General features: G+C 70.9%; 51 protein-coding genes, 1 tRNA gene and 1 pseudogene. 24 read left to right on the forward strand and 29 right to left on the reverse strand.

What is annotated here, in order from left to right; all coding sequences use genetic code 11:
* Window positions 1–209, forward strand: a pseudogene (locus MXD95_RS26000) (hypothetical protein); the annotation flags it as partial.
* Window positions 210–293: 84 nt separating this feature from the next.
* Here MXD95_RS26000 and MXD95_RS26005 read toward each other — a convergent pair.
* From MXD95_RS26005 to MXD95_RS26015, 3 genes are all read right to left on the reverse strand, one after another.
* Window positions 294–1,943, reverse strand: coding sequence for a thiolase C-terminal domain-containing protein (locus MXD95_RS26005; RefSeq protein WP_250643434.1), 1,650 nt, complete (start codon window positions 1,941–1,943; stop codon window positions 294–296).
* A gap of 82 nt (window positions 1,944–2,025) precedes the next feature.
* The gene (locus MXD95_RS26010; protein WP_250643371.1) at window positions 2,026–3,225 is read right to left on the reverse strand and encodes a thiolase family protein; all 1,200 of its coding nucleotides are present in this window, start codon (window positions 3,223–3,225) and stop codon (window positions 2,026–2,028) included.
* Between the two features lie 117 nt (window positions 3,226–3,342).
* On the reverse strand, window positions 3,343–3,738 hold the full coding sequence (locus tag MXD95_RS26015; RefSeq protein WP_250643372.1) for a Zn-ribbon domain-containing OB-fold protein: 396 nt from the start codon (window positions 3,736–3,738) through the stop codon (window positions 3,343–3,345).
* 443 nt (window positions 3,739–4,181) lie between these two features.
* Between MXD95_RS26015 and MXD95_RS26020 the strand changes: the two genes are divergently transcribed.
* Window positions 4,182–5,381, forward strand: a complete 1,200-nt coding sequence (locus MXD95_RS26020; protein ID WP_250643373.1) for a cytochrome P450 — start codon at window positions 4,182–4,184, stop codon at window positions 5,379–5,381.
* Window positions 5,382–5,693: 312 nt separating this feature from the next.
* Window positions 5,694–6,380 carry a TetR/AcrR family transcriptional regulator gene (locus MXD95_RS26025; RefSeq protein WP_250643374.1) on the forward strand — a complete coding sequence of 229 codons (687 nt, stop codon included), beginning with the start codon at window positions 5,694–5,696 and terminating at the stop codon, window positions 6,378–6,380.
* 174 nt (window positions 6,381–6,554) lie between these two features.
* Here MXD95_RS26025 and MXD95_RS26030 read toward each other — a convergent pair whose 3' ends face one another.
* From MXD95_RS26030 to MXD95_RS26050, 5 genes are all read right to left on the reverse strand, one after another.
* Window positions 6,555–7,208, reverse strand: coding sequence for a TetR/AcrR family transcriptional regulator (locus tag MXD95_RS26030; RefSeq protein ID WP_250643375.1), 654 nt, complete (start codon window positions 7,206–7,208; stop codon window positions 6,555–6,557).
* A gap of 122 nt (window positions 7,209–7,330) precedes the next feature.
* Window positions 7,331–7,732 carry a nuclear transport factor 2 family protein gene (locus MXD95_RS26035; RefSeq protein ID WP_250643376.1) on the reverse strand — a complete coding sequence of 134 codons (402 nt, stop codon included), beginning with the start codon at window positions 7,730–7,732 and terminating at the stop codon, window positions 7,331–7,333.
* 86 nt (window positions 7,733–7,818) lie between these two features.
* Window positions 7,819–8,214, reverse strand: a complete 396-nt coding sequence (locus tag MXD95_RS26040; RefSeq protein WP_250643377.1) for a nuclear transport factor 2 family protein — start codon at window positions 8,212–8,214, stop codon at window positions 7,819–7,821.
* A 42-nt stretch (window positions 8,215–8,256) separates the two neighbouring features.
* Entirely contained in the window at window positions 8,257–9,552 is a 1,296-nt protein-coding gene (locus tag MXD95_RS26045; RefSeq protein WP_250643378.1) for an acyl-CoA dehydrogenase family protein, read from the reverse strand.
* On the reverse strand, window positions 9,549–10,700 hold the full coding sequence (locus MXD95_RS26050) for an acyl-CoA dehydrogenase family protein (protein ID WP_250643379.1): 1,152 nt from the start codon (window positions 10,698–10,700) through the stop codon (window positions 9,549–9,551). The genes MXD95_RS26045 and MXD95_RS26050 overlap by 4 nt, the downstream gene beginning before the upstream one ends.
* Window positions 10,701–11,282: 582 nt before the next feature.
* Between MXD95_RS26050 and MXD95_RS26055 the strand changes: the two genes are divergently transcribed.
* On the forward strand, window positions 11,283–12,497 hold the full coding sequence (locus MXD95_RS26055) for a CaiB/BaiF CoA transferase family protein (RefSeq protein WP_250643380.1): 1,215 nt from the start codon (window positions 11,283–11,285) through the stop codon (window positions 12,495–12,497).
* Window positions 12,498–12,732: 235 nt separating this feature from the next.
* Entirely contained in the window at window positions 12,733–14,211 is a 1,479-nt protein-coding gene (locus MXD95_RS26060) for an aldehyde dehydrogenase family protein (RefSeq protein WP_250643381.1), read from the forward strand.
* A 136-nt stretch (window positions 14,212–14,347) separates the two neighbouring features.
* Here the strand turns inward: MXD95_RS26060 and MXD95_RS26065 are convergent, their stop codons facing one another.
* On the reverse strand, window positions 14,348–15,559 hold the full coding sequence (locus MXD95_RS26065) for an amidohydrolase family protein (protein ID WP_250643382.1): 1,212 nt from the start codon (window positions 15,557–15,559) through the stop codon (window positions 14,348–14,350).
* A gap of 262 nt (window positions 15,560–15,821) precedes the next feature.
* Here MXD95_RS26065 and MXD95_RS26070 point away from each other — a divergent pair, with 262 nt between their 5' ends.
* Both MXD95_RS26070 and MXD95_RS26075 read left to right on the forward strand, forming a co-directional pair.
* Window positions 15,822–16,778, forward strand: a complete 957-nt coding sequence (locus tag MXD95_RS26070; protein ID WP_250643383.1) for an acyl-CoA dehydrogenase family protein — start codon at window positions 15,822–15,824, stop codon at window positions 16,776–16,778.
* Window positions 16,768–18,051 (forward strand): acyl-CoA dehydrogenase family protein, encoded by a 1,284-nt coding sequence (locus MXD95_RS26075; protein WP_250643384.1) that lies wholly within the window; start codon window positions 16,768–16,770, stop codon window positions 18,049–18,051. The genes MXD95_RS26070 and MXD95_RS26075 overlap by 11 nt, the downstream gene beginning before the upstream one ends.
* 639 nt (window positions 18,052–18,690) lie before the next feature.
* On the opposite strand, the gene MXD95_RS26080 is transcribed toward MXD95_RS26075, so the two are convergent.
* On the reverse strand, window positions 18,691–20,094 hold the full coding sequence (locus MXD95_RS26080; protein WP_250643385.1) for a phosphotransferase: 1,404 nt from the start codon (window positions 20,092–20,094) through the stop codon (window positions 18,691–18,693).
* Window positions 20,091–20,246, reverse strand: coding sequence for a hypothetical protein (locus tag MXD95_RS26085; protein WP_250643386.1), 156 nt, complete (start codon window positions 20,244–20,246; stop codon window positions 20,091–20,093). The genes MXD95_RS26080 and MXD95_RS26085 overlap by 4 nt, the downstream gene beginning before the upstream one ends.
* Window positions 20,247–20,488: 242 nt before the next feature.
* On the opposite strand from MXD95_RS26085, the gene MXD95_RS26090 reads away from it, so the two are divergent.
* From MXD95_RS26090 to MXD95_RS26100, 3 genes are read left to right on the forward strand one after another with little or no spacing between them, the layout of a single operon-like run.
* Complete coding sequence (locus MXD95_RS26090; RefSeq protein WP_250643387.1) at window positions 20,489–21,397, forward strand: amidohydrolase family protein; 909 nt, start codon at window positions 20,489–20,491, stop codon at window positions 21,395–21,397.
* Between the two features lie 28 nt (window positions 21,398–21,425).
* Window positions 21,426–22,562 carry an acyl-CoA dehydrogenase family protein gene (locus MXD95_RS26095; RefSeq protein ID WP_250643388.1) on the forward strand — a complete coding sequence of 379 codons (1,137 nt, stop codon included), beginning with the start codon at window positions 21,426–21,428 and terminating at the stop codon, window positions 22,560–22,562.
* 60 nt (window positions 22,563–22,622) lie between these two features.
* Entirely contained in the window at window positions 22,623–23,870 is a 1,248-nt protein-coding gene (locus tag MXD95_RS26100; protein WP_250643389.1) for an acyl-CoA dehydrogenase family protein, read from the forward strand.
* 57 nt (window positions 23,871–23,927) lie between these two features.
* Here the strand turns inward: MXD95_RS26100 and MXD95_RS26105 are convergent, their stop codons facing one another.
* From MXD95_RS26105 to MXD95_RS26115, 3 genes are all read right to left on the reverse strand, one after another.
* Window positions 23,928–24,782: an SMP-30/gluconolactonase/LRE family protein gene (locus tag MXD95_RS26105; RefSeq protein ID WP_250643390.1), complete on the reverse strand. Its 855-nt coding sequence runs from the start codon at window positions 24,780–24,782 to the stop codon at window positions 23,928–23,930.
* Between the two features lie 97 nt (window positions 24,783–24,879).
* The gene (locus MXD95_RS26110; RefSeq protein WP_250643391.1) at window positions 24,880–26,616 is read right to left on the reverse strand and encodes an AMP-binding protein; all 1,737 of its coding nucleotides are present in this window, start codon (window positions 26,614–26,616) and stop codon (window positions 24,880–24,882) included.
* A 146-nt stretch (window positions 26,617–26,762) separates the two neighbouring features.
* On the reverse strand, window positions 26,763–27,776 hold the full coding sequence (locus tag MXD95_RS26115; RefSeq protein WP_250643392.1) for an LLM class F420-dependent oxidoreductase: 1,014 nt from the start codon (window positions 27,774–27,776) through the stop codon (window positions 26,763–26,765).
* Between the two features lie 317 nt (window positions 27,777–28,093).
* Here MXD95_RS26115 and MXD95_RS26120 point away from each other — a divergent pair, with 317 nt between their 5' ends.
* Together MXD95_RS26120 and MXD95_RS26125 are read left to right on the forward strand one after the other, a co-directional pair.
* Window positions 28,094–28,861, forward strand: coding sequence for an SDR family NAD(P)-dependent oxidoreductase (locus tag MXD95_RS26120; protein ID WP_250643393.1), 768 nt, complete (start codon window positions 28,094–28,096; stop codon window positions 28,859–28,861).
* Window positions 28,862–29,291: 430 nt separating this feature from the next.
* Window positions 29,292–30,461 carry a thiolase family protein gene (locus MXD95_RS26125; RefSeq protein WP_250643394.1) on the forward strand — a complete coding sequence of 390 codons (1,170 nt, stop codon included), beginning with the start codon at window positions 29,292–29,294 and terminating at the stop codon, window positions 30,459–30,461.
* Window positions 30,462–30,863: 402 nt separating this feature from the next.
* Here MXD95_RS26125 and MXD95_RS26130 read toward each other — a convergent pair whose 3' ends face one another.
* The 7 genes from MXD95_RS26130 to MXD95_RS26160 all read right to left on the reverse strand — a co-directional run bounded on the left by MXD95_RS26130 (window position 30,864) and on the right by MXD95_RS26160 (window position 38,478).
* Window positions 30,864–32,009, reverse strand: coding sequence for a thiolase family protein (locus MXD95_RS26130; RefSeq protein ID WP_250643395.1), 1,146 nt, complete (start codon window positions 32,007–32,009; stop codon window positions 30,864–30,866).
* Window positions 32,010–32,054: 45 nt separating this feature from the next.
* Entirely contained in the window at window positions 32,055–32,510 is a 456-nt protein-coding gene (locus MXD95_RS26135) for a Zn-ribbon domain-containing OB-fold protein (RefSeq protein ID WP_250643396.1), read from the reverse strand.
* 74 nt (window positions 32,511–32,584) lie between these two features.
* Window positions 32,585–33,373, reverse strand: a complete 789-nt coding sequence (locus MXD95_RS26140) for an enoyl-CoA hydratase (RefSeq protein WP_250643435.1) — start codon at window positions 33,371–33,373, stop codon at window positions 32,585–32,587.
* A 111-nt stretch (window positions 33,374–33,484) separates the two neighbouring features.
* Window positions 33,485–34,987, reverse strand: coding sequence for a class I adenylate-forming enzyme family protein (locus MXD95_RS26145; RefSeq protein WP_250643397.1), 1,503 nt, complete (start codon window positions 34,985–34,987; stop codon window positions 33,485–33,487).
* Window positions 34,988–35,101: 114 nt separating this feature from the next.
* The gene (locus MXD95_RS26150) at window positions 35,102–36,280 is read right to left on the reverse strand and encodes an amidohydrolase family protein (protein ID WP_250643398.1); all 1,179 of its coding nucleotides are present in this window, start codon (window positions 36,278–36,280) and stop codon (window positions 35,102–35,104) included.
* Between the two features lie 66 nt (window positions 36,281–36,346).
* Window positions 36,347–37,312 (reverse strand): acyl-CoA dehydrogenase family protein, encoded by a 966-nt coding sequence (locus tag MXD95_RS26155; RefSeq protein ID WP_250643399.1) that lies wholly within the window; start codon window positions 37,310–37,312, stop codon window positions 36,347–36,349.
* 8 nt (window positions 37,313–37,320) lie between these two features.
* The gene (locus MXD95_RS26160) at window positions 37,321–38,478 is read right to left on the reverse strand and encodes an acyl-CoA dehydrogenase family protein (RefSeq protein ID WP_250643400.1); all 1,158 of its coding nucleotides are present in this window, start codon (window positions 38,476–38,478) and stop codon (window positions 37,321–37,323) included.
* A 69-nt stretch (window positions 38,479–38,547) separates the two neighbouring features.
* Between MXD95_RS26160 and MXD95_RS26165 the strand changes: the two genes are divergently transcribed.
* Window positions 38,548–39,336, forward strand: coding sequence for an enoyl-CoA hydratase/isomerase family protein (locus MXD95_RS26165; protein ID WP_250643401.1), 789 nt, complete (start codon window positions 38,548–38,550; stop codon window positions 39,334–39,336).
* Window positions 39,337–39,338: 2 nt separating this feature from the next.
* On the forward strand, window positions 39,339–41,012 hold the full coding sequence (locus MXD95_RS26170; RefSeq protein WP_250643402.1) for a class I adenylate-forming enzyme family protein: 1,674 nt from the start codon (window positions 39,339–39,341) through the stop codon (window positions 41,010–41,012).
* A 104-nt stretch (window positions 41,013–41,116) separates the two neighbouring features.
* On the opposite strand, the gene MXD95_RS26175 is transcribed toward MXD95_RS26170, so the two are convergent.
* Window positions 41,117–42,436: a DUF427 domain-containing protein gene (locus MXD95_RS26175; RefSeq protein ID WP_250643403.1), complete on the reverse strand. Its 1,320-nt coding sequence runs from the start codon at window positions 42,434–42,436 to the stop codon at window positions 41,117–41,119.
* Window positions 42,437–42,532: 96 nt separating this feature from the next.
* Window positions 42,533–43,396, reverse strand: coding sequence for a PaaI family thioesterase (locus MXD95_RS26180; RefSeq protein WP_250643404.1), 864 nt, complete (start codon window positions 43,394–43,396; stop codon window positions 42,533–42,535).
* A gap of 580 nt (window positions 43,397–43,976) precedes the next feature.
* Between MXD95_RS26180 and MXD95_RS26185 the strand changes: the two genes are divergently transcribed.
* Together MXD95_RS26185 and MXD95_RS26190 are read left to right on the forward strand one after the other, a co-directional pair.
* Window positions 43,977–44,834, forward strand: coding sequence for a mycofactocin-coupled SDR family oxidoreductase (locus MXD95_RS26185; RefSeq protein ID WP_250643405.1), 858 nt, complete (start codon window positions 43,977–43,979; stop codon window positions 44,832–44,834).
* A 10-nt stretch (window positions 44,835–44,844) separates the two neighbouring features.
* Window positions 44,845–45,648: an SDR family NAD(P)-dependent oxidoreductase gene (locus MXD95_RS26190; protein ID WP_250643406.1), complete on the forward strand. Its 804-nt coding sequence runs from the start codon at window positions 44,845–44,847 to the stop codon at window positions 45,646–45,648.
* Here MXD95_RS26190 and MXD95_RS26195 read toward each other — a convergent pair.
* Both MXD95_RS26195 and MXD95_RS26200 read right to left on the reverse strand, forming a co-directional pair.
* Window positions 45,632–46,861, reverse strand: a complete 1,230-nt coding sequence (locus tag MXD95_RS26195; protein ID WP_250643407.1) for an amidohydrolase family protein — start codon at window positions 46,859–46,861, stop codon at window positions 45,632–45,634. The genes MXD95_RS26190 and MXD95_RS26195 overlap by 17 nt on opposite strands.
* Before the next feature lie 29 nt (window positions 46,862–46,890).
* On the reverse strand, window positions 46,891–48,615 hold the full coding sequence (locus MXD95_RS26200; RefSeq protein WP_250643408.1) for an N-acyl-D-amino-acid deacylase family protein: 1,725 nt from the start codon (window positions 48,613–48,615) through the stop codon (window positions 46,891–46,893).
* A 625-nt stretch (window positions 48,616–49,240) separates the two neighbouring features.
* Between MXD95_RS26200 and MXD95_RS26205 the strand changes: the two genes are divergently transcribed.
* The 3 genes from MXD95_RS26205 to MXD95_RS26215 all read left to right on the forward strand — a co-directional run bounded on the left by MXD95_RS26205 (window position 49,241) and on the right by MXD95_RS26215 (window position 51,420).
* Window positions 49,241–49,861, forward strand: coding sequence for a TetR/AcrR family transcriptional regulator (locus MXD95_RS26205; RefSeq protein ID WP_250643409.1), 621 nt, complete (start codon window positions 49,241–49,243; stop codon window positions 49,859–49,861).
* 192 nt (window positions 49,862–50,053) lie between these two features.
* Complete coding sequence (locus MXD95_RS26210; protein WP_250643410.1) at window positions 50,054–50,539, forward strand: pyridoxamine 5'-phosphate oxidase family protein; 486 nt, start codon at window positions 50,054–50,056, stop codon at window positions 50,537–50,539.
* A complete protein-coding gene (locus tag MXD95_RS26215) occupies window positions 50,536–51,420 on the forward strand; it encodes an enoyl-CoA hydratase-related protein (protein WP_250643411.1) in 885 nt (294 codons plus the stop codon). Before MXD95_RS26210 ends, MXD95_RS26215 begins: the two co-directional genes overlap by 4 nt.
* A 139-nt stretch (window positions 51,421–51,559) precedes the next feature.
* On the opposite strand, the gene MXD95_RS26220 is transcribed toward MXD95_RS26215, so the two are convergent.
* A complete protein-coding gene (locus MXD95_RS26220) occupies window positions 51,560–52,951 on the reverse strand; it encodes a lamin tail domain-containing protein (RefSeq protein ID WP_250643412.1) in 1,392 nt (463 codons plus the stop codon).
* A 153-nt stretch (window positions 52,952–53,104) separates the two neighbouring features.
* Window positions 53,105–53,431: an FKBP-type peptidyl-prolyl cis-trans isomerase gene (locus tag MXD95_RS26225; protein ID WP_250643413.1), complete on the reverse strand. Its 327-nt coding sequence runs from the start codon at window positions 53,429–53,431 to the stop codon at window positions 53,105–53,107.
* Between the two features lie 86 nt (window positions 53,432–53,517).
* Between MXD95_RS26225 and MXD95_RS26230 the strand changes: the two genes are divergently transcribed.
* The 5 genes from MXD95_RS26230 to MXD95_RS26250 all read left to right on the forward strand — a co-directional run bounded on the left by MXD95_RS26230 (window position 53,518) and on the right by MXD95_RS26250 (window position 56,354).
* Window positions 53,518–53,739 carry a hypothetical protein gene (locus MXD95_RS26230; protein ID WP_250643414.1) on the forward strand — a complete coding sequence of 74 codons (222 nt, stop codon included), beginning with the start codon at window positions 53,518–53,520 and terminating at the stop codon, window positions 53,737–53,739.
* Between the two features lie 176 nt (window positions 53,740–53,915).
* Complete coding sequence (locus MXD95_RS26235; RefSeq protein WP_250643415.1) at window positions 53,916–55,049, forward strand: DUF1152 domain-containing protein; 1,134 nt, start codon at window positions 53,916–53,918, stop codon at window positions 55,047–55,049.
* Between the two features lie 49 nt (window positions 55,050–55,098).
* Window positions 55,099–55,284 carry a hypothetical protein gene (locus MXD95_RS26240; RefSeq protein WP_250643416.1) on the forward strand — a complete coding sequence of 62 codons (186 nt, stop codon included), beginning with the start codon at window positions 55,099–55,101 and terminating at the stop codon, window positions 55,282–55,284.
* 492 nt (window positions 55,285–55,776) lie between these two features.
* On the forward strand, window positions 55,777–55,974 hold the full coding sequence (locus MXD95_RS26245; RefSeq protein WP_250643417.1) for a ribbon-helix-helix protein, CopG family: 198 nt from the start codon (window positions 55,777–55,779) through the stop codon (window positions 55,972–55,974).
* Window positions 55,971–56,354 (forward strand): type II toxin-antitoxin system death-on-curing family toxin, encoded by a 384-nt coding sequence (locus tag MXD95_RS26250; protein WP_250643418.1) that lies wholly within the window; start codon window positions 55,971–55,973, stop codon window positions 56,352–56,354. The genes MXD95_RS26245 and MXD95_RS26250 overlap by 4 nt, the downstream gene beginning before the upstream one ends.
* A 122-nt stretch (window positions 56,355–56,476) precedes the next feature.
* On the opposite strand, the gene MXD95_RS26255 is transcribed toward MXD95_RS26250, so the two are convergent.
* Together MXD95_RS26255 and MXD95_RS26260 are read right to left on the reverse strand one after the other, a co-directional pair.
* Window positions 56,477–56,548 (reverse strand) — tRNA-Val (locus MXD95_RS26255).
* Between the two features lie 292 nt (window positions 56,549–56,840).
* A complete protein-coding gene (locus MXD95_RS26260) occupies window positions 56,841–57,299 on the reverse strand; it encodes a peroxiredoxin (RefSeq protein WP_250643419.1) in 459 nt (152 codons plus the stop codon).
* Between the last annotated feature and the right edge of the window lie 372 nt (window positions 57,300–57,671).

Genomic DNA, 57,671 nt, shown 5'->3' on the forward strand with positions numbered 1-57,671 from the left:
TGGGGGTTTGGGGGGGGGGGGGGGGGGGTGGTGTGTTTTTTTTGTGGGGGGGGGGGGGGGGGGGGGGCGGGGGGGGGGGGGGGGCGCCCCCCCCCCCCACGGCCGGCACCTCGCTCGCCCGCCCCACCCTGCGGGTGGTGATCGGCGGCTGCGCGGCGATGGCCGTGACCGCCCTCGTCGGCGTGCTGGTAAACACGGCCGGCCTCTGAGGCGGCTGCCGCACTGAGCCGCCACGGCGCCCGCAGCCGAGACGGACACCTCGGCTGCGGGCCGCTGCCGGCCCGCCGGATCCGTCAGGTGTCGCGGGTGAGCAGGAAGCAGCCGCCGGGAGCACCGCCGCCGGTGGCGACGACCGCCACCCGCGCGTCCGCCACCTGCCGATCACCGGCCGCCCCGCGCAGCTGCGTGATCGCCTCGTGTAGGAAGCCGAAGCCGTGCAGCCGTCCGGCGGAGAGCTGGCCGCCGTGCGGGTTGAGCGGCAGCGCGCCGTCGAGACCGATCCTCGAACCGTCACCGATGAAGTCGGCGGCCTCCCCGAAGCCGCAGAAACCAAGCGCCTCGAGCCAGGACAGGCAGTTGAACGTGAAACCGTCGTAGAGCAGCGCCACGTCCACGTCGGACGGAGTGAGCTCGGTGCGGGTCCACAGGTGCGCGGCGGGGCCGAGCACCATCGGCTCGTGCGTCAGGGTGCCCTGGTCCCAGGACGGACGCTCGTTGATCTGCGTGCCGACGGCGGCAACCCGTACCACCCCATGGGGGGCGTCCCCGGCTGTCTCGGCGGCGGACACGACCACGGCCACCGAGCCGTCGCACGGCACGTCGCAGTCATACAGGCCGAACGGCGTGGTGATCATACGGGCGCCGAGGTAGTCGTCCATCGTCATCGGCTCGCGGTAGACCGCGTGCGGGTTGCGCGCGGCGCCGGCGCGGGCGTTGACAGCGATGCGTCCGAGCACCTCACGGTCGACCTTGTACCGGTGCATGTACTGGGAGGCGGCCAGGCCGATCCAGGTCGACGCGGACGCGGCGCCGTACGGCAACCGGAACTGCATGTCGCCCTCGAGCCGGCCGCCCCCACCGCCGGTCAGGCCCCGGCGCTGGTAGTCGGTGTAGGTGGCCTCCCACACGGTGCGCACACACAGCACATGGCGGCACAGTCCGGACGCGACGGCGAGCATCGCGGCCACGACCGCCCCGGTCTGGCCCGGCTGCTCTATCCCGCCGTTGAACCAGGTCGGACGCAGCCCGAGCGCGTTCTCCAGCGCAGTGATGCCACCCTCGGAGATTCCGCTGGCACCCCCGACCGCACCCGGGTAGGTGGACAGTCCGTCGATGTCGTCGGGGGTGAGCCCGGCGTCGGCGATCGCGGCGAGGCTCGCCTCCACGGCGAGGCTCACCGGGGAGCGCCCGAGTCGCCGCCCGACCGCGGAGATCCCCAGGCCGCGCAGGACGCTGCGCCGCTCGAACCGCTCGTCGCTCGCCGGTCGCCTCGGCACCGGAGGGACCACGCTGACCAGGCCCGGCCGGTCCGGTTCGCCCGACGGACGGAACACCGGCACCCAGACGTCGACCTGGTGGTCGAAGGCGACCGTGACGGCGAGCCCCACCCGGGCGACGTCGGAGATCTCGACGCCCTCGTCGACGACCAGGTTCGAGGTGAGCCGCACGCCCGGAGCGTCGTCGAGCTCCACGACGATCACGGCATACGGCGGGGCCATCCCCGGCAGCCACATCTGGTAGTTCACGCTCACGCCGACGACGACGCCCGTCGGGCCGACGGGGGCGTACGCGAGTTCCGAGCCGGGGCAGTCGGGGCACACCGGCTGGCCGGGATGCAGGAATGTCGCGCACGTGCCACAGCGGGGCAGGCGCAGCTCACCCTCGGCGCCGCCGGTCCAGAACGGCGCGACGGTGGGAAGCAGCGCGGGCAGGGGCCGCTTCATCCCGGTGGTGATGACGGTGCCGGCCGGGCCAGCGCCGGTGGAGTCAGCGCCGGCCGGATCAGGGCCACCCACACCCGACACGTCAGACCGCCTTTTCGAGGATGTGCACGCCACAGGCGCTGCCGAGGCCGATGACATGGGCGAGCCCGACCCGGGCGCCCTCGATCTGCCGGTCGCCGGCCTCGCCCCGCAGGTGGGTCGCGATCTCCCAGACGTTCGCGATGCCGGTCGCCGAGACCGGATGCCCCTTGGACTCAAGCCCTCCGGAGACGTTGACCGGCGTCGTGCCGTCGCGCCAGGTGGCTCCCGAGTTGAAGAAGTCGACCGCGCCACCGGTCGGGCAGAGCTTGAGATTGTCGTAGTGGACGAGCTCGGCGGTGGCGAAGCAGTCGTGCAGTTCGACCAGGTCGAGGTCCTCCGGGCCGACCCCGGCCTGCTCGTAGGCCTGCTCGGCGGCGGCGCGGGTGAGCGTGTTGACGTCGGGCAGCACCTGGCAGGCTTCCTGCCAGGGGTCGCTGGTCAGCACCGAGGCGCTGATCTTGACGGCGCGGCGCTGCTGCTCGAGCGAGAGGGTGCGCAGCTTGGACTCGCTGACGACCACCGCCGCGGCGGCACCGTCGCAGTTGGCGGAGCACATCGGCCGCGTGTTGGGATACGCGATCATGACATCGTTCATGATCTGCTCGACGGAGAACCGCTTCTGGTAGGACGCCAGCGGGTTCAGGGTGGAGTGCGCGTGGTTCTTCTCGGAGATCCGCGCGAACAGCTCGAACGTCGCGCCGCCGTACTTGTGGTCGTACTCCAGGCCGATCTGCGCGAACACCCCGGGCATCGTCTCGGTGCCGATCCGGCCGTCCAGCGCGGCGACCGCTCCGAAGCGGCCCCGCGGCGACCAGGTGTCGCTCTGCGCGACGCGGCTCCCACCGGCGAGCAGCCCCGCCCCGGACAGCTTCTCGACGCCGACCGCGAGGCCCACCTCGGTCTCGCCCGCCCGGATCGCCATGATCGCGACACGCAGCGCCGTCGCGCCGGTGGCGCACGCGTTCGCCACGTTGAACACCGGGATGCCGGTCTGGCCGATCTGCTTCTGCAACTGCTGGCCAAAACTCGCCGCCGCCTGCATCAGGTTGCCCGCGGCCAGCACGCCCACGTCGCGCATCCGCAGCCCGGCGTCGGACAGCGCGCCGATGGCCGCCTGCGCGCCCAGGTCCACCGTGTCGAGCTCAGGGTGCTTGCCGAACTTCGTCATGTGGATGCCGAGGATCCACACGTTCTCCGCCATCGCTACTCCCGTCCCCACGTCATCCGAACAACAGCCGCGTCCGAGGGCCAGCCGCCCGCCGCCGCAGTGGCTGTCGGTCCGCCGGCCCGGCGCCGCCTGCCGGCCGGGTCACCGCCGTCAGGAGGCCGGCTCGAAGCCGAACCCGACCGCCTCCACACCGGCGGCGTCCACGCCGACCGTGACCGTCGCCAGCCGCACCTTCATCCCGACCCGCACGTGCCGCGGGTCGGCCGGCACGTTCACCACGTTGGCCCGCACGGACGTCCCCGCGCAGTCGACCACCCCGGCCACGAACGGGACCGGGATTCCCGGCGCCGCGAACGAGACGATCGTGAAGGCCCGCAGCTCGCCCTCGGTGGCCACGTCGACGGTGTGGAACGTGTCCGCCTCACAGGCCGCGCAGGCGTTGCGGCGGTCGAAGTACCGCGCACCGCAACGGGTGCACTCGCGCGCTGTCAGGTGCGGCTCGCCGTCCAGCACCAGATAGTCGACGAGAGGAACACGATTGCTCACAGGTCCTCCCTGCAGATGCGCCAACATCGGAACACGGCCGGCGGCCGCCGTCGGCCGACGCGGGGAGACGACCCGGCCGCCCGGAGGACCTGGCCGCCCGGAGAGCCTGACCATCGCGTATCCCAGGCAGGTGAACACTAGCGCACCGTCATGGGCGGCGCCGCTGTTGATATTGGTCGCCGGACCGGCGGGCCCCCGCTACCTTAACGGGGTATAGTTTCCCCGTGATCATCACCACAGGTCGCCCGACCCAGATCCGCGGTGTGGTCGCGCCGTTTCCCTCAGTGGCATGAACGCAAGCCGACGGCAATAAAACCCTCTGCGTACAGATGGGCACGCCGGGCGCATGCGCGGGCGGCCAGCCGCATTGAAGGAATCAGGCTGGCTCGATCCGGTCCACGCCGCGAACAGGCACCACACCGGACCCCAGAAGGAGTTCGCGCATGCCGGTGAACAGCCGCAGCGACGTCTACTACGACCCATACGACGCGGAGATCGACACCGATCCCTATCCGGTGTGGAAGCGGTTGCGCGACGAGGCGCCGCTCTACTACAACGAGAAGCACGACTTCTTCGCACTCAGCCGCTATGCGGACGTGGAGCCGGCACTCGGCGACTGGGACACCTATCGGTCCGGCGAGGGTTCGGTGCTGGAGTTCATCCAGCAGGGAATCGCGTTCCCGCCGGGAGCGATCCTTTTCGAGGACCCGCCGGCGCACGACATCCACCGTAAGCTCCTCATCCGGGTGTTCTCCCCCCGGGCGATGAACGCGCTCGAGGGCAAGATCCGCGAGTTCTGCGCCCGTTCACTCGACCCGCTCGTCGGCAGTGGTGGTTTCGACTTCATCGCGGATCTCGGCGCGCAGATGCCGATGCGGACCATCGGCTATCTGCTCGGCATCCCCGAGGAGGACCAGGAGGCGCTGCGCGACCAGATCGACAACAGCCTGCGCCTGGAGAACGCCGAGACGTCGGGCTACGTCGGCGCGGGCAACTTCGGCCCCGAGTCGTTCGGCGACTACATCGACTGGCGGGCCGAGCACCCCTCGGACGACCTGATGACGCAGCTACTCAACACCGAGTTCGAGGACGAGACCGGCACGGTGCGCAGGCTGACCCGTGAAGAGGTCGTCACCGTCAGTTTCCTGCTGGCCGGCGCCGGCAACGAGACGACCACCCGGCTGATCGGCTGGACCGGCAAGGTGCTCGGCGAGCACCCCGACCAGCTGCGCGAGCTGGCCGCGGACCGTTCGCTGATCCCGAACGCCATCGAGGAGCTGCTGCGCTACGAGGCGCCCTCCCCTGTACAGGCCCGCAAGCTCTCGCGCGACGTGACCCATCACGGCCAGACCATCGAGGCCGGTCGGATCGTCCTGCTGATCAACGCTTCGGCGAACCGCGACGAGCGCCGCTTCCCCGATGCCGACCGGTTCGACATCCACCGCACCGCGCGCCACCTCAGCTTCGGCTACGGCATCCACCACTGCCTCGGCGCTGCGCTGGCCCGTCTGGAAGGCCGGGTCGCCCTCGAGGAGGTCCTCAAGCGCTTCCCGTTCTGGGAGGTCGACTGGGACAACGCCCACCAGGCCCGCACCTCGACCGTGCGCGGATGGGAGAAACTACCCGTCCGCACCACCCGATAACGCCGACTGATCACCGGTTTCGCCGCACACGGCCCGCTCCCTCCGGAGGGAGCGGGCCGTGTGCGGTTTCGGCGGCACCATACGGACGACACTCGCCAGCCACCTGGCAAAAGCCGACGGTGATGGTCAACAATGGGGGTGACGGGCGACGACGCGGTCGGCCGGGCTGCCATCAGCACCGCGTGGTGGCCGCCACAGTCCCGTCGCCGCCGACGGACCGGATACTGGTACGGCACCTCCGGTCCCCGCAGCCCGTTCCGGCGGCCGCCCGGCACCAGTGCGCCGGCCTCACCGCGCCCGAGAGGATCATCCGTGCCAGAACGAACTGACCGCGGGCCCGCGCTGCCCAACGCGTCCCGCGCGCGGCGGGAGGTCAGCGAGCTGAGTAAGCGCCGCGGCACTGGGCGCACACGGCGGGGGCGCCAGACCCGCGGGCAGCTGCTGGACGCGGCCCGGACCGTGTTCGAACGCGACGGATTCCTGCACGCCAGGGTGGCCGACATCTGCGATCTGGCCAGCCTGTCCCACGGCTCTTTTTACACCTACTTCCACTCAAAGGAAGAGATCTTCCGGGAGGTGGTGGACTCGGTGGAACTGGATCTCCTCACCCCGGAGCCGGCGCCGGCGGGAACCGACGCCATCGCGCGCATCCGCGCGGCGAACCGTCACTACCTGCAGACGTACGCCGCGAACGCGAAGATCATGAGAGTCATCCAGCAGGTGGCCACCTTCGACCCGGACGTTCGCCGAATCCGGTTGCAGCGGCATGAGGAGTTCGCCCATGCGATCGAGCGCCGCACCCGGTCGCTCCAGCGGCACGACAACGCCGATCGCCAGGTCGATCCCGCCTATGCCGCCCAGGCACTCGGCGGGATGGTCGCCTATTTCGCCGAACTGCTGTTCGGCACCGACAACGGCAGCGAGTTTGACCTGGACATCGCGGTCGAGCAGCTGACCCTGCTCTGGCGCAACGCGCTGGGAATCACCCGGCTCGACTGATCGCGCGGCGGAGCCGTTCCGGGGCGTCCACGTCAGCCCGCGGCCGCAGGGAACAGATATTCCCGGCCGAATCAGACATGTCCCTGAGCGGGTCCAGGCTCCTGGTCCTGCCGTTGAACCGGAGGATGGAGGCGCAGTCACGGGTCGGGTCGAACGGCGAGAATCAGCCCTCGTTCAGGGCTCTGCTTGGTCCGCCGGGAGGTGTCGGGCGCCCGCGAGCACGACCGCGGCTCGTTGCCGCAGCACGTCCGGCAGCCGGTCGGCGCCGTATATCGCCCAGTTCCAGAGGGCGTCCATCGTGACGGCTTTCAGCATCGACGCCAACATCGGGACGCCGATGCCGGCGGGCAGCTCGCCGGTGTCCTGGGCAGGCTTCAGGACCACGAGAAACGCCTTCTCCAGACCGAAGGACCCATCTTCGTACACATGTTCGCGCGGCACTCTGCGCTGGGCGTGCAACACGCGGCGCAGCGCCGCCCGCGGCACCTTCTGGACCCGACGGCCCAGCCGCAACAGCATCCGGTCGACCGCCTCGTCGAGGCCGTGACCGGCAGCCACCTCGGCCAGCGCATCCTCGTACATCGCCTCGGGAGCTATCCAGCCGGCGTGCCGGAGGATGTCCTCCTTGCGCCCGAAGTGCAGATAGAACGTTGCCTTGGAAACGCCGGCCCGCGTTGCGATCTCCTCCGCGGTCGTCTGCTCCACCCCGTGGTCGAAACCGCGTTGCGTCCACAGCTCCAGGGCGGCCTTCACTATCGCGCGCCGGGTGTCACGAGACCTTTCCTGGGCGAGCTGGGACCGTTTCGGCTCAAGCCGTCCCGCGGTCAACTCCGATTCCCCGGCACGCCGACCGACCGTGCGCCCGCACGACAGGCATCGCGAGCTGTTCGAGCTGTTCGAGCTGCCGGGCGGGCGGCGCCGAACTCAGCACGGACAGATCTCATTCGCGATTAACGTGCGGGCCGATCGGCCAGCCCGTCCTTCGTGATGAACTGACACCGGCACGTCCTGATCCGCCAGCCGTCCGCGGTGCGCACCAGATCGTCGTGGTAGACGGCGTTGCGTGGAATGCCGTCGGCGCGGTCGACGAACAGCAGATTACGGGTGGTGCGCGCACTGTCGGCACCCAGCATCTCAATCACCGGCGGGCCGCCGAGATGCAGACCGCCGGGTGCCGCGCTCGCCATTGCGCGTAGCCCATGGTGACCCTCAAAGGTTCGTCCGTACACGAGGTAGTTGCCGTCCTCGGTGAACAGGCCGACCCAGCCTTCCACGTCGTCGAGGTCGAGGGTCAGACAGTAGCGTGCGAGCAGCTGACCGATCGCTACCTGATCCTCGGGCGTCGGAAGCATGGCGAACTCCTAGCTCTCTGCCCTCGGCACTCTCTGTTCCCGGCGCACCGAGCGCGGTGGGTGAACGGAGGGAGAAGGCCGGCCGCTCAGGGCCGCTGCGCGACCTCCACGTCGCGCCGGGCAAACTGCCAGCGGCCACCGTCCCGCCGGAGCGTGTCGTTGTACCGCCCGAGGATTGTTATCACCGGACCTGACTCACGCACCTTCATGAACAGGAAGTCCGAGACCGCCCGCGCGGTGTCGCCGTCGACGTCCACGTCGGTGTTGACGGTCAGGTGGCGCCCCCGCTTACGCGGGTCGCCCTGTGTGTCGTCGAAGAACGCAGCCATCGCGACGGAGCCACGATGTTCCGTGCCGAAGGTGAACACGCCGTCCGGCGTGAACAGTTCGACAAGCTCGGTCAGCCGACCGTCATCGCACAGATGGCAGTACTGGGCCACGATCTTGCGAATGGCAAGCTCGTCAGCCACAGAATCTGACATGTCATCTCCTCTGGCCGGCGGCGCAGGAGAGCCGCCGGGCGACTAGCTCCGGCGGGACGCCGACGATCCGCCGGAGGGCGCCGAACGCACCTCCCGGTAGGGGACGTTGCGGTCCAGCGCGAGTTCGCGAGGCATGCCGAGCACCCGCTCGCTGATGAGGTTGCGGGCGATCTCCGTCGTGCCGCCGCCGATCGATGCCACCTGGCGGAGCAGGAACCGGGTGCCGAGATTGCTGAACAGCTCGTCATCGGCATCGCTGGCCACCGCGTCCTGGCCGCCCAGCTCGAACAGGATCGTCATCAGCCGGCCCGCGCCCACCCCGTGCATCAGGCGCCCGACCGAGGCGAGCTGGTCGGACCCCTTCCCGGAGCCGGCCAGCGCGTGCAGCCGGGTGTTGAGCTCGCGCATCGCGATCTGCAGCGTGTACGCCTCGCCGATCTGCTCACGCGCTGCCGGATCGTCCGCCCGCCCAGACCGATCGAGCAGCGTCAGCAGATGATCGGCGGCCTCCCCCGCGGCGGGGCCGAGCTCGCCGTCACCGCCCAGCGCGTGCACGGCGTAGGGCGATGAGGTGAACGAACGCTCGTGCATCAGCCAGCGGGTGGTGACCGTCCAGCCGTCGTCGATCCCGCCGATGCGGTCGGTGTCGGGCACCCGGACGTCGGTCAGGAACTCCTGGCAGAACTCCTTGCTGCCGTCGAGCATCTCGATCCGGGAGATCTCGATGTTGTCCTGGTGGATGGGCACCATGAACACCGTCAGGCCACGGTGCTTGGGCACGTCCCAGTTGGTGCGGGCCAGGCACAGGCCCCAGTCGGACCACCAGGCGCCGGTCGTCCAGATCTTCGAGCCGTTGAGGATCCAGTCGTCGCCGTCCCGCACCGCGCTCACCTTCGCGCCGGCGACGTCCGATCCCGAGCCCGGCTCGGACAGGAACTGCATCCACAGCTCCTCCCCGCGCATGATCCGCGGGAGGTGCAGGAGCTTCTGCTCCTCGGTACCGAACTCGAGGATGACCGTCGCACAGGGGGTCATGTTCGGCACCTGTACCCGCTCCGGGAAGCGGTAGCCGTCGATCTCCTCGTCGAAGGCCTCCGCATGCGCGCGGGTGAGTCCCTGCCCGCCGTACTCCTTCGGGAAGCAGATCCCGGCGAGTCCGTTGTCGTACAGCAGTCGCTGCAGACGGCGGTCCTCGGCGACCTCGGCGAGCTCCTCGTCGTCCGGGCGAAGGGCCATCCGACCGCGGTGGTCCGAGCCGATCGGCTGGAGGTTCGCTCGGATCCACGCGCGGGCGCGGGCCCGGAACTGCTCGACCGACTCGATCTCCTCGACGCTCACGCCTGCACCTTTCGCGCGCTGTTCCGGGATTCCAACAGGGAGGTGATCCGCAGCCGATGCTCCCGGGCCGTGCCGAACAGAGCACTGGAGAGAACCACACGTCGCAGATAAAGGTGCAGATCGTGCTCGTAGGTGACACCGATGCCACCGTGCAGCTGGACGCTGTCCTGGCACAGTTCCGGGCCGTACTGGGCCAGGTACGACTTCGCCACGCTCACCAGCTCACCGGCGCGCTCGTCGTCCTCCTGCACCGCGAGCGCGGCCGCGTCGGCGAGGGCGTGGGAGGTCTCCAGCCACATCTTCTGGTCGGCGACCCGGTGCTTGAGCGCCTGGTAGGACGCCAGCGGCCGGCCGAAGGAGTACCGGTCGGACAGCCAGCTCATGGTCAGCTCGAACACCCGGTCCAGCGCGCCGACCATCTCGGCGGTCTGGATGACCAGCGCCGTGCGCAGCTGGCGTTCCACCTCGGGCGCCGCCGCGCCGGCCGCGCCGAGCAGCGCCGACGCGGGCACCCGGGCCTCGCGCAGCGACACTCGGGCGAAGCGCCGGGACACGTCGATCGTCTTCTGCGGTGTGACGGTGACGCCAGGGGTGCCAGCGGGGACGAGCAGCTGGGTCAGGCCGTCGCCGGTGCGGGCGGTGACGAGCAGGTAAGCGGCCTGCGCGCCGTGCTCCACCGCGACCTTCTCGCCGGTGAGGACCCAGTCGCCGCCGTCGGCGACGGCCGTCGTCGCCACCTCGCCGAGACCGCCGTGCGGGGTCGGCTCGGCATATGCCCACGTCCCGACCGCCGTGCCGGAAACGAGCTCCTCCAGCGGCTGCGCGTACGTGTCACCGCCGACCCGCGACAGCGCCTCGGCGACAACGTTCGTCGTCAGCAGCGGCCCGGGGGACGCGTGGCGGCCGAACTCGTACGCCACCAGCGCCAGGTCCCGCAGGCCCTGGCCGCTGACGCTCCCTCCGCCGTGCTCCTCGGCGACGAGCAACGCCGCCCAGCCGAGCTCAGCACCGGCCGCCCAGTAGTCCGGGTCGTAGCCGTCGGGACGGTCCCGCAGCTGCCGCAGGACATCGCTGGGCACGGTGTCCTGCAGGTACTTGCGGGTCGTACCGACCAGGAGTTCCTGGTCGGCGGTCAGTCCCACCTTCATCCATTGCCTCCGCCTCGCCGGGCGCCGGCGCCGCCGGCCCGGGTCCGCCCGCTGCCCGTCCGATCGGTACGGCGATCGCGGACCCTGCGTCGCCGGACCACCGCGGTTCAGACCCACTGCGGTCCGGACCAGGGGTCCGACGAGGCCCCAGCAGGGGCGACGGCGCGCCTGTTCGATCAGACTAGTCCGATTCTCTGGACTCAGTCCAGATTTGCGGCGATCATGCCGTTGCCGAGCACGACACCGCGTTGCCCACGCATCCGGCCGCCGCTAAGGTGCTGAATGTCGAGGTCGACGTCAATATAGACAGCTCTGCCGGCCACTCGCCACCCAGTCGGGAGCCCACCACGGGTGTGTGTTCCTGCGGCAGCAGCCCACGTCCACCGACCACGTCCACCGACCACGCTCGCTGCCCATGTCCCGCGGCCCGCACACCGCAGACCCGTGCACCCCGCAAGACCCACCTGCCGCGGCACAGATCCACAGAGCACCACAGATCCACAGCACCACAGATTCACAGCATCACAGATCCGCGGCAGCGCAGATCCACAGCGCCGCACATCGACCTGGCCGGAGGACGGCATGACGGCAGTGATGAAAGGCGTCCGCATCCTTGAGGTTGCGGAGCACACCTTCGTACCCGCGGCCTCGGCCCTGCTGGCCGACTGGGGCGCGGAGGTCATCAAGATCGAGCACGTCGAGCGCGGCGACGCGATGCGCGGCCTCGCCTCGACCGGCACAGCGCTGGTCGGCGGCCCGGTGCACGTGCTGCTCGAGCACTCCAACCGGCACAAGAAGAGCCTCGCCCTCGACCTGAAGTCCGAGGAGGGCGTGGATATCGTCTACCGCCTGGCGGCGACCAGCGACGTCTTCCTCACGAACAAGCTGCCCAGCGTGCGGGCCAAGCTGAAGATCGACGTCGAGCACATCCGGGCCCACAACCCCAACATCATCTATGCCCGTGGGACGGGGCAGGGCGAGCGCGGCGCCGACGCCGACCGCGGGTCCTACGACTTCCTCTCCTTCTGGGCGCGGGCCGGCATCGGCCATGCGCTGACGCACGACGACACCGAGTCGATGACCCTCCCGCCGGGCCCGGGCTTCGGCGACTCGATCGGCGGGCTGACCATCGCCGGCGGCATCATGGGTGCGCTGTTCCACCGCGAGCGCACCGGCGAGGCGACCGTCCTGGACGTCTCGCTGCTCGGCGTCGGCATGTGGGCTCAGGGCCAGGCCATCGCGCTGTCCCAGCAGCACGGCTTCGCGATGCGCCAGCCGCCCGCCGGGCGCACCTCCAACCCGCTCGTCGGCGTCTACACGACCAGCGACAGCCGGTCGCTGGTCTTCTCCTGCCTGCAGGCCATGCGCTACTGGCCGGAGTTCTGCCAGATCATTGACCGGCCCGACCTCGTCAGCGACCCGCGTTTCGCCGACCACGCCTCGATCAGCGCGAACGCCGGGGCGGCCTACGAGGAGCTCAGCGCCACCCTCGGCGCCCGCCCGCTGGCCGAGTGGCGGGAGCGCCTCGCGGCGTTCAGCGGCCAGTGGGCCGTCGGGCAGTCCACCCTCGAGGTCGCCCAGGACCCGCAGGCTCTCGACAACGGCTACATCCAGGACGTGGTGTCCGCGAACGGCACCGAGTTCACCCTCGTCGGCGCGCCCGTGCAGTACGACGAGACGCCCGCGGCGGCCGGGCGGGCCCCGGAGCTCAACGAGCACGGCGACGAGGTGCTGCAGAGCCTGGGCCTGGACTGGGACGCCATCCTGGACCTGAAGATCAAGGGTGTCGTGGCCTGATCGGACGGCGGGCCCGGTGCCGCACTCGCGTATCCGCCCAGCCCAGCCCGTCCAGGTCCAGCCCGTCCACGCGCGCGGCCGTTCCGGATGCGACCGACCGGCCACGAAATGACCCGCTCTGCCCTGCGGGCGACCGCTTGTGTTGCGCCGGACCGCACCGAGGGCGCAGGCTCGATCATCGGCGACACCTGTGCGCGGGACCACACCCACGCCCAACCACATCGAAGGAGACGCGATGCCGCTGACGACCGGCTCGTGGCATGAGGAACGACTGCTGATCGACGGCGAGCTCGTCGAGGCTGAGAACGGCGCCACCTACACCAACATCAACCCCGCCAACGAGGAGGTCATCGGCGTCGCGGCCGACGCGTCCCGGGCCGACACCGAGCGGGCGATCGCCGCGGCGCGCCGGGCGTTCGACGAGACCGACTGGTCCCGGGACGTGGAGCTGCGGGTCCGCGGGCTGCGCCAGCTGCACCAGGCGCTGCTCGACCACAAGAACGAGCTCGCCGACATCACCGTCGCCGAGGTGGGCGCGCCCAGGATGCTGCTGGACGGCCCCCAGCTCGGCGCGCCGATCGAGTTCGTCTCCTACTACGCCGACCTCGCCGAGAAGTACTCGTGGAGCGAGCCGCTCGGGGTCGCCGACACCCTGGCGGGCCCGGCCAACCGGTGGGTCGAGCGCGAGCCGAAGGGCGTGGTCGCCGCGATCACGCCGTGGAACTACCCCAACCAGATCAACATCGCCAAGGTGGCCCCGGCGCTGGCCGCCGGCTGCACCGTCGTGCTCAAGCCCGCCCCCGACACCCCGTGGACGGGCCTGGCACTGGGCCGCCTCATCGCCGAGCACACCGACATCCCCGCCGGCGTGTTCAACGTCATCACCGCCGCGGACAAGACCATCGGCGAGGTCCTGACCACCAGCCCCGACGTCGACATGGTCAGCTTCACCGGCTCGACCGTGGTCGGCCGGCGGATCATGGAGGCTGGCGCGGCCACGATCAAGCGGGTCTTCCTGGAGCTCGGCGGCAAGTCCGCGCAGATCGTCCTCGACGACGTCGAGGACATGGCCATGGCCACGATCGCGGCGGCGTTCGGCATCTGCACCCACGGCGGCCAGGGCTGCGCCACCAGCACCCGGCTGCTGCTGCCCCGCTCCCGCTATGAGGAGGGCGTCGAGGCCGCCGCGGCGCTGATCGCCGGGATCAACTACGGCGACCCCGAGGACACCTCGAACATGACCGGCCCGATCGTCAACCGGCCGCAGCTGCAGCGGATGGACGGTCTGGTCCGCCGGGCCGTCGAGGCCGGGGCCCGGGTCGTCACCGGCGGCGGCATCGCCACCCAGTTCGAGCGGGGCTTCTACTTCCAGCCCACGCTGCTCGCCGACGTCGACAACTCGATGGAGATCGCTCGCGAGGAGGTCTTCGGACCGGTCCTCGTCGTGATCCCCTTCGACGATGACGACGACGCCATCCGGATCGCCAACGACTCGATCTACGGGCTGTCCGGCGGCGTCTCCTCCGCCGACCGGGAGCGGGCACTGCGGGTCGCCCGGCGCATCCGGACCGGCACGATCTCGGTCAACGGTGGTCTGTGGTACGGCGCCGATGTCCCGTTCGGTGGTTACAAGCAGTCCGGCCTCGGCCGTGAGATGGGCATCGCGGGCTTCGAGGAGTATCTCGAGCAGAAGGCGCTCGCCGAGCCCGCCTGAGCCTGGTCGGGGGTCCCTGCCGACGCGCCCGCCGACGACGGGGACGCCGACGACGGGGACGTGAACGTGACGCGCAGGCGTGAACGGGGAACGGGGCCGGTGATGGACACCGGCCCCGTTTCCCATGCCGCCGAGCTCAGTCGATGGAGATTTTCAGGACGTCAAGCGCGTTCTGCCGGCCGACGCGACGGGTGTCGTCCTCGGAGAGCCCGGACAACGACTCGGGGATGAAGTCCGCGGGCTCGCGGGTGCCCTCGGCATGCGGCCAGTCGGAGCCCAGCAGCAGCCGGTCGACCCGCACTCCGCCGGCGAGCAGTTCGTCGATGTGGTCCTCCCAGAAGGGAGTGATCCACACGTGCTCGCCGAAGGTGTCCACCGGGTTCTCCTTGAAGTAACCCGGGTTGCGGTTGGCCGCGTCGCCGAGCCGGTGCAGCAGCTCGGGCGCCCAGGAGGCGCCGTTCTCGACGCTGGCGAAGCGCAGCGCGGGGAAGCGTTCGAAGACCCGGTGGCAGACGGCGGCGGCGTAGAAGTCGCTGACCGCCCGACCCTTCGTCACGATCCCCCGCAGCGGCGAGCGGAACAGCGAGGTCTCCTCGCCGCCCGGCTCCCACATCTGCACGAGGATGTCGTAGCCGTCGAGACCGGCGTGGGTCGCCACCGGAATGCCCGCCTCGGCGGCGAGCCCCCAGAAGGCGTCGTAGTCGGGGTCGAACGGCGAGCGATAGCCGCCCGGCACCGGCACCGGCGCGTTGCGGACGTTGACGGTCACCGCCCCCGCGTCGAGGACCCGCCGCAGCTCCTCGGCGGCGAACGCCGGGTCGAGCAGCGGAATGTAGGGCACCGCGAACAGCCGGTTCTCGTAGCGGAAGCCCCAGTCCTCGTCCAGCCACCGGTTGAACGCCCGGAACACCAGGCCGGCGGCCTCGGGGTCGGTGCGGATCGCGTTCTCGACGCCCACGCCCAGGGTCGGGAACAGCAGAGTCGCGGCCAGACCCTGCTCGTCCATCACCGCCAGGCGCGCCTTGCGGTCGCGGTACTCGGGCCGCAGCGGCTCGAGCTCCCCGAAGGCATCCTTGATCGTCCGCTGGTCCGGGTTGCCCCGGTACCAGTCGTACAGCGCACCGGGCTTCGCCACCGGGTCGAAGACCGGGTTCGCGATATAGGAGTTGACCGTTCCGCCCACCAGCAGCCGACGGCGGCCGTCGACCTCAGCCCACCGCACGCCGCGATAGCGCAGCGAACGGTCGGCGTGCCGGGTGAAGGCATCCTCCGCCTCGTAGTAGTGGTTGTCGAAGTCAAAGATCCAGGGCTTCGATGCCTGGTTCGTCTCCGTCACCTGGTTGCTCACGATCCGCCTCATTCCCGATCACCGCGAGATTGCCGATCACTGCCCGCAGAGCTTGACGCCGGACTCGGCACCCGCAGAATATCGAACTCGACACCGATGTCGAGATTCGCGCAGTCCCCTCAGACTGCCCGTCACGGGAGTTGACAGCAACCTGTCCAGCACATCTGCCACCGAGCTGCAAGAGCTTTCTCATGCCGTACGCGGAACACTCGGCGCAGCCGCCCAGCCCGACGGCGTCCCCACCGTCGATCCGCAGTGGCGGGTGGGCTGGCCCACGCTGGCCGGCATCGGTCTGCCCGCGTTCTGCGTACCCGAAGAACGCGGGGGCTTCGGGCTTCGCGCCGACGCCGCCGCGGCCAGCGCCACCGAGTTGGGTGCCGCGCTCCACGGCGCCCCGTTCGCCGGCCTGACCGCCAGCGCCCACGCCCTGGCCCAGATCACCGGCGATGCGGTGGTCGACGAGCTGCTCGAGGGCATCCTCGGCGGCGAGCGGATCTGTGCGTTCGGCCGGCTGAGCCCGGACGACGGCACCGGCACGCGGACGGCCCGGCAGGTCGACGGCGCGCCCGCCGCGGACGCCCTGCTGCTGCTCGATCCGCGGCGCGAGCGGGCGCTGCTGTTCACCGACCCCGCCGACTGGCAGAGCCGCCCCCTCACCGACAGCTTCGACGTCTCGCGCTCCGGCGCCGACGTCACCGTGCCCGTCGGCGCCGGACGGGAGCTGGAGCTGGGTGCCCTCGGCCACGCGGTCGAGCTCTACCACCTGCTGCTGGCCGCGGACGCACTCGGCAGCGTGAGACGCATGCTTGACCGCACGGTCGCCTACGCGGCCCAACGGCACACCTTCGGCCGCCCGATCGGCGCCACCCAGGCCGTGCAGCACCGCCTGGCCGACCATGCGGTGCGTGCCCGTGGGATGAGCCTCCTGGTCGCCGAGGCGGTCCGCCACTTCGACCCCGCCGCCAGCGGCGACACCGCCCCGCCCGACGAGGGCGGCGGGATCGCTCGATGGGTGTCGCTGGCGGGGCTGTCGGTAAGCTCCGGGGCGCCGCATCTGCTCCACGATCTCCTCCAGCTCACCGGCGGCATCGGTTTCACGTGGGAATATGGCCTGCATTTTCACGAGCGACGGGTCCGTCAGGACGCCCGGCTCGCCGCGAACCCACGAGCGGCGCTGCGCTCACTCGTCCTCAGCGAGGGGTGGACCAATGTCCGCTGACACCGACACCCAGGCCAGCGGCGACACCCAGGCCAGCACCGACACCCAGGCCAGCGGCGACGCCGACCGGGACGCCGGTGCGCGTCCGGATGCCGCCGGCTCCCGCCGCAGCGCCGACGCCTACCGGGCGGAGATCCGCGCCTTCATCGCCGAACATGGCGTGCCGATGCCCGCCGAGGGCGTGCGGGTCCCCCGCGATGCCGAGCACGAGCGGGAGATCCGGGCCTGGCTCGCGGCCCTGTACGCAGGCGGCCACCTCGGCGCCGGCTGGCCGGTGCGGTGGGGTGGCCGGGCCGACCACCTGCCGGTGCACGACCTGGTGCTGATGGAGGAGCTCATCCTGGGGGACGCCTACCGTCCACTCGACCAGGTGATGCTGGCCGCGCACACCCTCATCGCGTTCGGCAGCGAGGAACAGAAACGCGAGCTGCTACCGAAGATCCGTAGCGGCGAGCACATCTGGTGCCAGCTGTTCAGCGAGCCCGAGGCCGGCAGCGACCTCGCCGCGCTGCGCGCCCGCGCCCGTCCCGCGCCGGACGGGGACGGGTGGCTCGTGTCCGGGCAGAAGATCTGGAGCACCGACGCGCAGTGGGCCGACATGGGCACCCTGCTCGCCCGCACCGACCCCGACGTCGGCCGGCACGCCGGCATCACCGCGTTCGCCATCCCGATGAACCTGCCCGGGATGGACATCCGCCCGATCCGGGAGATGACCGGCCACGCCGAGTTCTGCGAGGTCTTCCTCGACGACGTGCGGGTCGGGCCGGAGCATGTGCTCGGCGAGGTGAACGGCGGCTGGAAGGTCGTCACCTCGGGACTCGCCTCCGAGCGGGCGTTCGTCGGCGCGAACTCGGTGCAACTCGAGCGGATGTTCACCGACCTGGTCACGATCGCCCGCGCCGCCCGTTTCGACGACGGCTCCGCGGCGCTCGACCACGAGGACGTCCAGGCGAAGCTCGCCGAGGCGCTCTACCGCGTCGAGGAGGTCCGGCTCATCGTGCGCGACACCGTCGAACGTATCCTCCTCGACGAGGAACACCCCAGCGACGGCCCGGTCGGCAAGCTCGCCTTCACCGAGCTGAACGTCGCGCTCACCGAACTTGCCATGGAAATCATCGACTCCGCCGTCACCATCGACCCGTCGGCCGCCGACGTCTCCGCCCGCCTGCACCACAACTTCCTCTGGGGCCGCGCCATGACCATCTCCGGCGGCGCCTCGGAGATCATGCGCGGCCTGGTCGGCCGCCAGCTCCTGGGCCTACCCCGCGCCTAGGTTGCTCCTCGTGGATCCCCGGCTCGGGGCCGGGTTCACCCCGTGAATCCCACTGTCCGTGATGGCTTTCGGGGGTGGTGGCGCTGCTGATGAGCGGGGATGTCGCTTCTACCAGGTAATCTGTCTTATTTGTCCCTTCGTAACCCTGTAGAAGCGACACGAAGGTTTTCCGGGGCCGATCCGTCGTCACGCGCAGCGGCGAGCAGGGCGGTAGCGAGTCGGCGGTGGGGGGATGGCTCGCTGGTCGTGACGGCCGGAGCTGACGGTGACGGCGGAGGCATCGTGCGCCACCGGCCACCGGCCACCGGCCACCGGTACGTCGGACGGTGCGCGTGCCGCCGAGGACGTCGGACGTGGTCCGAGCCCGACCGGGGATCGGGCGGGAACCGGCCGATCTGCTGTGATGGACCATCATTACCCGCGAGAAAAACCCTAGCGGTGACCTCGGGAGGTTCACCGGCGGTGACCGGCGAGCCTCCCGGAGCAGCGGCCCCCGATGGACTCGCCATCTCTGCCTGCCCGGTGGGCGCCGCGACGACGTACGACGCCGAAAGCCGTCACATCGGGGCATCGGGGCATCCGGAACCAGTTGGCCGAGGGCGAGGGCCACTGGCCTCGGTCGATCATGGCGCAGGCGGATCAGGCCGCCGGCTCGGTGGCAAGGAGCGTGAAGACGTCCAGGTCGCGTAGTGCGGCGCTGGCGTTGATCGCCATCGACAGGAACATCCGGTCGGAGTGTTCGGTGGGTGCCGCGCTCGCGTACACGCAGCCGATCATCGTGATGAGCGGGCCCTGCAACATGCCGCGCCGATAGTCGTCGAAGCACCGGTCGGCCGAGTAGTCAGTGACGCCGAGCTCGAGGAGACGCTCGTGGTAGGCGGCGACGAGCCGCCGTTCGTGGGCCCGCCGTTCGTCCGGCGGCAGGGCCGTGGACAGGAAGTAGGCGAGGTCGCGGCCAGGGAAGCCCGCCTCAAGCGTCTGCCAGTCGACGGTGACCACCTCGGGCAGCCCCGCCCCGGCCTCCCCCACCACGGTCCCGTCGGCCACGGTCCCGTCGGCCACGACATCGCCGGCCACGACATCGCCGGCCACGGCATCGCCGGCCGGCGGGTCTCGGAACAGCAGGTTGTCCAGGCGGTAGTCGCCGTGCACGAGCGAGACCGGGGCCCCGGTGGTCCGCGGCCAGGTGGCGATGCCCTCGGCGGCCGTCCGCAGGGTCTCGATGTCAGCGGGGGTGAGCCGGTCACGGAAGCGTTCGGTGAACTCGGCGGCGGCCTTTGTGGCGACGCCGCCCAGGAAGGCGGCGCCGGCCTCGTTGAGGCGCACCAGCCAGGGTGTGTGCGGGGTGAGTTCGGGGCTGTTCCAGAATGGCGCGTGCAGACCGGCGAGGTTACGCACGGCGACAAGCGCCTGCTGCACGGTACAGCCGGTCAGCTGGTCGCCGGGCCGGGCCGGATAAGCGTCCTCGAGTACGAGGGTGAAGGTCAGCGAGTCGGGCGCAAGCTCGGCCAGCCAGGCCCGCGGCACCCGGATGAGCGAGCGCTCGGCGAAGAACCGGTAGTACCCCAGCTCGTTGCGGAATCCGTTACGCAGCCGACCGCGCACCTTCGCGTCGCCCGCGGCAAGTTTCACCACCACGCTGGCCGGCCCTGCTCCCGCCAGCCCTGCTTCCACCGGCCCTGCTCCCGCCAGCGCGGCGTCAGCCGCCACAGCGCCGGTCGGCGCCGTGCCCGACGATGTCGCGGCCTCCAAGCCAGCGCCGTCGGCCGCGCCAGAACCGCTCGCGGAGCCGGAGCCGGAGCCGCCGACCGTATCGGAGCTGTCCGCGTAGGTCAGATGGAAGCGGTAGCTGACAGCGGTCTGGCCGGTGCCGACGCGCTCGTAGCGCAGGGCGGTCACCTCGGCGTCGGCACCGCCGGCGCGCAGCACCTCGGTCATCCACGCGGGAGTGATCTCGGCCGGGTCGTCGACGATCAGACGGGCGCCCCGCGGGGTGGCGTACAGGCCGTCGACGGGTACCACGCTCGGCGAGTGGGCGCTCATGCCACCCGCCCCGGGTTCCACGCACCGACTCCCTGCCCGGCCGCCCGCAGCCCAGCGGCCCGGTACGCAGCGGCCCGATGCCGGGCGGCCCATCGCTCGGTGGCCCGGGTCTCGGCGAGCGACTCGCCGGGTGCGCCCGTCTGGTCCGTCATCCGTCGCTCTCCTCATCGCGTCATCGCGCTTGGTGCAGCTGACCTGGCCCGGACGTGCCGGGTCCGCAGGACGGGCGCGAGAGTAGTGCACATCAATGTTGATGTCGACATCGAGGTTACCTGCAGGCTACTGTGACCGGGTGGCGGACGGTCATCACCTGGTGGTTCCGTCCCGTGCACCCTGCGTCCCGCGCACCCTATGTCCGGGACGCCCGGACGAGCAGCTCACGAAAGGCGACCAGGTGGCTTCCACGTTCGTAGCCCCCGCCGGCGGCGGTCGGCCCTGGCCCGCGGATCTCGGCATCATCGACACCCTGGTCGGGATTCCGCAGGACCCGGACACGCTGTACCGGTCGATCAGGGCGGCGGCGCGCGACCGGGAGTCCCGGGAGGACTTCGTGATGCCGGCGTCCTACATGTTTCACGACGTGCCGGACGCCCACGTCGGCGAGGTGGACCCGATCGCGTTTCTGCTCGACGAGATGGACCGGCACGGCATCGAGGTCGGGCTGATCAGCATGAGCGCGAACCCGGAGGTCGCCGAGCGGGCGCTCGCCAAGCATCCCGACCGGTTCGTCGGCTCGCTGACCTGCGACCCGAATCGGGGGGCGGAAGGCATCCGGGCCCTGGTGCGCGCCCACGAGCAGTTCGACGTCCGCGCGGTGAACATCGCCCCGCACCAGTGGGTTCCCCAGGTCGCCATCGACGCGCCGCTGATGTACCCGATCTACGCCAGGTGTGTCGAGCTCGGCATCCCGGTGTTCGTGACCGTGGGAATCGCCGGCCCGCGGGTGCCATCGCGGGTGCAGCACGTCGAGCTGATCGACCAGGTGATGTACGACTTTCCCGAGCTGGTGTTCGTGATGCGCCACGGCGCGGAGCCATGGACCGACCTCGCGGTCAAACTGATGCTCAAATGGCCGAATCTGTACTACTCGACGAGTGCCTTCGCGCCGAAGTACTACCCGAAGGCCATTCTCGACTACGCCAACACCCGCGGCGCGGAGAAGATCCTCTACGCTGGCTATTTCCCGATGGGCCTCACCCTCGAGCGGATCGTGCGGGAACTCGCGCAGCTGCCGCTCAAGGAAAGCGTCTGGCCGAAGTTCCTGCGCGAGAACGCCGCCCGCATCCTCGGCATCACCCGGTGACGCCGGCTTCCCCGATGAGGACTGCCCAGTGAACCTGGCCTTCACCGATGAGCAGAACGAACTGCGCCGGACGGTGCGTGACTTCCTCGACGAGACGTCACCCGAGACGGAGGTCCGCCGGTTGATGGCGACCACCGAGGGCTACGACCAGTCCGTCTGGCGCCAGTTCGCCGGGGAGCTCGGCCTCGCTGGGCTCGCGGTGCCCGAGGAGTACGGCGGCGCCGGCTACGGGTTCGTCGAGCTCGGCATCGTGCTGGAGGAGGCCGGCCGCGCGCTGCTGTGCGCGCCGCTGCTGTCCAGCGTCGTGCTGGCCGGTTCCACCCTGCTCGGCATCGGCGACAAGGCGGCGAACGCCGACTACCTGCCCGGCATCACGGACGGCTCGACCACCGCCGCCCTGGCGCTCGCCGAGCCCGCCGCCCGCGGCGCCGACCCGGACGCGGTAGACGCGGTAAGGGTCACCGCCGCGCCGACGGCGCAGGGCTGGGTACTCACCGGCACCAAGTCGTACGTCATCGACGGCCACACCGCCGACCTGCTGCTCGTCGTCGCCCGCACCGGCGCGGGGCTCGGCGTCTTCGCCGTGGACGGGACCGCCCCGGGCGTCACCCGCACACCGCAGGAGACCCTCGACCAGACCCGCAAGCAGGCCACCATCACCTTCGCCTCGGCATCCGCGCGGCTCGTCGGCGAGGAGGGCGAGGCTCTGCCGGCGCTGCGTCGCGTGCTCGACCTCGCGACGGTGGCGCTGGCCGCCGAGCAGGTCGGTGGCGCCTCCCGGGCGCTGGAGCAGGCGGTCGAGTACGCGAAGATCCGCGTCCAGTTCGGCAGGCCGATCGGGGCCTTCCAGTCCATCAAGCACAAGCTCGCCGATCTGCACCTGGGGGTGGAGACGGCGCGGTCCGCCGCGTACCACGGTCTGTGGGCGGCGGCGGAGAGCCCGGACGAACTGCCTGAGGCGGCGAGCCTCGCCGGCGGCTGCTGCGGCGACATGTTCGTCACCACGGCGGCCGAGAACGTCCAGGTCCATGGCGGGATCGGCTTCACCTGGGAACATCCCGCGCATCTCTACGTCAAGCGGGCGCACAGCTCGCGGCTGCTGTTCGGCACCCCGGCCGAGCATCGTCAGCGGCTCGCCGGCCTGGTGCTCGCCGCCCCGGCCTGACCTCGTCGACCAATTGACCGTTCACGTGACCGCCGCCGAGGCGGGTGGAGGCTGAGCCCGATGTCGAACCCGTCCACTGGCACGCCCGACGCTCCTGCGGCCGCCGCGGCGGTCGCGGCGGCCGTCGGTCCCGAAGCGGTTTCCGAGGATCGCGCGACGTTCGCCGCCCGGGTCCGGGCCTGGTTCGAGGCGAACGCACCCCGCCGGGGCTCCGCGGAGGACTTCTCGGCGATCCACGTCGTGTCCGGCTCGACGCCCGAGGAGTTCAACCGGCGCGAGGAGCACGCGATCGAGGTCACCCGGGCCTGGCAGCGCAGGCTCTACGAGGCGGGTCTCGCCGGGCGTTCCTGGCCGACCGAGTGCGGCGGGCACGGTGCGCCGGCCTGGCAGGACGAGGTCGTCATCGCCGAACAGGCTCGTTTCGGCGTGTCCACGAAGATGTTCGCCGTCGGCCTGGAGATGACCCCCGCCGTGCTGTTCGCGCACGGCACCGCCGAACAGCGCGCCCACTACCTGCCGGCGATCGTGCGCGGCGAGCAGACCTGGTGCCAGCTGCTGTCCGAGCCCGGCGCCGGCTCCGATCTCGCCAGCGTCCAGACCCGGGCGACCCCGGTGGAGGGCGGCGGCTGGTCGGTCAGCGGGCAGAAGGTGTGGACGTCCAACGCCGGCGGCGCCGAATACGCCCTGCTCATCGCCCGGACGGGCACTCGGGAGGAAGGGCGCAAGGGTCTGTCCTGCTTCGCCATCCAGGTCTCCCAGCCCGGGGTGGACGTCCGCCCGCTGCGGCAGATGTCCGGTGGCTACCACTTCAACGAGGTCTTCCTCGACGACGCGTTCGTCCCCGAGATCGGCCTGATCGGCGGCCTCGGCGACGGCTGGGCCGTGCTGCGCACCATGCTCGCCAGCGAGCGGGCCGCGATCGGCGGCGGCACGAGCGCCCGCTCGTCCACCCAGCTCGTCGCGCTCGTGCGCGAACTGGAGCTGGAGCAGGACGCCGGGGTCCGGGAGCTTGTGGCCGAGGCGGTCATCCGGGAACGCACCCTGGACCTGACCCGCGCGCGGATCGCCGCCGGGCACACCATCGCCGCCGCCGGCTCCGTCACCAAGCTGCTGTACTCCGAGCATGCGCGCCTGAGCGCCGACGCGGCGATGACGATCCTCGGCCTCGCCGGCACGGTCCTGGACGACCCGCGGTCCGCGCCGTGGATCGAGCGGCTGCTGTTCGCGCCGGGGCTGCGCCTCGGTGGCGGCACCGACGAGATCCAGCGCAACGCCATCGCCGAACGCGGCCTTGGCCTCCCCCGCTGAGGCCCCCTTTCCGCCGCGGCGCCGGAATCATGCCGGCCGGGCCGGCGCTCGGAGTGCTCACGGGCGGCCCGCCCCGGCAACGGGAACCTGGCGGGTGAGCACGACCGACGTGCGCCGCCCGCCCAGCGTCGAGGAGTTCCAGTCGAGGGCCGCGCACAGGAACAGCGTGCGCCGGTCCTCGCCACCCAGGGCGCAGGCGATGGCCATCCGCTCGCCGGTGTCGATCACGTCGGTCACCTCCCCACCGGGAAGGATCCGGCGGAACTCGTGGGCCAACGGGAACGCGGCCCAGACGGCACCCTCGGCGTCCAGGGCGATGCCGTCGGGCGCCGCGCCGAGACGATCGGCCAGCACCCGGCGACCGGAGAGAACCCCTTGCCCGTCGAGGTCAAAGGCGGTCAGGCGACGGCCCTTGGACTCGGCCACGATCAGTGTCCGGCCGTCGGGGCTGATCGCCGAGCCGTTCGGGAAGTCCATCCCGTCGGCGACGACCGCGGCCGAACCGTCGGGGCGGACCCGGACGATCACCCCGGCGTCCGGCTCGGTGGGGTAGCTGCCGACGAACCCGGTGCCGGTGGCGTCCACGACCATGTCGTTGAGCTCGTCGTCGACCAGCCCGGACAGGTCGGCGTGGACGGTGAACGAGCCGTCGGCGGCCAGCCGCAGGATGGTCCGCTCGGCCATCGAGACCACCAGCGGCGTCCCGTCCGGCAGGAAGCCGAGCCCGGACGGCTTGCGGCCGGACAGGACCGCCACCCGTGTCGTCTCGCCGGCGAGCGTCGCGCGGTGGACCGCCTCACCGTGCATGTCGGAGAACCAGAGCTGGCCCGCATGCCAGCGCGGTCCTTCGACGAACACGAACCCCTGCGCGAGCGGCCGCGGCGTCAGTCCCGACAGTGGTACGGAACTCATGCGGGCCTCCCTCGGAACTCCCTGGCACGGTTGCTGTCCCGGACAATGCTCGACCTGCGGTGACGGAGGTCAACGGACCATGTCACCGGACCGTGCGTCAGGTCAGCAGGGCATCGATGCGGGCCCGGTCGGCCGGCTCGAGCGGGCGCAGCGGCTCGCCCTTCGCCGAGCGCCAGACCACGTCGTCGGCCTGCCAGGCCTCGCGCCGAAGCCGCATCTTGTCGATCTTCATGCTGCCGAGTTTCGGCAGTTCCTCGGCGACCCGGACGAACGACGGCACCCATTTGGGGCCGAGGTCGGGCTGCTCGGCGAGGAAGGCGTCGAACGCGCTCGGATCGAAACTCGCACCACCGCGCAGCTCGAGTGCGACCATCACCCGGTCCCCCACCGGATCGTCCGGGACCGCGTAGACGGCCACCGACCGGACGTCCGGGTAGCGGCCGACGATGGCCTCCACCGGCGCGGCCGCGAAGTTCTCGCCGTCCACCCGCAGCCACTCGTTCGAGCGGCCGGCGAAGTACAGCCAGCCGTCGTCATCCCGGTAGGCAAGGTCGCCCGACCAGTAGGCACCCTCGCGGAAACGAGCCGACGTCGCCTCGGTGTTGTTGTAGTAGCCCTCGAAACCGTTGGTCGGCTCGGTCTCCACGATCTCGCCGACGGCCACGTCGAGGTTGGTGGGCCGCCCGTCCGGACCGCGGGTGACCGGCGGGCACTGCGCGCCGGTCGCGGCATCGAGCACCTTGACGGTCGGGTCGGGCCGCCCGAGCGACCCGTCGGGCATCGACGGATCACGCCGGATGATGATGATGCCCTCGGTGGAGCCGTAGCTGTCGCGCACGGTGGCGCCGAAACGACGGGCGAACTCCCGGATGTCGCGCACCGACGCCTCGTTGCCGACCGCGATCCGCAGCGGGTTGTCGGCGTCGTCCGGCCGCTCGGGCGTGGCCAGGATGTAGTTGAGGACCTTGCCGGTGTAGGTCATCATCGTCGCGCCGGTGCGCCGCACGTCCGGCAGGGTGTTCGAGGCCGAGAACCTCGGCCGGGTCACGATCGGGACGCCGGCGGCCAGCGTCGCCGCCCAGCCGGTGAACAGCGAGCTGGAGTGGAAGAACGGCAGCGGCGAATACACCACGTCCCGGCCGCGGACCAGATCGCTTATCTTCGCGACGTGTGCACCGGTGCGGGCGAACCGGCCGCTGGTGCAGCGCACCGCCTTGGGCAGCCCGGTCGACCCGGACGTGAAGATCAGCAGGAACAGGTCCTCGGGCCGAACCGGCACGTCTGGCAACGTCACCGGGCTCGCCTCGACGAGCGCGGCGTACTCGGGGGTGTCGACCACGAGGAGCCGCTCGCCCGGCACACCGGTGTCCACACCGTCGAGCAGCGGCCGGAAACCGGCGGACGTGACCAGCAGCTGGCAGTCGGTGTGCCGCACGAGCTGGCCGAGCTGGTCACCACGATAGGTGGAGTTGATCCCGACGACGGTGGCGCCGGACAGCGCGGCTGCCCCCAGCCAGAACACGTGGTCGGGCACGTTCTCGAGCAGTACGCCGATGTGCGGTGGACGCCGCGGGTCCCGGACCCGCTCGAAGTAGGCCGCCCGGCGGGCGGACTGCTCCACGAGCTCCCGATAGCTCCACCGCTGCTCGCCGATGATCAGCCCGGTCTCGTCATCCGCGGCCCGCGCCCGCAGCAGCTCCGCCGCGGTCGCCGCCGCCGCGGTCGCGGGCGTCGCCGTCGAGACTCCCACCCGCTCCGGCGCGTCCGATAATTCTCCCTGCGCGTCCGCGGTTCTCCCCGGCACGTCCGCCCGTGCCTGCGCGCCCTCTGCCAAGGCCGTGCTCCCCACTCTTACGTCGGCTCCGGTGGTGCGGGCGTCCCGCGGCGCCACCCGAGGACGTCCGGCGCCGCCAGGGGGACAGTTTGGCGACGCTGGATACTGACAGGACCCGGCGCGGCGGACCATGCCGCTCGCGGGCCTCACCACAGACTGGCGATCGGCTCCATCATGGTGGCGTGATCGGTCGGCTCGACGATCACCGTGGTCAACGGGCCCTCCCGCCAGGCGGCGAGCTGGTCGGCGATCCGCGGCAGCGGGCCGACCAGGGCCAGATCGTCCACGAGTTCGTCGGGGACGGCGGCGCAGGCCGCCTTGCGGTCACCGGCGAGGAACAGGTCCTGGATGCGGTTGGCCTCCTCGACGTACCCGTAGCGGGCGACGAGGGCGGCGTAGAAGTTCTTCGTCTTCGACCCCATCCCGCCGATGTGCAACGCGATGCGGGGACGCACCTGGTCGCGGCAGGCATCGAGGTCGTCGCCGAGGCAGGCGAGCACGGTGGGCGCGACCTGGAATCCCTCGCCAGCGGCGGCGAGCGCGTCGCCCCAGGCGTTCTTCCAGTGCCGCGGGCTCCACAGGTAGGGCAGCAGCCCGTCGGCCTCGGCCACCGCCATGGCCACGTTCTTCGGGCCGAGGGCGGCGATGAGGATCGGCGTCGACGGTGCGCCCGGCAACTGGGTGCGCAGCGCCCGGCCCTGGCCGGTGGCCCCCGCCCCGGTGTAGGGCACCTGGTAGATGGTCCCGTCGAACGAGACCTTCTCGGTACCGGCGAGGGCCTGGCGCAGGATGGCCAGGTACTCGCGGGTCATCCGCACCGGCGGGTGGTAGGGCACCCCGTGCCATCCCTCCACGACCTGCGGGCCGGAGGCGCCGAGGCCGAGGATGAGCCGCCCCTGAGAGAGCTGCTGCAGGGTCAGCGCCGTCATCGCGGTGGCGGCGGGGGTCCGGGCCGGCATCTGCGCGATCGCGGTGCCGAGCCGGAGCCGGGTCGTGATGGCGGCGACGAACGCCAGCGGGGTGAACGCGTCGGCACTCCACGCCTCACCCGCCCACACCGAGTCATATCCGGCCTGTTCGGCCCGGCGGGCCACATCCGCCAGGGAACGTCCGTCACCGCGGATACCGGCGAGGCTCAGGCCGAGCGCAACCTTGGACACCGATCCGACGCTAACTTGACGCCAACATCGATGTCAATGTCAACCTTGTGCACCGGGCGTGCCACCCAGTCCGGCCCGTCCGCATCCGCACCCGACGCGGGGAATTCGCACGTGCCGGCCCGACATGTGGTGGTGTCGGAGGTGAGGGCGGTGGACCGCGGCGACTGGTTGGACGGTCGCGGCGATCAACGGGTGCCGGTCAGATGCCGGTCAGGTGCCGGCCATCGGGACTCGCGGTGCCCGTCCGCCCGGTACGGCAACAGCCAGACGTTGGACCCCGGCAGGGGCATTCCCCATCAGGGAGCAGGAGGAAACAGGTGGATCTGACAGGGCGCTCGGCGATCGTCACCGGCGGGGCCGGCGGGCTCGGGGCCGCGGTCGTGCGGCACTTCATCGGTCTCGGAGTGAAGACGGTCGTCTTTGACCTGCACGATGACCGCACCAAGGAGCTCGCCGCGAGCTTCGGCGCCGACGCCGCGGCCGTCGCCGGTGACATCAACGACGACGACGTGGTGCAGTCCGCGATCAGCGCGGCGCAGTCGCTGGGCACGTTGTCGATCGTGGTGAACGTGGCCGGCGGCGGCATCGCCGCCCGTACCCTGAACCGCGACGGCACGCCGCACGACAAGGACTCCTTCGCCAAGGTCCTGACCATCAACACGGTCGGGACGTTCAACGTCACCCGGCTCACCGCGGCGGCGATGGCCAAGAACGAGCCGACCGAGGACGGCGAGCGGGGTGTCGTCGTCAACACCGCGTCCATCGCCGGGCTCGAGGGCCAGGTCGGGCAGCTCGCCTACGCCGCCGCCAAGGCCGGCATCCTCGGCATGTCACTGCCGCTGGCCCGCGACCTCGCGCCGGTCGGCATCCGGGTGAACGCGATCGCGCCAGGCACCATGGGCACGCCGATCATGCTCTCGGTCCCCAAGGAGATGAGCGACAAGCTGATCTCGGGCATCCAGTTCCCCAGGCGGATGGGCAAGCCCGAGGAGTTCGCGCTGCTGGTCGAGTCGATCGTGCGCAACCCGTACCTCAACGGCGAGAACATCCGCCTCGACGGCGCGCTGCGCTTTCCCCCGAAGTAGGCGCCGCCCCCACCGAAAGAAGGCCCGCCGGCCCGGTCAGGGCCCCAGCGTCGTGCACGGGCGCGCCGCCCGGAGCTCCGCCTCCGGCCGACGCGCCCGTCGGACTTCCCGACGGTGCTCTCCCCCGACGCTCTCCCGGCGCTCTCGCCTGATGCTCTCCCCCGGCCGGTGGGAGTCCGAACGGCGCACTCGCCAGCACGGCGGTTGTCCAGGCCTGTTCTCCCTGGCAGGGCGGCCGTCCGGCTGGTCGGTTGCGGGTGCATGGGTCGCTGGCTACTGTCGATATCAATATCGACATCTGTGCGGCCGGGCGGATTGCGCCCGAGACGGTACCCGTCCCGGGCCGTTTCCCCCCACCCGGCCTCGGCGCCCGTACCGGGGCCGCATCAGTGCCACCGATGGGCGCGCGTCCGATTCCAGGAGGGTCCTCGTGACCGAAGCAGTCATCGTCTCGACCGGCCGCACGGCCATCGGCAGGGGCCGCAAGGGCACCCTCGTCGGCCTGGACGCGTATGCGCTCGCCGAGGCGGTCGTCCCGGTCGTGCTGGAACGCAGCGGCATCCCGGCCGCCGACGTCGACGACCTCATCATCGCGGAGTCGCTGCAGGGCGGCAGTGTGATCGCCCGCAACATCGCCGTCCGGGTCGGCCTGACCGACGTCCCGGGCCTGGCCACCAACCGGCACTGCGCGGCGGGCCTGGCCGCGGTGGCGACCGCCGCGGCCGGCATCCGCGCCGGGATGGACAAGGTCGTCATCGCCGGCGGCACCGAGAGCATGAGCAACCTCGTGCTGGGCGCCCGATTCGACGCCGACCGCAACCTGCAGGTGGTGCCCTTGCCGTCGCACCCCGAGACCCCGGACGCCCCCCCGTTCGACATGTCCATCACCGTCGGCGAGAACACCGCCCGGGAGATGGGGCTCACCCGCCGTGACGTGGACGAATGGGCCGCCTACAGCCACGAGCGGGCGATCGCGTCCATCGACGCCGGAGCGTTCACCGAGGAGATCATCCCGCTGGACGTCACGCGTCCCGACGGAAGCGTCGTGCGGTTCGACACCGACGAGCATCCCCGCCGCGGCACGACCGTCGAGACCCTTGCCGGGCTGCGTCTGATCCACCCCGAGATTCCCGGCGCGACCGTCACCGCGGGTAACGCGGCCGGCATCAACGACGCCGCCGCGGCCGTCACCATCACCAGCGACGACTACGCCGCCACCCACGGGGTCACCCCGCTGGCCCGAATCCGCTCCTGGGCGGCCGTCGGTCTGGAGCCGGCCCGCACGGGCATGTCCCCGACGCTCGCCATCCCCAAGGCGCTCGACCGGGCCGGGCTCACCCTCTCCGACATCGACCTGTTCGAGATCAACGAGGCGTTCTGCTCGGTGCCGGTCGCGGCCGTGCGCAAGCTGGGCATCAACCCGGAGATCGTCAACGTCAACGGCAGCGGCGCGAGCCTCGGCCACCCGATCGCCACCACCGGCGCCCGGATGGTCGTCACCATGCTCGGTGAGCTTCGCCGCCGCGGCGCGTCGCTGGGCCTCGTCTCGATGTGCGCCGGCGGTGGCATGGGTGGCGCCCTGATCGTCGAGCTCCTCTGACCTGGACTGCGCCGCGCCCCCGGACCCACGCCCGTCGCGTCGGGTCCGGGGTCTCCGCCCAGTCCAGCCACCCCAGCTCACCAGCCACCCGCAGTCCGGCCCGGCTCCGCCCAGCCACCCGCTCCCCAGCCGGGCCCGGCTCCGCCCAGCCACACGCTCCCCAACCGGGCCCAGCTCACCCAGCCACACGCTCCCCAACCCGGACAGCCGGGCCCAGCCGGCCCGGCCGCTACCCCCCGCAGCGGCCGGCGCAGCAAGATCCCGCCAAACAGGTCGCCGTGGGGGGCAAATCGGACACCAATACCCCCATTCCGACCTGTTTGGATCTTGGCACCTCATACGCGCCAATTTTCGGTGGCGGACGGTGACATTTCCGCCTTCACGGCGGTCAGGTGGTAAGGGTCAGGTGGTGAGGATGGAGACGGCGGCGGTGCCGGGGGCGCCGTAGAGCTGGGCGTAGCCGACGCGGGGGTTGCCGGGAACCTGGCGTTCGCCGGCCTGGCCGCGCAGCTGCAGGACGAGCTCGTGCACCTGGCGCAGACCGGAGGCGCCGATCGGCTCGCCGTTGGCGATCAGGCCGCCGTCGGTGTTGACGGGTAGCCGCCCGCCGATCTCGGTGGCGCCCTCCGCGAGCAGCTTCTCCTGCTCGCCGTCCGCGCAGAAGCCGTTCTCGGCCATGTGGATGATCTCGGCGCCGGCGTCGGTGTCCTGTAGCTGGATGACGCCGACGTCCTCGGGGCCGATGCCGGCGATCTCGTAGGCGGCCTGGCTGGCGTAGACGGTCGGGGCCTTGTCCTCCTCGACGGCGGCCCATGAGCTGTGCACCTCATACGCGCCATAGCGGCGGGTACGCAGAGCGCTGGCCCGCAGGAAGATCGGGGTCGAGGTGTAGCGGTGGGCGAGGTCGGCCCGGCAGAGCACGACCGCGGCGGCGCCCTCGTCGGGTGAGCAGAACATGTACTGGGTCAACGGGTAGTTCAGCATTCGCGCGTCGAGGATGCTCTGCTCGTCCATCGGCCTGCGGCGAAACGCGTTGGGGTTGAGCACCCCGTTGCGCAGGCTCTTCGCGACGACCTTCGCCAGGGTCTGATGCGAGATGCCGTGGTCGTGCATGTATCGATTGATCTTGATGCCGAAGAACTTCGTCGTGAGGAACTGGCCGGCCGCGCCGTACCAGGACGGCGCGCTGTAGTACTCCGGGTCGGCGGTGAACGCGCCGGGCAGGTGTTTGTCCATGCCGACGGCGACCCCGAGCTCGTATTTGCCGTAGCGGATCGCGTCGGCGGTCAGCTCCAGCGCGGTGCCGGCGGTGGCACAGCCGTTATAGACGTCCATAAACGGTATGCCGGTGAGCCCGAGCAGGCTGACCACCGCATCCGGATTGTCGACCTCGTTGCTGCCGCCGAACGCGAACTGCACCTGCGGCCAGCTGGCCCCGGCATCCGCCAGGGCGCTGCGCACCGCCTGCGCGCCCATCTCGATCGCCGACTTCGCGCCGAACCGACCGAACGGATGGATGCCCACCCCGACGATGGCGACGTCGTACATGTCAGTCTCCTTGCTCCGAGAGCGCCGTCTGTGCTGAGAGCTCGGCTACTCCGCGAGCTCTGCCTGATCCGAGATCTCCGGCGACGCCGGGGCGAATGCGTGGATCATGATTTCGGTGCCGTCCGCGTCGGTGCGGAACGGCACCACCACCAGCTCCAGCTCCATGCCGAACGTGAGCTTTTCCGGGTCCGCCTCGGTGAGCCGCGCCTCGACGCGCACCTCGTCGCCGAGCTGGACGAGCCCGACGCCGAAGGGGCGAAACGTCTCCTCGGTCTCCCCGCCGGCGTAGGGCGCCTTGGGCAGGAAACCCTGGATGGTCCACGCCACCAGCACGCCGCGGCGCGGCAGCAGGTGCTCGGCGATGTCGGGGTTGCCGCAGCGCGGGCAGGACGGTTTACGCGGGAACATCACCGCCTGGCACGCCGGACAGCGCCCGCCGAGCAGCCGCGGCTCCGCTGCCGGCCAGGTGAACACATCGGGGGCGAACGCTACCTGGGTCACGCCATACTCTCCTCGCCGCGACGGCTGCCGAACTGCCGGATTGCCGACGGCCGTCGCGGCATCGGCTGCCCGCCCTACCGGTCCGAACTGATCTTGGATTTCATCTGCTCGAGGTCCACCAGGATCGGGAATCCGGAGACGCTCAGGGCGTTGCCGTGGCCGGTCTGGTGGGTGTCGAACACCGACTGGATCGCCGCGTAGAAACCCTGCACGTCCAGGGTCTGGTTGACCGCACGCTTGGCCTGGCGCAGCCCGAACGCCGGCATCTTCGCGATGTCGGCGGCCAGTTCCCGGGTCGCCGTGTCCAGCTCGGCCCGGGGCACGACCTTGTTGACCATGCCGAGCTTCTCCGCCTCCTCGGCGGTGACCGCGCGGCCGGTGAACAGGATCTCCTTGGCCTTGCGCGGCCCGAGCTCCCAGGTGTGCCCGTGGTACTCGACGCCGCCGATGCCCATCGCGACCACCGGGTCGGAGAACAGGGCGTCGTCGGCGGCGATGATCAGGTCACAGGGCCAGCACAGCAGCAGGCCACCCGCGATGCACCGGCCCTGGACGGCGGCGATCGACGGCTTCGGGGTGTTGCGCCAGCGCAGCGTGTACTCGAGATAGCGGCGCGACTCGTAATGGATGATGTACTCAAGGGTGATCTTCTCCGGGCCGCCCGTGCCCCGCAGGTCGTGCCCGGCGGAGAAGTGCTTCCCCTCGCCGCGCAGGACGATCACGGCGACGTCGTCGTCCTCGGCGGCCGCGCGCCAGGCCGCGTCGAGCTCGTCGAGCAGCTCCGCGTTCTGGGCGTTGGCGGCCTCGGGCCGGTTGAGCGTGATGGTCGCGATCTTGTCTGCGACCTCGTAGCGGATGTACATCTGCAGCTCCTCAGCCGACCAGGTACTGACCAGGAGAAAGCGGGCGGCGCCGATCGAGGGACTGGTCGGCTGTCCTGAGGCGCTCGTCTTGTCTGCCCGCACACGGTGGCTTCACGGCGCGGTCTCCCGCGCGTCCACTTCTTCATAGCGCGCGCGCAGGACTCGGCGCAGCACCTTCCCGGAGGGCAGCCGCGGGATCTCGTCCACGAACAGGACGTGTCGCGGCCGCTTGTACGACGCGAGTCGGCCGCCCACCAGCGCGACCAGCTCGTCGGCTTCGACCGGTGCCCGGGTGGCGACGGCCGCGACGACCCGCTCGCCGTCGGCGTCATCCGCAACGCCGAACACCGCGCAGTCGATGACGGCCGGATGGCTGTGCAGCACCGTCTCCACCTCGGCCGGTGCGACCTGGAACGCCCGTACTTTGATCATCTCCTTGCGCCGGTCGGTCAGCCGCACCCAGCCGTCGGCGTCCACCTGGCCAATGTCGCCGGTGCGGTACCAGTCGTCCTGGAAGGCCTGCGCGGTCGCCTCCGGGGGCAGGTAGCCGACCATCGCCGACGCGGAACGGGCCTGGATCTCCCCGATGGCACCATCGGGCAGCACCACCCCGCTGTCCGGATCCACCACCCGCAGTTCGACGCCGTCGACCACCCTGCCGACGCTGTCCAGCGGCGAGCCGCGCAGCTCGTCGGCGGCGAAGGGGCTGCAGGTGAACACCGGTACCTCGCTCGACCCGTAGCCGGTCACCCAGCCGACCCCGGTGCGGGCCGTGACCGACTCGGCCACGCTGGGGGTCACCGGCGTCGCGCACCACATGATGTACCGCAGCGAGGACAGGTCGAACGACTCGAGATCCGGGTGCGCGGCCATCGCGAGCGCGATCGGCGCCACCGCCATCTCGATGGTCACCCGGTCGCGCTCGATGCCGCGCAGCACCTGGTCGAGGTCGAACCGGCGGTGCAGGCGCATCCACGCGCCCGATTCCAGCACGGTGATGATGTTGAGGATCCCGAGGATGTGCGACGGCGGCGTCGCGATCTGCATCCGGTCCGCGCCGGACATCCCCAGCGCCCGCCGCCACTGGCCCACCGCCGCGCCGAAGGTCGCATGGGTGTGCCGCACGGCCTTGGGCAGCCCCGTCGTTCCCGAGCTGAACACCAGCAGTGCCTCGGCATCCGGGGGCGGCGCCGGCCACACCTCTGCGCCGACGGGACCGACTCCCGCCGCGCCGCCGCGATCGACGCCCGGTCCCGGGCCGGCGGGGAGCACCGGCTCGATCGGCTCGATCGGCTCGTCCAGGTGCAGCATCGGCAGGACGGCGGCGAGCGCCTCGTGATCGCCCACCGCGTGCCGCGGCTCGGTCAGGCCCAGGGCGTACTCGACCTCGCCGGCCCGCCATGCCGGGCTGAACAGCACCGCCGACGCGCCCAGGCGCCACAGCGCCCGGATCGCGATGACGAACTCCGGTCGGTTCGAGGACATGAGCGCCACCCGGTCACCGGGACGCACCCCACGCCCCGCCAGCCGCCGGGCCATCCCCTCGGTCAGGGCATCGAGTTCGGCCCGGCCGTAGGAACGGTCCTCGAAAGCAAGCACCGGCCGATCGGCCACGATGCCTCCCCGAATTCTAAGTGATTTCCGCGCGGTGGTTCCGGACCCGCTCGCGCGACCTGGTAGCGGGACCTGGTACCGCGGGCCGGCCGCCGGAGCCGGCAACGGTGCCGGTCAGACCGGGAGGAGCCGGGCCAGGTTGCCGCCGAGGATCTTGGCCTTGTCCTCGTCGCTGACATTTGCCAGTTCCGCGGCGAAGCTCGCCGGCTCCGCCAGGCCCTCGGGGTGCGGGAAGTCGGAGCCGTACAGCACCCGGTCGACGCCGAGGAGGTCGGACAGCTTCGCCATGTCCTCCTCCCAGAAGGGGCTGATGTGGATGTTGCGGCGGAGCACCGAGACCGGCTCCTCCTCGAACAGGTGCGGGCCCTTCTTGTAGGCGTTCTTCAGGTTGCCGATCAGCGGCTCGACCCAGGACGCGCCGTTCTCGACGATGGCGACCTTGAGCTCGGGGAACCGTGAGAGCGTGCCGTGGCAGATCAGCGAGGCGACGCTGTCCTCGATCGGCCGCCACTGGTTGAGCATCCGGAACGCCTCCGGCTTGAACGGCAGGTACTCCTTGTTGAAGCCCTCCCAGTCATCGGTGTAGCGGTTGTAGCCGCTGTCCGACGAATGGAACGCGACCAGCAGGTCGGCCTCGACGACCTTCTTCCAGAACGGGTCGAACTCCGGCAGGCCGAATGACCGCGAGCCACCGTAGGTGGGCACCGGCGCCGGGCGGATGAGGATCGCGCGGGCGCCGCGCTCCACCACCCAGGCGAGCTCCTCGATCGCCTTCTCGACGATCGGCAGGGTGATCACCGGCGTGGCGTAGATCCGGTTCTGGTAGTTGAACGACCAGGTCTCGTGCATCCACTCGTTGAGCGCGTGGATGACCGCGTGCGTGAGGACCGGATCCTCGCGCATCCGCTCCTCGAGCAGGCTCGCGAGCGTCGGGAACATCAGCGTGCGCTCGACACCCTGCTCGTCGAGCAGCTTCAGCCGGGACTCCGGCTCCCGGAACGCCGGGATCGACCGCATCGGCTTACCGATGATCTCCCGGTAGGACTTGCCCTCCGGGTTGCCGCGGCGGAAGTAGTCCTCCTGCGCGCCGGGACGGGCGACGACCTCGAAGGTCGGGTTCGGGATGTACTCGCTGATCTGACCCTTGATGGCGATCTTGGTGCGGCCGTCGACCTGGACGTAGCGCACCGCGCCACGGAAGCGCTCGGGCAGGAACTTGGTGAACGCCTCCTCGGTCTCGTACATGTGATTATCGGCGTCGAAGATCGGGTACGGTGACGCACTCGACGACATGGCGGTCCTCTCGTACTGGCGGGGTCTACCCGCGAGATGGTCTGGGTGTCGGGCCGACGGACGCCATCACGCGCCGGCCGAGGCCAGCAGCGCGGTCACGGGGGTCGCGGGGTCGGTGCGGGTCTCGCGGCACCACGCGCCGAGGGCGTGGGTGAGCTCCGCCGACGTGCCGAGCAGCGCGTCCAGCGCCAGGACCCGGCTGTGGAAGTGATGGTGGTCGTGCTCCTCGGTGAACCCGATGGCGCCCAGTACCTGCATGGACCGCTCACAGACCCGGCGGCCGTTGCGGCCCGCCAGCGCCTTGGCGATCTCGCTGTATCGCGGCGGCGCCGCGTCGTCAAGTCTCACCGCCGTCGTCACGACGCTCTCCAGCGCCACGCAGTCGGTCTGCGCCCAGGCCAGCAGGTGACGGACCGCCTGGAAGGCGCCGATCGGCCGGCCGAACTGCTCGCGGGCGCCGGCGTGCGCCACCGCGAGGGTCAACGTCCCCTCCGCCGCGCCGAGGATCTCCAGCCCCGCCGCCACCCGGCCCAGGAACAGCCCGCGTGCCCGGGCGGCGACCGCCTCATCCTCGGTGGCCACCGGGGCGAGCTCGGCGTCGTCCACCCGAACCTCGTGCAGTGCCAGGCGGCCGGGCACCGCCACCCGGACGAGCTCGACCTTCGACGCGGCCACGACGGCCGCTCCTCGCCCGGGCCGGTCGACGAGCAGCGTGCGGTCGGTGACGTCCCCGACCACGACGAGACGCTCGCCGCGGCGGGAACGGCGAGCGATCGCGGCGACGAGCTGGCCGGGCTCGTGCCCGGTCACGGCGAGGTAGGGCTGGGCGATCAGGGCGCCGAGCGCGACCGAGTCCGCGAGCTCCCGGCCCTGGGCGCGAAACAGCGCCAGCGCCGCGGAGCGGGCGTCGTGGTCGGTGAGCTCCGAGAGCAGGTCCCACCAGCCGAGCGCCTCGAGGGGATCCTCGCCGGGAGCGGTCGAGCGCAGTACGGCACCGGCCGCGTCGAGGAACTCGCGGTCCGACGACGCCACGACCGACGTCATGGCAGCCGCAGGATCTGCTTGGCGATGGTGTCCAGCTGCATCTGCTGCGAGCCTCCGTAGACGGTGACGATGCGCGAGAACAGGTATTCCTGCCGGTTCACCGCCACGTGGTCGTCCTGCACACCCACGGCGAGGTCCGGATCGCTGGCGAGCACCCAGTCGTTCACCGCCTGCTCGCTGGCGGCGAGCATCAGCTTGACGAACGCGGCCCGGGGCCCGAGGACCGAATCCGCGGCGTGCGCGCGGACCCCCGCGAAACTGCTGCTGCGGATCGCGGCGAGATCGAGCAACGCGTTCCCGAGAAGGGTATCGCCCTCGGGAGCGCCCAGCGAGAGATTGTCAAGCACCTCGCGCTGGAGAAAGTTGTGCCGGAACCACCCATAGGTGCCACGCTCGTGCGCGAGGATGTGCATGGCCACCCGCCAGCCGCCGCCGATCTCGCCGACCAGACGTTCCGCGTCGACCGGCACCTCGTCGAAGGTCACCTCGGCCAGCTCGTCGGTGCCGTTGGCCTGCACGATCGGCCGGACCTCGACGCCCGGGTGGCGCAGGTCCACGACGAAGGCGGTCAACCCCCGGTGGCGCGACTCGGTCGTCCCGGTCCGGGCCAGGACCAGGCACCAGGTGGCGTACCGCGACCAGCTCGTCCAGATCTTGCGACCGGTGATGGCCCACCCGCCGTCGCGCGCGACGGCGCGGGTGCGGGCGCTGGCGAGGTCGGAGCCCGCGTCAGGCTCGGAGAAGCCCTGCGACCAGGTCTCGGTGCCGGACAGGAACCGGGGCAGCAGCCGCGCCATCAGCGCCGGGTTGCCCAGCGCCGCGAGCGTGGGCGCGAGGACTTCGAGATGCTCGTAGACGGCCATCGAGAGCAGGCCGTGCCGCGCCAGGGCCTCCCACATGACCGCACGGTGGACGATGTCACCGCCCAACCCGCCCAGCTGCTCGGGCCACCCGTAGCGGGCCCAGCCCTCGTCGTACAGGACACGCATGAGCGCGGACGTCGCGGCCACCCGCTGCTCGTACGAGGCGATCGGGTGCGCCGCAGCCTCCAGTGCGGCCGGCCGGGTGGCCAGCCACTCCTCGAAGGCAACGGCGTACGCGCACGCGTCGTCACGAAGCGGACCGCTTTCACTGCTCCCAGTTATATGCAACATTGACGTCAATATAGGAACCTGCGAACCTCGAAGCAACGTTGAAGGTCGCGGGCAGACTGAGGGAGTGACGTGGTCGAGCGCGAGGACACGGGAAGCCCGGTACTCATCGAGGACCGGGGCCCGGTGCGGATCGTGACACTCAACCGACCCGCGACGCTCAACGCCTCGGACGAGGGCCTGCACGGCGCCCTCGCCGAGGTGTTTCCGGCGATCGACGCCGCCGACGGGGTGCGTGCCGTCGTGCTCACCGGCGCCGGCAAGGCGTTCTCGGCCGGCGGCGATCTCACCCTGCTCGACCGCATGGTCGGCGACTCCGAGCTGCGGAGCCGGATCATGGCGGAGGCCGCGGCGATCGTGCGGAGCATGATCGCGGTGCGGGTGCCGATCATCGCGGCCGTGAACGGGCCGGCCGTGGGCCTGGGCTGCAGCCTTGCCGCGATGAGCGACCTGGTGGTGATCGAGGAGCAGGCCTTCCTCGCCGACCCGCACGTCCTGCTGGGCCTGACCGCCGCCGACGGCGGCGCCCTGGTCTGGCCGCTGCTGATCAGCCTGCAGCGGGCGAAGGAGTACATCCTGCTCGGGGACCGGATTCCCGCCCAGGAGGCGCTGCGGCTGGGGCTGGTCAACCGGGTCGTGCCCCGCGGCGAGGCGGTCAGTACCGCGCTCGAGCTCGCCAGCCGCATCGCGGATCTGCCCCCGCAGGCGGTCGTGGGGACGAAGGCGCTCATCAACAGTGGCCTGCGCGAGGCCGTGGCGTCATGGCTGTCCGGGGGTCTGGCCAGCGAGACGGCGTCGTTCGACGAGCCGGCGTTCCAGCAGAACCTGGCGCGGATGCTGAACAGAACAGGAGCTGCCTGACTGTGGCGGACGGGAACGCGAACGAGCCGACCAGCGGGGACGGGGCGACCGGCGCGGGCGGTGGTCCGGTGGGCGGCGCGGGCGGTGGTCCGGTGGGCGGCGGCGCGGGCTACCCGCGACTGGCCGGAGTGCGGGCGGAGCTCGGCGAGCGCTACCGGGCCGAGGGCCTGTGGGACGAGCGCCGCCTCGCCGACGGGATCGAGGCCGCCGCGGCGAGCCGTCCCGACGCGCCGGCCGTCGTCGACAACGAGGCGCGGCTGACCAACGCACAGCTCGCCGCCGCCGTGTCCGCCGGGGTGTCCACCCTGGTCGGACGCGGGGTCCGACCGGGCGACGCCACGATTCTCATCGCCGGCAACACCCGCCACGGCGTGATCGCCTACCAGGCCCTGCTGCGCGCCGGTGCCACGGTGGTCGGCCTCGACCGGCGCAGCGGCGTGGCGGACGTGCGCTTCGCGGTCGAGGCGCTGCCGGGCGAGCCGTGGCTCATCGTGCCCGACGGCGAGGCCGAACGGCTCGCCGAGGCGCTGGCGCCGGCCGAGGGCCGGGTGCTCTCGCTGGAGCGGTTCGCTGCCGCGCCGGACCCGTCGGCGCCGCCCGTCGCCTGGGTCGAGCCCGACCGCGACCGGGCCGCGATCATCATGTTCAGTTCGGGCACGACCGGACGTCCCAAGGGGGTCGTCCACTCGCTCAACACGTTGACCGCGGGCCTGTTCAACCTGGAGCGCTCCGTCGGCGACGACCCGGTGGCGACCTTCCTCGTCAGCCCGCTGACCAGCATCACCGGGCTCATGCAGCTCCAGCTCGCGGCCGACCGGCATGGCACGCTCCTGCTCGAGGACCGCTTCGACGCCGTCCAGACGCTGGCGCGGATCAACGCCGAGTCCCCGACCCTGCTCGGCGGCGCGCCGGTGATCCCCGAGCGGCTGCTCACCGCCGCGGCCGCCGCCGGTCCGGACGTGCCGGTGCGGCTTCGGCGGCTCGCCCTCGGCGGGTCGATGCTGCCCCGGCCCCTGCTGGAGCTGGCCACCGACCGGTACGGCATCGAGATCGTCCGGATGTACGGCTCGTCCGAGGCACCAACGTTCTCCGGCAGCCTGTACGACGACCCGCGGGAACGGCGGCTGGCCGACGACGGCGTCCCCGTGCGCGGCGGCGAGGTGCGGGTCGGCTCCTCGGCGCATCCGCAGGAGGGGCTGCTGCGCGGACCGAACCTGTTCCTCGGCTACCTCGACCCGGCCGACGACGCGGGTGTCTTCGAGGACGGCTGGTACCGCAGCGGCGACCAGGTCGACTTCTCCGGCGGCCGGCTGACCGTCGTCGGGCGGCTCAGGGAAATCGTCAACCGCAACGGGCTGAAGATCTCGCTGTCCGAGCTCGACGAGGCACTGGTCGGCCTGCCGGGCTCGGTCGAGCACGCCGCGTTCGGACTGCCGGACCCGGTCACCGGCGAACGCCTCGCGGTCGCGGTCGCGGCCGGTGACGGCGCTTCCGTGACCCTGCAGGACGCGATCGACCACCTGCTGGCCGGCGGCATCGCCAAGCGCAAGCTGCCCGAGCAGCTCGTGCGGTGGAAGGGCCCGCTGCCCCGCACCGCATCCGGAAAGATCATCCGCTCGCGGCTCGTGATGGACGCTCCGGCGATGGACAGCGACCTCGCCGACCGCTTGCGCTGATAGCGCGGCACCCGGCCGCCGGCGGGAGCGCAGCCGCCGCCGGCGGCGGGGTGCCACCCTGGTTGCCACCCTGGTGTGGCTGCCCGCTGCCTCGGACCGTTCGGCTACATCGCCGTCCGGTGATCGCTGGTTCCGGGACGGTTTGGCATCGGCCGGACCATGGCGTCCACGGTGAAGGACGCGACCAGCGCGCCGCCCTCGGTGTACACCCGGCATTCACTGTGGGTCATCCCGCCGCTCGCGACGGTGGAGAGGTGGTGGTAGCGCAACCACTGGTCGGCGCGGATGTCGGCGTGCAGCGACAGGCCGATCGCGTTGATGCCGGTCGACAGGGTCCGATGCGCCTGCCACTGGCCGACGCCGGCGTGCGGACGCATCGCCGCCGCGATCGAGAGGTGCCCGGTGAACTGGGCGAGCAGCGCCGCGTGCAGTGGCTGGTCGGCCGGCACGTCCCGGAAGCGGATCCAGGTGTCGATGGTCGGCGGGCCGACCGGTGCCGCCGGATCGTCGTCGTACTCCCCGGCGGGGATGCGCAGGTCCCGGCCGGTGACCGTCATGTCGTACGGCTCGGACTCGTAGGGTCCCGGGGCCGGCGGTGCCGGCGCGTCGTGCCGGAAGACGTCCGCGCCGGTCGTGTCGAGCAGCAGGGTGCCGGACGCACGGCGCTTGCCGCCCTGGCTGATGTGCGCGGTGACGGTGGTGAAGGTGCGGCCGTTGTTGAGCTCCTCGAGCTCCACCGCCAGCGGCTCGCGGGCGTCCGCGATCCGGTAGAACGCCATGTGCGCCGAGACGACGCGACGGCCCGGGGCATGCCGGCTCGCGGCGACGATCGCCTGGCCGAGCATCTGGCTGGCCTCCACGACGGGCCGGCCGGGGCTGGCCAGGAAGGTGCTGACGTAGCGGCGGTCGCCGTCCGGCCGCACGTCCAGAATGTCGATCAGGTCCTTCGCGTCGCCCCAGGTGGGGAACTGCTTCACGGTGACGTCCCGCGGATCGTCGCCGTCCACGCCGTCCACGAGCTCGACGCGCACCCGGTTGTGGTCGAACGCGGCGAACTCCGCGAGCCACTCCAGGCCGGCGGCCGGCTCGGTGTAACTCCACAGCACGTCCTGGCCGTCAACGACCTCGCCAGGCGTCACAGCCTGACCCCATCCGGTGATCGCCGGCGGGACCTTCCCCTCGATCGACCACGTCCGCCCACCACCCTTGATCGCACTCGCGGCCAGCTCTCCCGCGGGCGTGAACAGATCGAAACGGACGTCGCCACGCGGGAAGTGGAGTTCCGCGGCCTGGCCCGGTTCCTGGACGCGCACCGCCTCGGTCGACTCGGCGACCAACTGCTCGCCCCACCAGGCACGGGCTCGGTACGGCGAGCGGACGACCGTGACCGGCCGCTCGGCGGCTGTCTGCTCGGGGACTGTCATGATCTGCCTCTCCGCGTCTCTGCCGGCACCTGGGTGGCGCCTTCTGATGGGCCGTACGCCCGCGGGATACTCGCCGCGGGCACCTGCCGGTGGATCTCAGCGCGGCGCCGGGAAGATCCGGGTCGTCGCGACGATGGCGAGGGCGTCCGTCGCCGAGTCATGGACCTGGACCGTGCCGACCTCACCGTGCGAGGTGGCCCGCGCGACGGCGGGACCGCGGCGCACCGGGCGCAGGTACTGCATCCCGAGCGAGGAGAGGGTCGCGCCCGGCGTCAGCGACCGCACCGCCTCCTCGATGATCACCGGGACGAGACCGCCGTTGAGCGTCCCCGCCGCGTTGGACACCTCGGGCCGCAAGGGCATCGAGGCCGTCCCCGGCTCGGTCTGCTCGCAGCGCAACCGGTCGGCGAAGGGCTCCGGCAGCGGTCCGTAGCGCCGCCTCAGCGAGTCCAGCGCCCAGCGCAGTCCGGGCATCCGCAGGGTCGGGTCGGGCGCCGGGACGAACACCGAGCCACCCACGCCGAGCAGCCGGCCGTCCTCGTCGAGGAAGTCGATCGCGGACACCGCCACCGTCTGCCCCGACTTGACCGCCCGGCCGACGCCGCGGACGGTTGCGCCCACCGGAATCTCCCGGAACAGGTGCACGTCAAGGGAGAGCGTGACCGGGATCCGCGGCTCGATCCCGCGCACGGCGAGCAGGCCGAGAACCACGTCGGCGAGACAGGCCAGCGCCGACGTCCGCAGCCACGGGGTACCCGGCACGGCGAGCTCGGGAACGGCCGGCATCGTGCCGTGCAGCTCGGCGCCGACCTCCTCGACGCTGAGGTCCAGCTCGCCGATGACGTACCGCTCGGCCGGCCCGGAGCCGGATCCGCTCGTCGACGTCCGCGGCACCACCGCGTCCACCGCGTCCACCGGCGCCACGTTCTCACCGGACGCCCCTTGCGCGGTCGACGTCACCGCGCCACCCCGCGCCACTGCCCGCGATCCCTGCCTGCCATCCCACTGCCCTCTCGTCGCACCCCGGTACCCGCCATCACGACGCGACGGGTCCGGACCCGTTCTGACTCTAAGGTCGACCGTGCACACAATGTCGTGTTTGTGGGACCGCGCAGCGGCCGGCGGCCGGCTGGCGGGGCCCGGAGGCCGTCCGGGAGCCGGGCGATCCCGCGCGCGTGGACCCGAGACGTCGCACCATGGGTCAGGACGGCACCATCCGGCCGCGACGGACGATCGATGACAACGCAACATCGATATCGACATTGACATCGAACGACCCATTGCGGTCTGATGGCGGCGGTCGCCGGCAACATCATCCGACCAGGACGAACCGCCCGGAGCGCTCGCAGCCGGGGAGTGCCGCCCGTACCGGGGCGGCCCGCGACCGGGTGTCGCGGTGTCCCCACCGGGGTCAGCGGACCGGGCACTTGGGCGGACGCGGCCTGGCCGGCACCTCTGGGCGACCGGCCAGGCCGCCCGCTGGCGAGCAGACGGACTCACCGGCCCACGTGCGCCGGACAGACGAACGGGAAGGTTCCCCATGGGCAAGCTTGACGGCAGGGTCGCGTTCATCACCGGGGCCGCGCGCGGTCAGGGCCGCAGCCACGCGGTGCGCCTCGCGTCGGAGGGCGCCGACATCATCGCGGTCGATCTCCTCGAGCAGATCGAGAGCGTCCCCTACCCCCTGGCCACGCCGGAGGACCTCGCCCAGACCGTCAAGGAGGTCGAGGCGCTCGGCCGCGGCATCGTGGCGGTGAAGGCGGACGTCCGCGAGCGCTCGCAGCTCAAGGCCGCCCTCGACCAGGGTCTCGAGCGCTTCGGCCGGCTCGACTTCGTCCTCGCCAACGCCGGCATCTGCCCGTGGAAGGACCTCACCCTCGCCGGCGGGTTCGTCGACGGCACCGACGTCGACCTGATCGGCGTGCTGAACACCGTGGCGGTCAGCCTGCCGCATCTGAAGGCGGGTGCCTCGATCGTCCTCACCGGTTCCACCGCCGGGCTGATGAAGGGCACCACCGAGGTCCTCGGAAACACCGGTGGCGTGGGGTACGCCTGGGCCAAGCGGACGATCTTCCAGTACACCGAGACCTTCGCCCTGCAGCTCGCCCCGCACAGCGTGCGGCTCAACGCCGTCCACCCGACCAACACCAACACCCACCTGCTGCAGAACCAGGAGATCTACAAGGCCTTCCGGCCCGACCTGGAGAACCCCACCCGCGAGGACGCCGAGATCGCCTTCCCCGCACTGCAGGCGATGCCGATCCCGTACATCGAGCCGAGCGACGTCAGCGACCTGGTGCTGTTCCTCGTCTCCGACGACTCGAAGTACATCACCGGGCAGAACTTCCGCGTCGACGCCGGCGGCATGCTCAAGACCGACGCGGCGCCGGGCCTCTGACCACCACGGCATGACCGTCTCCGGCGTCGATCTGACCGGCCGCGTCGTCCTCGTCACCGGCGCGGCCCGCGGTCAGGGCCGGGCGATCAGCGAGCGGGTGGTGGCGGCCGGCGGGCAGGTGGTCGCCGCGGACGTGCTCGGGTCGGTGCACGAGCTCACCGGCACCGGCCCGGGCCTGCTGCCCCATGACGCCGTGCACACCGTGCATCTCGACGTCACCGATGCGGACTCCTGGGCGCGGGCCGTCCGGGCGGGTCTGGACCGTTTCGGACGCCTGGACGGCCTGGTGAACAATGCCGGCGTACTACGCCGTGAGTCGCTGGAGCGGGAGACCGCCGCCGATTTCGAGCAGGTGTGGCGGGTCAACTGTCTGGGGCCGTTCCTCGGCCTGCGGGCGGTCGTCCCGCACCTGCGCGCCGCGGGGGCCGGCGCGATCGTGAACACCGTGTCGACGGCGGCCGCCACCGCGTGGACCCTGCACGGCGCCTACGCGTCGTCGAAGTGGGCGCTGCGCGGCCTGACGAAGGTCGCGGCACTCGAACTCGCCCCGCACGGCATCCGGGTGAACGCGGTGCTCCCCGGCCCGGTGCTGACCCCGATGGTCATCGGGGACGGCGACCCGGAGGCCGAGAAGCGGCTGGCCGCCACGCCCCTGGGCCGCGCTGGCCTGCCCGCCGACATCGCGGAGCTCGTCGTGTTCCTGCTTTCCGACAGTTCCGCCTTCATCGTCGGCGCCGAGATCGCCATCGACGGCGGCCAGACCGCCGGCGTCGTGCTCACCCGGCCCGACAGGCGGGTCAGCTCGGCAGGGTGAGCTCGCGGGCGTTGTCGTGCATGATGCGTCGCTGGTCGTGCGGCGAGAAGGTGCCGAGCCCGCCGAGGAAGTCCTTCGGTTCGGCGAGCCCCTCGGCGTGCGGCCAGTCGGAGCCGAACAGGATCCGCTCGGCCGGCAGGTGCACGGCGAGCTCGGCCACGTCGTCCTCGACGAACGGGGCGACCCAGCAGTGTTCGACGAACTGGTCCACCGGTGAACGGGCGAACATCCCGGGGTTCTGGCTGGCCAGTATCCGCAGACCGTGCAGCAGCGGGCCGACCCAGGTGCCGCCGTTCTCGATGAACGCGATCCGCAGCCGGTCGAACCGCTCGAACAGACCGTGGGCGACCAGGGCGCCGGCGAAGTCGTGCACGAGCCGGTGTTTCATCAGCATGGTGACGAACGGTTCGTGCAGGGTGATCGCGTTCGTGTCGCCGCCGCGGTTGGCCCCGCGACAGCCCCAGGCCCGGGCGACGGCGGCTTCGACCTCCCGGTAGCCGTCGTCGAACCCGGCGTGCGGGGCGACGACGAGACCAGCCTCCTGGATCCGGGCCCAGAACGGGTCGAACCGCGGGTCGGCCGGTGACCGGAGCCCCTCGGGGGTGAAGACCGGACCGTTGCGGATGCTGATCACCCGGGCGCCATGCTCGAGGCACCACTCGAGCTCGGCGACCGCACGGTCGAGGTCGGACAGGCTCAGGAACGGAACACCGAAGATCCGATTCTGGTAGGCGAAGCCCCAGTCCTCCTCCAGCCAGCGGTTGAACGCCCGCAGCACCTCGAGGGATGCCTCGAGGTCCGGCTGCATCGGTCCCTCCACGCAGACCGCGTGCGACGGGAACATCCAGACCGCGTCCAGACCCTGCTCGTCCATCCGGGCGAGCCGAGCATCGCGCTGGAACCAGTCGGGGTGCTCCGCCGGGGCCTCGCAGGCCAGTTCCGCCCCGACCGAACCCTTGTCGCCGCGCCCGCCGAAGTAGTCATAGAGCGCTCCGGGGCGGGGGCGCGGATGGGCGTCTCCCGGGCCGGGAAGAATGGGATGTGCCTGCTCGCCGATGAAATAACGGATCTCGCCGTCACGCTCGACGACCCGGAGCCCGCGATCAAGAAAAGCCGGGTCGCGGTGTCGGGTGAAGGCGTCAGACGACTCCCAGTAGTGGTTGTCGGCGTCGAAGATGGAGCCTAAAGCGGCAGCCTCGTCCATGTCGAACATCCTTTGCTGTCTGTCCGGCCGAGGGGGAATCAGGCGGTGCCGTGGCGGAGTAGACGACCGGGAGTGGCCTGCGTGCATTGACCGTCGACAAAGGTCGAGGCACCGTTGACGATGATCCGGTCATAGCCGGTCGCTTTCTGGATGAGTCTCCACTCACCCGCGGGATAATCCCAGACCCGCTCGGCGGGAAGGCTGTCGACGGTATCCGGGTCATACACGATGACATCGGCGGGGGCGCCTTCGGCGAGGAAGCCACGCCCCTTAAGGCCGGCGGCCTGCGCCGGGTAGGCGGAAAGTCGCCAGTGCGCCTGCTCCAGGGACATGATCTCGTGCTCGCGTACCCACAGGCCGAGCAGTTCGCTCGGGTACCGGGCGGTGGTGACGAACTTCGTGTGCGCGCCGCCGTCGCTGACTCCCGGCAGCGCCACCGGAGCGTTGGCGATCTCCTTCATGGCCTGCGGCGGCGTCTCCAGCAGCGGGGTGGCGAACCCGACCCGCAGGTCACCGGCGACGGCGAGGTCGAGCATCGCGTCGATGGGGTGTTTGCCCTCCCGGGCGGCGATCTCACCGACGGTGTAGCCCTCGTAGGTGTCCTTGAGCGCGCGGGCGTTCGGGACGTCGCTGGAGATCCAGTGGCACTTGATGTCGGTGAGCACATAGCCGGCGCCGAACAGGCCCTTGCGCTCGGTGTGCACCTCCTTCATCGCGGCCCGCCGCTTCGGGTCGGCGAGCTTGACCTGCTTCTCGGCGATCGTGCCCACCAGCGCCTCCCGCCAGCACGGGATCGAGTCGGCGAGGTTGTACTCCTCGAAGGTGAACTCGGAGGCGAAGTTCGTGGTCAGCGCCTGGGCGAAGACCCGCACGCCCTCGAGCTCGTTGAGTTCGGCGAGGCGGGCCATCGCGTCGCGGTGCGACAGCTGCTGGCCGCCGTGCTGGTTGAGCGCGCCGTCGGCGAGCAGGGCGTTCCAGATGACCGGGCGGCCGCTCTCGCGCGCCATGAACGCGGCGGTCTCCAGCGGAGAGGTGACCTGCGCCACCCCGCGGCCCAGGGCACCGAGGGCCCGGCTGAACGCGCGCAGATCACGCTCGCTCATCAGGTCGGTCACCATCGGGGTGCCGTCGTAGTCGAGCTGCACGTTGGCGACATCGCCGAGGATCTGCGCGGACAGCCCGCAGCCACCGATCTCCATCGCCTCGATCAGGAGCTTGCACATGAGCGCGAGCTCCTCCTCGGTCACCGCCCGGACCTTGGCCTCGTCCAGGCCGACGACGTAGCCGTACAGCGGGGCGAGCGGCACGAACGACATGACGTTCACGCCCTTGGGCGTGCGCTCGACGCTGTCGAGGAACTCAGGGAAGGTCTCCCAGTCCCAGGGCATGCCCTCGCGCATCGTCTCCATCGGGACGGCCTCGTTGCGCGAGAGGCTCAGCATCGCCCGCTCGCGATCCGCGGGCTTGCAGGGGGCGAACCCGAACCCGCAGTTGCCGATGACGACGCTGGTCACGCCGTGCCAGCCCGACATCGTGCACCACGGGTCCCAGAACAGCTGGCTGTCGTAGTGGGTGTGCAGGTCCACGACGCCAGGGGCGACGACCCGGCCCGCCGCGTCGACCACCTCCCTGGCATCGGAGGCGCGCACCCTGCCAATCTGGACAATCTTTCCACCAGCGATCGCGATATCCGCCCGGTACCGCGGGGTCTGTAACCCGTCGATCACCGTTCCACCCTTGATGACCAGATCATAGGTCGCCATTGCACGGTCCTCCTCAGGCTGCCGGGACCTCGGTCCAGGAGATTTTCCAGATACTGACTCCGTAGAATTAGGCCGTCAAGTACCCGGAAGAACCTGACCGCGTCGGCCCCGCGGCCGCCGGAAACTGTCCACGGGCAGGCGAAAACAGCCGCACAACATTCCCGCGAAAACGGGCGCGGCCGACCGGAAAAGCCTCGGAAACCTAACCCGAGATGGCGTCGGCAGGCAGGCAGGCAGGCAGGCAGGCCCGACCACCCGGCGCTGCTGGGAAGCCGATTTGATCGGCTGGTCGACAGACAGCACACGGCGGCCCGACCGGCTGGTTCATGACGGTCGGCACGAGGTCGGAGGTGTGGGAGGTGGGTTTCGATGGCCGGCGAGGAACAGTGTTCCGCCCGGCGGCTCTGGACGGCCGGTCAGCGGATGGTGCGCCGAGTGACGGGCAGCGGGTGGATGGCGAGCGATGGTGCGCCGACCGGCGGGTCGGGGCGACGGTCGGCAGGTGTGGCGAGATCAGGAGACGAGGTGGTCCTCCGGTTTCGACCGGGCGGTCATCGACCAGCGGGCGTTGCACGCAACAGCGTCATACATGGCACTTAAGAGTGTCAACGGCTAGCCTGAGACCATGCCGGTGACCACCCAGCCGCTCGCGGAGGCGAAGCGGCGAGCCGCGCTCGACCACGTGCTCACCGCCGCGCGCCGATATGTGATCGAGAACGGCATCGACGCGACGATGGACCAGCTCGCCGAGGCGTCCGGGGTCAGTCGCCGCACGCTGTTCCGGCTGTTCGGCACCCGCGAGAAGCTCATCGCCCACGCCTTCCAGGCCGCGATGACGCACTACCTGCAGTCGCTGCCGACCTTCCGCGGCGACGTCGACCGGTGGCTGCGCACCACCTGCGCCGCGGCGCACCGGATGAATGCCGCCATCGGCCCCGGCTACTGGGAGCTCTCGGCCCGCGCCGACCTGCCCTCGGAGCTCGCCGCCCTGCAGGTCTCCACCCGACACGACTGGCAGCACCGGATCGCCGCGATCTCCGCCATCCTGTGGCAGGAGCACGGTCACGCCGGTGACCCTCCCGGCACGCTGCTCACCACGGTCGGAGCGCACCTGAGCTCCCACTTCACCGCGGCGGTCATCACCGACGCCGGCCGCGACTGGCAGACCGCGAGCGCGCTGGCGTACACCGCGATCTCCGGCACCCTGCGCACGCAGGCCAGCGCCGCGGACGGACCTTCCCCCTGACGGTCAGCCCATGGCGGCCGGAACCGCGCTGGTCCCAGTCGCGATCACGGCACGGTCACGCTGGTAGCAGGCGGCGCGGACGCGCGAACGCTGGTGTCGGAGCCGGTCGGCTGCCAGATTCGCCGGATAGAGCCGCGAGCCGGACAGGGGTCCGGGTACCGGTCCGCCTCCGGGCTCGGATAGGGAGAGACGATGAAGCCTGATCTGATCGAGACGCAGCGCCGCGGCCGGAAGATCGCGCTGTCCGCCGAGGAGGTCGACACCCTGCTGACCGAGTCGCAGGTCTGCCGGGTCGCGACGCTGACCTCGTCCGGCGCCCCGCACATCAGCCCGCTGTGGTACGCCTGGGACGGCACGTCGCTCTGGCTCTACTCGATCGTCCGCAGCCAGCGCTGGTCCGACCTGCGGCGCGACCCGCGCACGGCGGTCGTGGTCGACGGCGGCGGGGAGTTCATGGAGTTGCACGGGGTGGAGCTGCGCGGCCGGTTCGAAGCCGTCGGCCCGGCCCCCCGCACCGGGCAGGAGGACGCCCCGGAGCTCGCGACCCCCGAGCGGTTGTTCGCCGCCAAGTACGCCGCCAGCCCAGACGGCTCGATGTACCACGACGGCCGGCACGCCTGGCTGCGTCTGACGCCCGAGAAGGTGGCCTCGTGGGACCACCGCAAGCTCGGCCGATGACGCCCGGACCTGCTGCCGGCACCGGCTCCGGCACAGGAACCAGCATCGGCACGGGAGCCGGCACCAAGGTTGGCGCCGAGAGCGGTGTGGGGGCTGGCGGCGCCGCCGGCAGTGGCCCCGGGGCTGGCACCGACGTCGTGGTCACGAGCCGGCGCGGCCGGGTTCTGGTGATCCGGATCGACCGCGAGGCCAAGCGCAACGCGCTCAACCCCGCCGTCACCGCCGGCATCGACCAGGCGATGAACGAGCTCGAGGACGATCCCGAGCTCTGGTGCGGCGTCCTGACCGGTGGGCCGAGGATGTTCTCCGCCGGTGCGGACCTCGCGATGGGCCCGGGGGAACCGACCGAACGCGGCGGGCTGGTCGGCCTCATCCACCGCACGCGAACCAAGCCGCTGATCGCCGCGGTCGAGGGCTTCGCCCTCGGGGGCGGCGTCGAGCTCGTGCTGTGCTGCGACCTGGTCGTCGCAGCCCGCGACGCCCGCTTCGGGCTGCCTGAGGTCAAGCGGGGGCTCATGCCCGACTTCGGCGGCGCCTTCCGGATCACCCGGGTCCTGCCCCGCAACGTCGCCTTCGAGCTGCTGGCCACCGGCGACGGGCTGCCCGCCGAGCGGGCCGAGCGCCTCGGTTTCGTCAACGTCCTCACGGAACCCGGCGAGGCCCTCGACGGCGCGCTCGCGCTGGCCGAACGGGTGAACGCCAACGCGCCGCTGGCCGTGCGGGCCGCGCTTGACGTCGCCCGCCGCGAGGTGAGCCCCGACGAGTCGGCGATCTGGGCGCACAGCGACGCCACCCATGCCCATCTGCTCACCACCGCCGATGTCCGGGAGGGCATCGACGCGTTCTTCGGACGCCGCCCGCCCACCTGGACGGCCCGCTGAGCCATCCCTGAACGGCAGTCACCCGCGTCCTCACCTCACGCCCGGCCGGGCCCGCCGTCCCCGTGTTTGGTGGCAACCGACGACGGTGCCGTCCGCCCCATCGCCCGGCCGGCAGGCGACAGGGCGACAGGGCTGGATGTCAGCAGGTCAGGGTTCCGCGCCGCAGGGCATGACCCCCGTCGTTGCTGTCGTCGGACCAGACGGCCTGTCTGGACCCGCCGGAGCAGCTCGACGCGGGCGCGATCGCGAAGCCCTCGTTGTTGTAGTTGCTCATGCCGCTCGGGCGGGCGTACACGGCGGTGGCTGCGAAACCGCCGGTCGCGTTGAGGTCGAGAGTCGCCGTGCGACCCGAGCAGGTGTCGTCACACTCCGCCCACAGATGCCCGGTGCCCGCGTCGTACTCCAGATCCATGACGGCGGAGAAACCGCTCGTGAACGTGGCCACCCGGGTGAAGGACGTGCCCGAGAGGTTCAGCGCGTAGGCGTAGATGGTGCCGTTCGCCTCCAGGCCGACGAAGTACAGGCCGCTGCCGTGCCCGGCGTAGTTCGCCGGGTTGTAGGTGCCACCCGTGTGGTCGTCATGGAATCCGTGCGCGGTCAGATACGAGTCGGGAATCCACGAGATGCCCTCGAGCCCGCTGTTCGCGGCCACCGCCGGCAGATCAGAGGTCAGGTTCCACTCGCCGGTCGCGGTCAGCGAGGAGCCGCTGGCGCTCCCGTCGAACCGGAGAATCTCCGGTCGGCTCACACCGTCGTTGTCATTGTTGCGCTCGGTGGCGACGAACAGGCCGTCCGAGGTGGTGACCACGCCTTCCGCGTCCGGATCACCGGTGCCGCCGGGATAGTGCAGGGCCTTTCCGGATGTCCAGCCGCCGGTCGTGTCCGGCGTCCAGTTCGACCCGCTCGGCACGAGCCGGTACAGGGTGCCGGGACCGTTCTTCACCGCCCACAGCTGGCTTGCGTTCTCGAAGGACAGACCACTGAGGTTTTCGCCGAACACGTTCGAGGCGTCGGCGACGGCGACGGAGCTGCCACCGGGCCAGGTTGCCGGCGGGCAGGAATTGGTGGCCCCCCGGGTGGACGCGGCGGTCGTCGTGAACGCCCCGGTGCCATCCGGGCACCGGCCGTAGGTCGTCGACGCGTGCGACGTCCAGGTGTAGGAGTCGACCAGGGTGGTGCCGCCGGACTGATAGAGCCGCACCGAGTCGGAGCTGCCCAGCCCGAACACCGGATCGACATCAAGGACCAGATGCCCGGCCGGCGCCAGCGAGGTGCCGGCCGCGATCGTGAAAACGTGGCTGTCGTCGTTGTCCTTGACGACCCAGCCGGAGACGTCCACGGCCGTAGTGCCGATGTTCGTGAGCTCGACCCAGTCCCCCGGGCTGCCGCCGCTCGACTCGATCTCGTTGATCCGCACCGTTGTCGCCGCCTGTGCGGTCCCGGCCAGCACGAGCCCGACCAGGCCGGCCAGCACCAGGGTGAGAGCACTGAAGAGCGTGAGCGGTAAATGCCAGCGTGAGTGTCGGCGCACGGAAGAACTCCTCGTCCACGGACCCGAGGCAGGAGGGAAGCCCCACTCGCTGCCGTCGCGAGCCTTCCGTACACCGACGACTAACGGCTTAACGTGGCGCCAACAACACGAACAGCACTGATGACCACCACCCGCAGGTGAACTGCCGAAGAGCTAGGAGATGGCGAGCAGCTCGACTTCGAAGAGAAGATCGGACTTCGGCGGGATGACCGGCGGGAAACCGGCGTCGCCATAGGCGTAGTCCCAGGTGATGGTGAGAATGGCCTTCTGACCAAGCGAAAGCTGGGGCACGCCCTCGTCCCAGCCCTGGATGACCCGGCCGACCCCGATCTCGGTCGTGAACGGCGTTCCCCGGTCCCGGGACGAGTCAAAGACCTTGCCGCTGCGCAAGGTGCCGACATAGTGGATCGTCACCGTGTCGCCCTTCTTCGGGAAGGTCTTTCCGTCCCCCGGGGACAGGGTCTCGATCGAAACACCCATGCGAACTGCCTACCTCTTCTGGTTGACCCACCGCCTGTGGGCCCTGCGCGGACTCTCATGGACTATCGCCGACGGCGGGCAGGCCCGTGACCGGCCTGTATCGGCTCGGCGGGACCGCCCGCCCTTCGGCTTCGTTTGACCCTAACGTCTACGTCACCCCTTACCGTCCCCGCCATGAACGTCTCCTCCGCATCCGACCTCGGCTCCGGCTCGTCGGCGCCCGCCGCCTGGAAACCCTCAACGACCACATCGCCACCCTCACCGCCCTGCGCGACCGCCTCGCCCACCGCCTCTCCCCCACCCGCTGACCGCACCAGACCCTCCGCGGTAGAGCCCAACGGCGGGCTGCGGAATGGTCAGCGCGTGGCCACCCGGGATTGGTAAACGGGGCCGAGAACGGCGTCCCGGGCGGCGGCGAGGACGGCCTGGGTGCGGGCGGTCAGGCCGAGTTGGAATCTAGGGTTGGTCTATGAGACGTCTGGTCGTGGCCACCGGCGGTGGCGGCGACGCCTTGGGCGCCGTGATGATCGGTCGGGCGCATCACTCCGACGTCGATGTAGCGATCCTCACCTACGCCTGGGAGCGTCTGCGCGTCGATCCGCTGCCCGGGCCGCGGCGAGCTACGGACTTCAGCGGACTTCGGCCGTTCGGCGACCTGAATGCCCGCATCCTGTCGTCCACGGCTGTCAACCCGCCCAGCGGTACGACCCTCCCGCGGCTCGCGGGGTTGATCGAGACGCCCCTCCTCCTCCTTGACCCGGCCCTGGGAGCGGTCGGGATCCACAACCAGCTCAGGGAGATCATCGATCTTGAAGACGTCGACAAGGTTACGCTCGTCGACGTCGGCGGAGACGCGGTCGCGCGAGGTGACGAGCCTGAGCTCATGAGCCCGCTCGCCGACACGATGGTCATCGCCGCATGCTCAGGGGTTGGCGTGCCCACAGAGCTGGTCGTGGCCGGGCCGGGCCTGGACGGCGAGCTCGCCGCCTCCGCCGTCCTGAACCGGCTTCGTGATCTCGGTGGACGACGAACGGTATCGCTAGGCCGCCGGGACGCCGAGGCCGTGCGCACGATCCTCGAATGGCACCCAACGGAGGCCACTGCGCTCCTGGCTGCTGCCGCAACAGGCCACCGCGGAACCGTCGAGTTGCGCGGTACAGGGGAGACAGTCGACATGAATGACGAGAGCGCCGACGTCTATGTCGCCGATCTCCGTCAGGTGTACGAGGGAAGCCTTCTGGCCCCGCTTCTCGCCGAGACACGCTCCCTGGCCGAGGCCGAGGATGCGGTTCGCGGCGCACGAGGCACATCTGAGATCGACTACGAACGGCAAAGGCTCAAGATGCTGCCTCCGAGAGGCAGGAAACTGAGTCGCGCCGAGGTCGCGGTGAGAGCGGTGGAGTGCGTCGATGACGCAAGCCACCGGGGCATCGACTTTCTCACGTGTCGACGAATCGCGGAGGCGATCAAGGCGCCCTGGATCGAGGCATCGGAACTGAGGGAAATCCTGCTATCGGTCCAGCCCGGCCATGATGCCTTTCCGCTCTGGTCCACGCGCCCATCCTCCTCCAAGATCCTGACTCCGTCCGGCACCTCGGGGAGACCTCGGAGGCCATAGTGTCCTGCGGGCGCTGGAGGCGTCGCAGAGTCGGCCGTAAAGCCAGGCGGTGCTGTCTAGCGTCGTCCGGCAGGACCCCGTCGGGGGCGACGTCGTCGAGGTGCCAGCGGGCGATGAGCTGGGCGGGGTCGAACAGGCGGAGATCGCCGAGGAGCGGGTCAAGAGGGATCGCGGGGTGGCGCAGGAGCTGGAACGGCCCGGAGAACCGTTGCTGCCAGACCTGCCCCGTAGTTGACCCCGATCGCCTGCCCGCCCGGGGCGAACACGGTGCCGATCTGGACGCTCGCCGACGCCGGCGCTTGATGGTGAGGAGGTTGCGGCGCCTGCTGCTCGGTGCCGGGTTCGGGGAACGCCGGTCTCATCGGTATCGCGGCCGTGGTGGTGGGGAACGGGGGTGCGGTGCCGGGTTTCGCTCGCCTGCCGGAAACCGCCGGATCCGCGGCGCGCAGCAGGTCCGCCCGGGCGTCGTCCTGGGGGATACCGAACAGGTCGAAGGGGACGACCTGTCCGAGCAGACCTGGCCGTGGGCAGTCCTCGACCCGGGCGACGAGGAGTTTGCGGGTGGCGCCGGTGGGGTCGGACGACCAGGCCGCCCGCCACTCGGCGGCACCATGGACCTCGAACAGTGTGCCACCGGCACAGCCCGCGTCAGACCGTGCTGTGCCGGCACGCGTTGTTCACGACATCCACCGATGGTATCGTCGATGATACCATCATGGTCATGGCGATGACGCTGCGTTTGACGGATGACGAGGCGGAAGCCCTACGCCTGCGTTCGGAGCTGGAACGGCGGTCGATGCAGGAGATCGCCCGGCAGGCGATCCGGGAGTACGTCGAGGCACACAGCCGGGCAGAGCTGTTGGATCAGGTGCTGGACGAGGAGCTTCCGCGGTACGCCGAGGCGCTCCGACGGCTCGGCGAATGATCTATCTGACGCTTCGTGAACTGCTGTACGTCGCCGAGCGGGCCATGGGCTCCGAACCGGCGGTCAGGGACCACGGCCTACTCGAATCGGCTCTCGCTCGCCCGCGGGCGACGGTGTTCGGGCGTGCCGCCTACCCTGCTCTCGACGGCAAGGCCGCTGCGCTTCTGCATTCGCTCGCCCGCAACCACGCCCTCGTCGATGGGAACAAGCGACTCGCCCTCGCTGGCCTGATCGCCTTCTACGGCCTCAACGGCCGCCGTCTGACGCTGACCAACGACGACGCCTACGACCTCGTCATGACCATCGCATCCGGCGCCTGCGACTCCGTCGAGGACATCGTCAAGATCCTCGAGAGAGCGACCCGGCCCCGTCAATCGTGATCACGCCGCGTGCCACCACGTCAGGCTCCGCCCCTTCCCGCGGCCAAGCTGGGGACCGCGGCCAAGCGGCGACAGGCGCCGGATATGACTGCGGATGGACGCAAACAGGCGTAGCCAACGCGTGGGCGCGGCAGGGTTCGAACCTGCGACCGCTCGGTTGTAAGCCGAGAGCTCTTCCGCTGAGCTACGCGCCCGGGAGCAGACAGTCAGATCATGCCAGCCAAGCCTACGGCAAGGCGCACCCCGCCGGGATCCGGTACCCGCCGGCCGGCCGCAACGTGGCACCCGTGCCAAAGGCACGCCCCGCCGGGGTCCGGGGGGTCCGGGGGGTCGCCCCCCCCGGGCCAGCATCATCCCCCGCCGCAGAAGATCGAAGATCTACAAGCACGCGGAAGAAAGGGAGCCGGCGGCGGCCAGTGCTCGCCTGTCGGCGGCACACGGGCCAAGAAGGCCCTTGCTACACACGCCGGCTCCCGCACCCCCAGTCTAGAGGGCGGCGAGGGCCTTGAGGTACTCGGCCTGGTCGCGGGCGTCGGGGATGTTGTTGACGACCTTCCAGCGCACGACACCCTCCTTGTCGATCACGAAGGTGCCGCGCAGGGAGATCCCCTTCTCCTCGTTGAACACGCCGAAAGACGACGCCACGGCGCCGTGCGGCCAGAAGTCGGCCAGCAGCGGGAACTCGTAGCCCTGCTGGTCGGCCCAGACCTTGTGGGCGAACGGCGAGTCGACGGAGACCGCGAGCACCTGGACGTTGTCGTTCTGGAAGGAGCCGAGGTCGTCCCGCACGGAGCACAGCTCGCCCTGGCAGACGCCGGTAAAGGTCAGCGGGTAGAACAGCAGGACAACGTTCCGCTTGCCACGGAAGTCAGACAGGGTGACGACCTCGTTGTTCTGGTCCTTCAGCGAGAAGTCCGGGGCAACGGAGCCAACCTCGACGGACACGGGCGCTTCCTCTCCACGACGATGGGGCTGATCACGGTGACGGTGACGCCGACCAGGCCGACGTCCATCCAGGACGTCACCGCGGCCGAGCCAGCCGCCACCACCGGTCGGATGACCGCAGCTGTGGGGGCGGCGAGATCCCGCGCGAACGCGGAGCGTTCCCGCGCCGGACCGGGCTGCCGTCCCTGTCCGCCAGCATGCCAGTTCCCGCCGTCACGGAGCCGACCGGAGCCCAGCGGTGTGGCCCACAGCGGGCGGCAGCCAGCCGAGCGGACCTGCCGCCCGCAGCGGGCGCAGTGGCCACAGCGGCGAGAGTGGCCCGTAGCGGGGAGACGGGATAGCCCCCATCCAGGATGGCCGGTAGGTTTCACG

The sequence above is a fragment of the Frankia sp. AiPa1 genome, from assembly GCF_023243075.1.
GTDB lineage: Bacteria > Actinomycetota > Actinomycetes > Frankiales > Frankiaceae > Frankia.

Coding starts and splice junctions, on each gene's coding strand:
- MXD95_RS26190 (WP_250643406.1), top strand. CDS start 44,845: ATGACCGTCTCCGGCGTCGATCTGACCGGCCGCGTCGTCCTCGTCACC.
- MXD95_RS26205 (WP_250643409.1), top strand. CDS start 49,241: ATGCCGGTGACCACCCAGCCGCTCGCGGAGGCGAAGCGGCGAGCCGCG.
- MXD95_RS26100 (WP_250643389.1), top strand. CDS start 22,623: ATGTCGAACCCGTCCACTGGCACGCCCGACGCTCCTGCGGCCGCCGCG.
- MXD95_RS26140 (WP_250643435.1), bottom strand. CDS start 33,373: ATGTACATCCGCTACGAGGTCGCAGACAAGATCGCGACCATCACGCTC.
- MXD95_RS26050 (WP_250643379.1), bottom strand. CDS start 10,700: ATGAAGGTGGGACTGACCGCCGACCAGGAACTCCTGGTCGGTACGACC.
- MXD95_RS26035 (WP_250643376.1), bottom strand. CDS start 7,732: ATGCTTCCGACGCCCGAGGATCAGGTAGCGATCGGTCAGCTGCTCGCA.
- MXD95_RS26075 (WP_250643384.1), top strand. CDS start 16,768: ATGTCCGCTGACACCGACACCCAGGCCAGCGGCGACACCCAGGCCAGC.
- MXD95_RS26250 (WP_250643418.1), top strand. CDS start 55,971: ATGATCTATCTGACGCTTCGTGAACTGCTGTACGTCGCCGAGCGGGCC.
- MXD95_RS26105 (WP_250643390.1), bottom strand. CDS start 24,782: ATGAGTTCCGTACCACTGTCGGGACTGACGCCGCGGCCGCTCGCGCAG.
- MXD95_RS26175 (WP_250643403.1), bottom strand. CDS start 42,436: ATGACAGTCCCCGAGCAGACAGCCGCCGAGCGGCCGGTCACGGTCGTC.
- MXD95_RS26085 (WP_250643386.1), bottom strand. CDS start 20,246: ATGACGGACCAGACGGGCGCACCCGGCGAGTCGCTCGCCGAGACCCGG.
- MXD95_RS26010 (WP_250643371.1), bottom strand. CDS start 3,225: ATGGCGGAGAACGTGTGGATCCTCGGCATCCACATGACGAAGTTCGGC.
- MXD95_RS26020 (WP_250643373.1), top strand. CDS start 4,182: ATGCCGGTGAACAGCCGCAGCGACGTCTACTACGACCCATACGACGCG.
- MXD95_RS26195 (WP_250643407.1), bottom strand. CDS start 46,861: ATGTTCGACATGGACGAGGCTGCCGCTTTAGGCTCCATCTTCGACGCC.
- MXD95_RS26060 (WP_250643381.1), top strand. CDS start 12,733: ATGCCGCTGACGACCGGCTCGTGGCATGAGGAACGACTGCTGATCGAC.
- MXD95_RS26225 (WP_250643413.1), bottom strand. CDS start 53,431: ATGGGTGTTTCGATCGAGACCCTGTCCCCGGGGGACGGAAAGACCTTC.
- MXD95_RS26245 (WP_250643417.1), top strand. CDS start 55,777: ATGACGCTGCGTTTGACGGATGACGAGGCGGAAGCCCTACGCCTGCGT.
- MXD95_RS26200 (WP_250643408.1), bottom strand. CDS start 48,615: ATGGCGACCTATGATCTGGTCATCAAGGGTGGAACGGTGATCGACGGG.
- MXD95_RS26160 (WP_250643400.1), bottom strand. CDS start 38,478: ATGTTGCATATAACTGGGAGCAGTGAAAGCGGTCCGCTTCGTGACGAC.
- MXD95_RS26210 (WP_250643410.1), top strand. CDS start 50,054: ATGAAGCCTGATCTGATCGAGACGCAGCGCCGCGGCCGGAAGATCGCG.
- MXD95_RS26040 (WP_250643377.1), bottom strand. CDS start 8,214: ATGTCAGATTCTGTGGCTGACGAGCTTGCCATTCGCAAGATCGTGGCC.
- MXD95_RS26185 (WP_250643405.1), top strand. CDS start 43,977: ATGGGCAAGCTTGACGGCAGGGTCGCGTTCATCACCGGGGCCGCGCGC.
- MXD95_RS26055 (WP_250643380.1), top strand. CDS start 11,283: ATGACGGCAGTGATGAAAGGCGTCCGCATCCTTGAGGTTGCGGAGCAC.
- MXD95_RS26130 (WP_250643395.1), bottom strand. CDS start 32,009: ATGTACGACGTCGCCATCGTCGGGGTGGGCATCCATCCGTTCGGTCGG.
- MXD95_RS26005 (WP_250643434.1), bottom strand. CDS start 1,943: ATGAAGCGGCCCCTGCCCGCGCTGCTTCCCACCGTCGCGCCGTTCTGG.
- MXD95_RS26215 (WP_250643411.1), top strand. CDS start 50,536: ATGACGCCCGGACCTGCTGCCGGCACCGGCTCCGGCACAGGAACCAGC.
- MXD95_RS26150 (WP_250643398.1), bottom strand. CDS start 36,280: ATGTCGTCGAGTGCGTCACCGTACCCGATCTTCGACGCCGATAATCAC.
- MXD95_RS26080 (WP_250643385.1), bottom strand. CDS start 20,094: ATGAGCGCCCACTCGCCGAGCGTGGTACCCGTCGACGGCCTGTACGCC.